This window comes from Flavobacterium psychraerolatum, from assembly GCF_025960985.1.
GTDB lineage: Bacteria > Bacteroidota > Bacteroidia > Flavobacteriales > Flavobacteriaceae > Flavobacterium.
On sequence record NZ_JAOQMX010000002.1, the window covers coordinates 57,672 to 115,342 of the forward strand.

A 57,671-nucleotide genomic window follows, 5' to 3' on the forward strand; every position below is an offset into this window, starting at 1 on the left:
CGTGACAAATGATTCCATAGGTTACTGTTTGATATAAAGATAGTTCAAAATAGAATGGGTTTAAAATAGCAGTAGTACGTTATTATTTATTTAAAACTTAGTTGAATCATATGTTAACTGTTAACAATTTTGTAATTTCGAACTTTAAGATATTAATTATGGGAAAAAGATTAAAGAAACCTACACAGAAACAACTAGATTTCTCTGATAAAATTATAAAAATACTATCCAATAGTGCTAATAAAGAGTTCACTTATAAACAAATAGCTGCTAAGTTGGAACTTGATGATACACAAAGTCGTAACCAAATCATTAAAGATTTGAAGTTATTAACGGCAGATAAAAAAATTGTGGAAACCGAACCTGGTAAGTATTTGATAAAAACAGAAAGTAAAGAATACTACGAAGGTAAGATAGACATGACCAGTCGTAAAACGGCTTATTTTGTTTGTCCAGATTTTGGCGAAGATGTATTTATTCCGACCAACAATCTAAATCATGCCTTGGACAAAGACATCGTAAAAGTGTACGTATACAATCGTAGACGCGGTAAACGTCCTGAGGGTGAAGTTGTTGAAATAGTAGAAAGAGCCAAAACAGATTTTGTTGGGGTTATTGACATTCAAAAAAACTTTGCATTTGTCTCTACTGCCAATCCAAAAATGTATACGGATATCTTTATTCCGAAAGACAAAATAGGAGAAGCAGAGCAAGGTGACGTAGTATTGGTTCATATTGAAGATTGGCCTAGAAAAGCTGATAGTCCGTTTGGAGTAGTGTCAAAAGTACTTGGGAAACCAGGAGAACACGATACAGAGATTCATGCAATTTTGGCAGAATATGGTTTGCCATCTGAGTTTCCGATAGAAATTGAAACGTTTGCACAAAAAATAGATACTTCTATTACTCCAGAAGAAATCGCCAATCGTAGAGACATGCGTGATACGCTAACATTTACTATTGATCCAAAAGATGCAAAAGATTTTGATGATGCATTATCATTCAAAAAATTAGAAAATGGTAATTATGAAATTGGTATTCACATTGCCGATGTTTCGTATTATCTTGAAGAAGGTACCATTCTTGATGACGAAGCGTACCAACGTGCAACCTCTGTGTATTTGGTAGATAGGGTAGTACCTATGTTACCAGAAGTATTATCGAATTTTGCTTGTTCTTTGCGTCCGCAAGAAGAGAAATATACTTTTTCGGCAGTGTTCGAAATCAGTGAAAAATGCGAAGTTGTAAACCAATGGTTTGGTCGTACCGTAATATTTTCTGATCAACGTTTTGCTTACGAAGAAGCGCAGTACATCATAGAGACCAAAGACGATACCATTCCCGAAGATATTTCGATCACGGGTACTTCGTATCAAGTTTCTCCAGAAATCGTTGCAGCGACGCTTAAATTGGATGAACTAGCCAAGATCTTCCGTAGAAAAAGAATGAACGATGGAGCCATCTCTTTTGATAAGGTCGAAGTGAAATTCAACCTAGATGAGAATGGTGAACCAGAAGGGGTTTATTTTAAAGTTTCTAAAGATGCCAATCATCTGATTGAAGAGTTCATGCTATTGGCAAATAAGAAAGTAGCGGAATACATTGGTAAACAAAAGAAAACTTTTATTTATAGAATTCATGATGAACCAAACGAAGATAAATTGTTTGCTATGCAAGCAGTGATTGCTAAATTTGGTTATAAAATAGATTTCAAACAAGGGGATGTTTCCAAAGCATTGAACCAGTTGATGGCAGATGTAAACGGAAAAAAAGAGCAAAATTTAATTGATACCTTGGCTATACGCTCTATGAGTAAAGCTAAATATTCAACAGATAATATTGGACATTACGGATTAGCATTCGATTATTATTCCCATTTTACTTCACCAATTCGTCGTTATCCTGATGTAATGGTTCATCGTTTATTACAATTTTACTTAGACGGAGCAAAATCTGCAGACGAAGAATTGTATGAAACCAAATGTTTACATTGCTCAACTATGGAAGGTTTGGCTACCAACGCCGAACGTGATTCGATCAAATACATGCAGGTAAAATACATGCAAGATCATCGAGATCAAGAGTTTTTGGGTGTTATTTCTGGTGTGACAGAGTGGGGTATTTATGTCGAAATCATTGAAAATAAATGCGAAGGTATGGTTCGAATAAGAGATCTTAAAGACGATTATTATACCTTCGATGAAAAACAATATGCCATGGTTGGTGCGACTTTGGAACAGTTATTGCAATTAGGTGACGAGATCTATGTTAAGGTTAAGAACGCTGATTTAGTTAAAAAACAATTGGATTTTAACTTTATACGTAGAAATGACAAACTATAAAAAAAAAAATAAAATGAAAAAAGTATTGTTTATTGCCCTTGTGATGATTTCGCAAATTACATTGGCACAGGTTACAAAAAATTTAGGCGATTTTAATGCCATAAGTATTTTTGACAAACTGAATGTGAAGCTTATTCCAGGATCCGAAAATAAGATTGTGATCAAAGGAACGCGTGCTTCAGAGGTGGAAACAGTGAATAATAATGGTGTTTTGAAAGTAAGAATGCCGTTTCCAAAATTGATGTCAGGTAACGATATCATGATTCAGTTGTATTACAAAAACATAGATGACATTAGCGCAAGCGAAGGATCATTTGTATCTAGTGATGCCGTTTTCAAAGCTACAATCATGAACGTAAGTGCCCGTGAAGGAGCACAGATTGAAGTAGAGTTGGATGCTGAAAAAGTAAACGTAAAAGCCGTTACAGGTGGTATTGTTAACTTATCTGGAGAGGCCAACAATCAAGAGGTTGCTATTGGAACTGGTGGTAATCTTAGTGCGATAGATTTGCATACGTCGCAAACAACGGTAACTGTCTCTGCAGGAGGTACTGCCGAGGTGTATGCGACTACATTGGTAGATGCCAAAGTAAGAGCTGGTGGAAACATTTACATCTACGGGAAACCAAAGCAAGTAAATAAAGCGACTGTTCTTGGTGGTAAAATTGAAGAAAAAAATTAAATTGCATCTTTTAAAATAAAGTAAATTTAAGATTTCGATGATAAATGATATTCTAGCTGGTATTCCTTGGGGTATTTTTTTAAGCTTTATGATTGGTCCTGTTTTTTTTATATTACTAGAAACTAGTATAGTAAAAGGATTTAGAGCAGCATTAGTATTTGACTTGGGCGTTGTCCTTGCCGATGCTATTTTTATAACTATTGCCTATTTGGGTAGTTATAGAATGATCAAAAGTCTAGAAGATAAACCCTCACTATTTATATTCGGTGGTATCGTAATGTTGGCTTATGGAATAATTTCATTTCTAAGTTTACACAAAGAAAAAAGAATAAATACAAAAGAAATTGATAATGAGATTATCAAAAAAAACTATCTCAGTTTATTTATCAAAGGATTCTTTTTAAATATTATTAACATTGGAGTATTGGGATTTTGGTTGGCAATTATAATATCAATAGGACCCAAAATGGAGATGCAACCCTCTAGAATGATTACTTTTTTTATAACCGTAATTATAACCTATTTGGTAATCGATTCTATAAAGATTGTCCTAGCCAAGCAATTGAAATCCAAGATGATACCCAGTAATATACTGAAGATAAAACAAGGTATTAGTATTGTTTTGATGTTATTTGGAGTCGTTCTCATGTCACAGGGATTTTTTCCCAATGAGAAGGAGTTAGTTAAAAATGCTTTTCAGAAAATAGAAAATAAAAACACTATAAAACGTCCTTAAATAGGGCGTTTTTTTTTAGTCTTACTTGTATATTTATTATACATAATTTTCTTTTCGGATATAATCTATACAGTTCTTATAGTAATTAATATAATTTTGGCCAGTCCCTTCGTAATCTTGATAGCTATCGAGACCGGTTCGTGTTATACATTTCAAGTCCTCAACAAGTTCTGCTATTGTTGTACTTGTTTGTGGGATTTCCATCTCTATTCCTCACGTAACCTACGTTATACCAACAGGTTTTTGTTATAGAGAATACATCCTTACTGTAGATTATACAGTTTGTTTTATATTTTAATTCTATTGTTTAGTCATTAATTACACCAAAAATGGTTACGCTAAAAGTATCTCTGTCTATTCAACTGTAATTTTTACACTTTCAACTTAATTAATTTTGAGTAGTAATATGCATGAGGATAATGTGCAAATAGTAGAGGGCTGTCTATTTTATTAATTGATATAAGTGTAAGTAACAAAGATTATTAAATCTTTTACTATTTACTATCATTCTTTGTTTAACCATTTCAGTACATAAAAAAACCTTCAAGTTTCCTTGAAGGTTTTTGAGGCATCGTCCGGATTCGAACCGGAGTAGGAGCTTTTGCAGAGCCCAGCCTAGCCACTCGGCCACGACGCCATTGTTAAGCGGGTGACAAAAGTAATCAAAAAGTTTAAAAATTAAAAGTTTAAAGTTCAAAATTTTTAATTAAATAAAGATCTCTACAATTTATATTGTTTTTTTTTATATAACATGCAGTAAGTAAAGTAATTAAAAATTTATAAACTATTGAATTAAATTTTCCCTTTTCCCCTTTTAATTTTCACCGTATTTTCTGTATTTTATTTTCTATATTCCTTTAATTTTATGGTAACTGACTCTACATCACCACCAATAGGAGGATTTAATTTTGAAACTTCGACAATAACCTTAGTTATTTCAGGTAATTCATTAAATGTTCTAAAAATAATTCTTTGTGCTACATGTTCCAATAATTGAGAACGAATAGCCATTTCTTCAACTACAATTCTATTTAGTAAAACATAATCTACGGTATCTTTTAGTTCGTCAGATAAACAAGAAGTAGTCAAATCTGTTTTAATTTCTAAGTTAACACTATAGTCAGATCCTATTTTTGATTCTTCTACCAAACAACCGTGAAAAGAAAATGTTCTAATGTTTTTTAATTTTATAATGCCCATATTTTTTTAAATTATAACGTGTATTGTGTAAAGTTAAGTGCGACAAACTTTAAACTTTAAACCATTTTAAACTAGCTTTTTTTATCTTTGCTAAAATAAAACAAAATAATGGCTACCGAAGATAAATCACTTAATTTTATAGAACAAATCATTGAAGAAAACTTAGCAAATGGTTTTCCACAAGATAAATTACGTTTTCGTTTTCCCCCAGAACCAAATGGGTATTTGCATATTGGGCATGCAAAATCAATTTGTTTACAGTTTGGTTTAGGGTTAAAGTACAATGCGCCAGTAAACTTACGTTTTGATGATACCAATCCTGCCAAAGAGGAGCAAGAATATGTAGATGCAATTAAAGAAGATTTACAATGGTTGGGTTTTGAATGGGAAGAGGAACGCTATGCCTCAGATTATTTTCAGCAGTTGTATGATTGGGCTGTAAAGATGATAAAAAATGGTAAAGCTTATGTTGACAGTCAATCTTCTGAAGATATGGCAGCACAAAAAGGGACACCTACACAACCAGGAGTGGATGGACCTTACCGAAATCGTTCTGTAGCTGACAATTTATCTTTATTTGAAGGGATGAAAAATGGTGATTTTCCAGAAGGAAGTCATGTTTTACGTGCCAAAATTGATATGACATCGACCAATATGTTGATGCGTGATCCATTAATTTATAGAGTTTTACACCGCCATCATCACCGTACAGGTGATGATTGGAAGATATACCCAATGTATGATTTTGCTCACGGTGAAAGTGATTATATCGAGCAAGTATCGCATTCGATTTGTACACTTGAATTTGTAATGCATAGAGAATTATACAATTGGTTTTTGGATCAAATTTATGATGATAACAAAGTGCGACCACATCAATATGAGTTTGCACGTTTGAACCTGAATTATACTGTAATGAGCAAAAGAAAATTACTGCAATTGGTTCAAGATAAGATTGTAACAGGATGGGATGATCCACGTATGCCTACAATTTCTGGTTTAAGAAGAAGAGGTTATACAGCCAACTCTATTCGTAAGTTTTGTGAAAATATTGGTGTAGCCAAGCGTGAAAATATTATTGATTTTTCATTATTAGAATTTTGTTTACGTGATGATTTAAACAAAATAGCTCCTAGAGTAATGGCTGTTATAGATCCGGTAAAAGTGGTTATTACTAATTATCCAGAAGGCAAAGAAGAACTTCTAGAAGCCGAAAATAATCAAGAGGATGAATCTGCTGGTTTTAGAACTGTTCCTTTTTCTAGAGAAATTTTTATTGAAAGAGAAGACTTTTTGGAAATAGCTCCTCCTAAGTTTTTTAGACTTAGTCTAGGAAATGAAGTTCGTTTAAAGAACGGTTATATTATTAAAGGTGAATCGGTTACTAAAGATGAATTGGGAAATATTATAGAAATTCAAGTAACTTATGATGAAGATAGCCGTAGCGGAAGTGGAAGTGAAGCCTCTCAACGTAAAGTAGCAGGTACTTTGCACTGGGTTTCTATAGCGCATGCTATTGAGGCAGAGGTACGTTTGTACGATCGATTGTTTATTGATGAGGCACCAGATAGTCACAAAGAGAAAAACTTTCTTGATTTTATGAACGAGAGTTCTTTGACTGTTTCAACTGCTTTCCTAGAGCCAAGTTTGGCTAGAGCGCAAGTTGGTGATCAATTTCAGTTTCAACGTTTAGGTTATTTTGCTGTGGATAAGGACTCAACTCCTGAAAAAATAGTAATCAATAAGACTGTTGGATTAAAAGATGCTTGGGAAGAAAAAGGAAAAAAAGAAACCAATAGTATCAATAATTCTTTGAAGGATATTAACAAATATTTCAAAGTAGGAAGTAGAGAAGAGCGCATCGTGATAAGAAAAGCAATAGGGGAGACCTTAAGTGGAATTTCAAATTACAGCTTGTTGCAGAATTCTTTTCGAAAAAATATAAACAATAATAAGAGTTCTTTATTGTTTGCCAATTTGATTTTAAAATATTCTTCTTTGAAGATTTCTGATTATGATACTGAAGAACTTTCAAAATTAATTACGATGTCGCTACGTAGTGAATCTTCGTTTGTTCGTTTAAGAGCTATTTTGAATTTATACGATTTGGATTTTGATCCTAGTTTTGTAAATAGCTTCAAAGACGAAATTTTGAAATTGGAAGCCAATCCATCAAAAAGTACCACCGAGAGGGAAAAAGAATATATGGAAAAATTATTAAATAAACTTTAATTATCAAAAGCACTTTTTTAAGTGCTTTTTTTTATTATTATAATTTATGATTGTTTTTAAAATAATTATAGTTTTTATTTATAAAAAATGATACTATAACTTGTTTTTTAGGTATTAAAAATTATTTGTTATAGTAATTTATATTACACACTATTTTAGTTCATTAGAATGTCTTATTTTAATTTTATATCATTTATTACTTTTTCTGACTCAATTTTACAGTGAAATATATTTTTTATTAAAATCCATTTTTGATTTAAATTGAAAACTGTCCTTACAGTATATGAATAATTTATTCAAGTTTAATGAGTAAAGCTTTTATTATCGTTCATAAAAATATTTTACAAATTTACTTTATAGTCTATGTCGATTGAAAATTTTCCATCTAATTAAACTTTTTCTGTAAATAAGAATATATGAGAAATAGCAAAATTGTTTGAAGTTAATTTTATTAAATTTCAAAATGACTTATAACATTTTATCACGTAGGGTAGGAATTGGTTATTTACCAATGGAATTAGATAATTTTTTTAAATTATACAGCATCAATCTCCAAAATGATAGTACTGAACGTAGCGATTAATTCAAAAATGATGTGTAGTAATCCCAATTAGAATATAATAATGTACTGTTTGATTTAGATAATTTAACATTTTTGATAAAGGATAAAAACAGTTATTTTTATTATTTAGAACACATCCAAAAAGTAAATGAAAGTCTGTAAAATTGTGACATCTTCTTTAATTTAAAAATAATAAGTGGTCATTATAATGCTCATGCATACAATTATTAATTTATAGTTTACAATTTTAAATTATTTTAAATATTTTTTCTTAAAGTTTTTTTTTGTTAAAATATTATATAATCTCTGTGTTACAGTTGTTTCTACGATCAAAATTAATTATCTTTATGAAAATTAACAATTAACAACAACGTTATGTCAAATAATTCAGTAAAAACAATTTTAGCACTTGCAACAGGTGCTGCAATTGGAGCAGGAGTAGGAATTTTGTTCGCTCCAGAAAAAGGTTCAAAAACAAGAGTAAAAATCAAAGACAGTTATAAAGATGCTGAGAAAGATTTGAAGAAAAAATTTGATAAACTTTCTAGTGAAGTAAAAACTAAATTATCATCTGGTAAAGTGGATTTGGAAGGAAGTTATGAAGATTTACTTTCGAACTTGAGCTACAAGACAGAAGATGTAATTTCTTTTCTCGAAATTAAATTATCAGAATTAAAAGATAAAAATGCAAAGCTTCAAAAATAATAGTGAAGGTTTAAAAAAAAAATAATCAGTGTATGGCTTTTGAAGATTTAAAAGAAAATGCAGAATACATTAAGGAACAAGGACGTTCTTATGTTGATCACAATTTAGCTTTCTATAAGCTGAAATTTTTCAAGATAGCAATGAAATCTAGTTTTTCTATTTTGAAATTTGCTTTAGTATCAATTTCATTTTTAATGGTCTTATTCTTTGGTTCTTTAGGTTTAGCTTTTGCATTAAGTATCTATTTTGGTAGTTATGCACAAGGTTTTCTTGCAGTAGCAGGAGGTTATGTCATAGTAACTTTGTTATTGTATATTTTAAAAAGAAAATTAATAGAGGGACCATTATTAAAAAAATGTTCTTTATTATTTTTTAATAGTTAAATTATGGAGAAAAAAATATATAGTTCATTTGAACAAATAGAAGCAGATCTCGAAATTCTTGATATAGAGAAGCAAATTAATTATCAAAAAATAGTTTTGGGCTTTCAAAGGACCAAACAGCAGTTCACACCAACCGGAATAAGTAAAAATCTTTTTGATGGCTTTGCGGGAGTCTTTACAGGCTCATATAGCAATTATTACAAACTAATGTTGCCATTGCTATTCAAATGGCTTATAAATAGAAAAAGAAGCCGTTAGGCTTCTTTTTTTATGCAATAGGGTGATCATTCTTTAGTCTTCATTTTCTTCATCTATTGGAGGTTCAAGATATTCTGGAGTTGTATAATCTTCTTTTTTTATTTTTTTCTTATTTCCTTTTTTCATCATTTCACCAACCTGGTTTGAAGCGCTAAAAGAAGCTACCATGTTATTGAGCATTTCGCTTCCTGCTTGAGGAGAGTTAGGTAATAATATTAAATTTGAGTTACTATCAGCACCAATAGCTTGTAAGGTGTCATAGTGTTGTGTGACAACTATTAATGCAGATGCTTCTTGAGAATTGATACCAACTCTGTTCAATACATCAACACTTTCAACTAAACCTCTAGCAATTTCTCTTCTTTGATCTGCAATTCCTTGTCCTTGTAATCTTTTGCTTTCTGCTTCTGCTTTTGCTTTGGCAACGATTCTAATTCTAGATGCTTCTGCTTCAAATTCAGCTACTGTTTTTTCTCTATCAGCAGCATTGATTCTGTTCATTGCATTTTTCACTTGGATATCTGGATCAATATCTGTTACCAATGTATTTATGATTGTGTAACCATAAGTAGTCATTGCTTCATTTAATTCTCGTTTTACTGCGATTGCAATATCATCTTTACGTTCAAACACATCATCCAATTTCATTTTTGGAACTTCTGCACGAACTACATCAAATACGTATGAGGTAATTTGATCGTGTGCATATTCCAATTTATAAAAGGCATCGTATACAGTCTCTTTTACGACCATAAATTGTACCGATACTTTCAACTTTACAAATACATTGTCTTTGGTTTTGGTTTCTATAATAACATCCAATTGTTGAATTTTTAGATTCATTCGTCCGGCAACGCGATCAATAATTGGGATTTTCAATTGCAGTCCTGATTGTCTTATGCTTTGAAATTTTCCAAATCGTTCTATAATTACTGCTGTTTGTTGCCTCACTGTGAAGAAGGAGGAGAAGAGTACAAATAATCCAATAACTAATAATATAACTAATGTTGTGCCCATTTTTATTTTTTTTGGTTGATAATTCCTCTAATCTACAAAATATACTTTAGGTTTGTGTGGCTAAATTTGTTTAATATGAAAAAATCAATTCATTTAACTTATTTCTTTTTTAGTTCAATTTTTCTACCATGAGAGATTTGATACTTACTACCAATCAAAAATAATAATAATTATAGTTCCACCCTGTTAGCAAAAGATATTGTTGACATTTCAAAAATCAATTTTTATCCCACAATTGGTGTAACAGCAGGAGGGAAGCAAATCCGTTTTAGAGCTGCCTATCAATATGGATTAACAAATATTTTTAGTAATCTTAATTCGAATACAACTGTTGGCAACTTCAAAGGTAACGTGAGTATGTGGAACGGAAATATGATTATTTATTTTTAGAAAGTGCAAGTACTAATAAACAAAAAGGGATCCTATCACATTATGATAGGATCCCTTTTTTATGTTATGGTACTATTACAATTTTGCAATAGCTGTATTTATTCTTGCAATTGTTTCTTCTTTTCCAATTACTTCTACGATATCAAATAGGTGAGGTCCTTTGAGTGCTCCAACCAAACTTAATCGGAAAGGTTGCATAACTTTACCCATTCCAATTTCATTAATTGTCATCCATTCTTTTACGATGGTTTCAATATTCACAGATGTAAAATCTTCGATAGCTGCCAAAACAGTAATCAATTGTTGCATCAAGGCTGGTGTTTCTTCTTTCCAATTTTTGCTCGCTTTAGCATCGTATTCTGATGGTGCCACAAAAAAGAAATCACTCATTTCCCAAAACTCAGATACAAAATGTGCGCGCTCTTTGATCAAAGAAACAATTTTCGTTATTTTTTCGATCGAAGGAGTAAATCCATTTTCTTCCAAAATAGGAGCGTAGTCAGCTGCTAGTTTTGAATCTTCTGCTTGTACTAAATATTGGTGGTTGAACCATTTATTTTTTTCAGGATCAAATTTTGCTCCCGCTTTATGTACACGTTTCAAATCAAATGCTGCAACCAATTCTTCAAGTGAATATAGTTCTTTATCTGTACCATCATTCCATCCCAATAATGCCAAAAAGTTAACAACAGCTTCTGGGAAAAATCCTTTTTCTCTATATCCTGACGATTGTGTCATGCTTGAAGCGTCTGTCCATTCCAATGGGAAAACAGGGAATCCTAGTTTATCGCCATCTCTTTTTGATAATTTTCCATTACCAACTGGTTTTAGAATTAGTGGTAAATGAGCAAATTCTGGTGCATCCCATCCAAAAGCTCTGTACAATAACACGTGGAGTGGCATAGACGGTAACCATTCTTCACCGCGTATTACGTGTGATGTTTCCATTAAATGGTCATCAACAATGTTTGCCAAATGATAGGTTGGCATACCGTCACTCTTAAATAAAACCTTATCATCAAGTAAGTTCGTATCAAATTTTACTTCACCACGAATGATGTCCTCCAAGTGCAAGGTTTCGTTTACCGGAGTTTTAAAACGGATAACATAAGCATCACCTGCAGCGATGCGTGCCTTAGTTTCTTCTGTTGATAAAACCAAAGATGTATCTAGTTTTTCTCTATTATGGTGGTTGTAGATAAAGGTTTTACCTTGCTCTTCATGTTGTTTCCTATGTGCGTCAAGTGATTCTGCAGTATCAAAAGCGTAATAAGCCCATCCTGATTGAATTAACTGATCTGCGTATTGTTGGTACAAATGTTTTCTTTCGCTTTGTTTATAAGGTCCAAACTTTTCATTTTTCCCAATAGTTTCATCAGGAGCAATTCCTAACCATTCAAGTGCTTCCATGATATATTCTTCGGCACCCGGTACAAAACGGTTTTGATCGGTATCTTCAATTCTTAAAAAGAAAGTACCACCGTTTTTCTTTGCAAATAAATAATTAAATAGTGCGGTTCTTACGCCGCCAATATGTAATGGTCCTGTTGGACTTGGTGCAAATCGCACTCTAACTTGCTTTGACATTTGTTTAAATTTTGTGCAAAGATACGATTTCAATTAGTTAAACAGATTAATTCAATTTTTGTTTATTGCTATTGCTTTGAAAAATAGCTGTTTCTTAACATTTCTTATACCGTTTAAATTATTACTTTTAGTGGTTACAAACTTTAGACCCTTATTATCTTGGAGGCATCACATTTCATTTATCAAAAGTTAGAAGCTTTTATTCGAAAATTCTACACCAATGAACTCATTCGTGGTAGTTTACTTTTTGTAGGCTTAGGGTTGCTATACTTGATATTCACGCTTTTTGTGGAGTACTTCCTGTGGTTGGGTCCGGCTGCTAGAACGCTATTGTTTTGGATATTTGTATTTGTAGAAGGGTTTTTATTGGTACGTTTCATTTTATTTCCACTTTTCAAACTTTTCAAATTACAAAAAGGAATAGATTATAAAACAGCCTCAGTAATTATTGGTGATCATTTTGCAGAGGTAAAAGATCAGTTGACCAATTTTTTACAGCTTGCTGATGGTTCTATGTCCAATGCCGATTCAGAGTTAGTGGTAGCATCTATTCAACAAAAAGCAAATGTATTGCAACCAATTCCGTTTGGTAATGCTATTAATTTTAATTCGAATAAGAAGTTTTTACCTCTAGCATTGGTACCAGTGGTAATATTTGCAGTCTTTTATTTTTCTGGTAATAATGAAATCTTTTCTAAAAGTCTAAATAGGGTAGTGCACTACAATCAAAAATTCAGTCCACCCGCACCTTTCGAATTTGTCGTTTTGAATAAGAACATGGTTACGGAACAATCAAAAGATTTTGTGTTTCAAGTAAGAACAGTTGGTAATGTAGTTCCCGAGAATGCGAGTATTCATATCGGTGACGAAAGTTATTTTTTAGAATCCATTAAGCCAGGTGTTTTTCAATATACTTTGAGTAAACCGATGAACTCTGTTTTGTTTCACGTGGAGGCCAACGGGATCAGTTCTCCTGATTATGTTGTGAAAGTTGTTCAGGTACCGGCCATTTCTAATTTTGTTATGCAATTAAATTTCCCTTCTTATCTTAACAGGCAACCCGAAATTATTGAGGGCTCAGGTAATGCTATCCTGCCCGAAGGTACACGTGTAAGTTGGAAGTTAAGTACTATAGCCACCCAAAAAGTTGATTTCGTAGAAGATAATAACACTTCTGTTTTCAGTAAAACGGATAATTCCTTTAATTTCAGTAAAGTAATCGGTCAAAGTACAGAATATCAAATTATTACTTCAAATAATGCGATTAAAAACTTTGAAAATTTACATTATCAGCTTCAAACCGTCAAAGATCAGTTTCCTTCTATCAATGTAGGCGTTGCTCCTGATAGTTTAAAGATGAAACAGCAATATGTTTTGGGCCAAATTGCAGATGATATTGGTTTGCATAAATTAGAAGTGGTGTATTATGTACATGGGCAAGAACGCACTGCCAGACGTGGAACAATTGCATTGAAGGGAAAAACAGTAGATCAATTTGTATTTGCTTTTCCTGCAAACCTCCCTGTACAAAAAGGGGTAGACTACGATTACTATTTTGAAGTGTATGACAATGATATTTTACATCATTTTAAAAGTGCCAAATCTACCGTATTTTCTAATCGAATAGCAACTGATATCGAAAAAGCAGATCAAGCTTTACAAGAGCAATCTCAGAATATTGATGGTTTGCAAAAGTCATTGAAAGAGCAGACAAAACAATTTTCTGTAATGGATAAGTTGCAACAATTGGGTAAAGAGAAAAATAATTTTGATTTTAAAGAGCAGCAAAATGTAAATGATTTTATTCAACGTCAAAAGAAGCAAGATGAATTGATGAAACAATTTACTGATAAGATGAAGGAGAATCTAGATCAAAGTAATCCTAAACAAGAAGATCAATTTAAAGAGGAATTGCAGAAGCGTTTAGAAGAAACTAAGATGGATTTAGACAAAAACGAAAAGCTTTTGAAGGAGCTTAAAGAGTTAAATGACAAAATAAAAAATGATGATTTACTACAGAAGTTAGATAAGTTCAAACAAAATAGTAAGAATCAAACCAAGAGTTTGGAGCAGTTGGTGGAGTTAACGAAGAAGTATTATGTAGAGAAAAAAGCGGAACAGCTTGCTGAGAAATTAAATGCACTTGCAGACAAACAAGATAAGTTGGCGGAAGATGCTAGTAGGGATGTATCTACTAAACAAAATAAAATTAAAGAGGAATTCAATAAAATTAAGGAGGATTTAAAATCCTTGGATAAAGAAAATAAAGAGTTAAAATCTAGTTTGGACCTGCCAAAAGAGGAGGAGTTAGAAAAGAGTATTGCTGATGACATGGACAAAGCCAAGGAAGAATTGGATAATAACAATACTGCTAAGGCTAAGCCTAAACAAAAGTCTGCCGCTCAAAAAATGAAATCACTTTCTCAAAAAATGAAACAAAGTGTAGGAGATAGTGAGAAAGAACAGTTGGAGGAAGATGTAAAGATGCTTCGTCAAGTGTTGGACAATTTGCTTGCATTTTCCAATTCTGAGGAAGATTTAATGCGCCAATTTCGAACTGTAAATTCAGGTGCTCCATCATTAAATCGTAATATCAAGTTGCAGCAAAACCTGAAGGTGCAGTTTAAACATGTTGATGATAGTTTGTTTGCCATGTCCTTACGTAATCCTAAAATTGCAGAACAAATCACTAAGGAAGTAGGAGCGGTGCAGTACAATATGGATAAGTCGCTGGATAGTTTTACTAACTCTCAAATTTCTAAGGGAGTTTCGTATCAACAATACGCTATCACTTCTGCTAATGTGTTGGGTGATTTTCTAAGCGAAATTCTATCTAATATGCAAATGTCACTATCGGGTAAAGCTGGAGGTAAACCCAAACCAGGTCAAGGTGAAGGTATGGGGATGCAGTTGCCTGATATAATTAAAAAGCAAAAAGGTTTAGGGGACAAGATGAAAGATGGTATGAAATCGGGTAGCGAATCTGGTAAAGGTAAGGACGGAAAGGATGGAAAAGCGGGCGAAGCTGGCAGTGGTAAAGATGGACAATCTGGTGAAGACGGCGAAGGAAATGCAAAAGAGATTATGGAGATTTATAAGGAACAACGAGAACTGCGTGAGGCATTAGAAAACGAATTAAATAAAAAGGGTCTAGGGAATCGTGGTAACAGTGCTCTTGATCAAATGAAGCAAATTGAAAAACAATTATTAAACAAGGGTTTTAATAATGAAGTATTGCAAAGGATCTTAAATGTTAAGCAAGAATTATTGAAATTGGAGACGGCTATTCAAGAGCAAAACCAAGATAATAAACGTCAGTCTGAATCAGGCAAAAAGGAGTTTCAAAATCGTTCTAATGCGCTACCAAATGAGCTATTAGAATATTTGAACAGTATTGAAATTTTAAACAGACAATCGTTACCTTTGCGCTCTAATTTTGAACAGAAAGTTCAAGAATATTTTAATAAAAGATGATTAGTTTTAATTACGAAAATGAATTTGTTTTAGAAAACGAAGAAGCATATGAGACTTGGTTGTCTGCTGTTATCGTTTCTGAAAGTAAAAAAGAAGGGGAGATCAATTATATATTTTGTGATGATGAGTATTTGCACAAGATAAATTTGGAGTACCTCAATCACGATACGCTTACAGATATTATTAGCTTTGATTATTCGATGGGTAATGAATTACATGGGGATGTATATGTTTCTATTGAACGTGTAATTGATAACGCTAAAGACTTTGAGGTTTCTTTTGATGAAGAATTGAAGCGTGTATTGGTACACGGTATTTTACATTACTGTGGATACAAAGACAAGGGTGAGAAGGATGAAGTTATAATGCGCTCAAAGGAAGAAGAAAAAATGAAGATGTTCCACGTGAAACATTAGTCTTTAAGGAGTCAGGATTTCTTTATTTAGAATTTGTAGAAGTAAATTTATTGACATGTTCCACGTGGAACGTTTAGATATATTTTCAATCCTAAATCAAAAAATCATTAATCCTTAATTCAGTGTTTCACGTGGAACAATATAAATAGATTCATGAATATGGATGTAATCCTTGTTCCTGAATCCTAAATCAAAAATAAAAAAATGTTTCAAGAAGAATATGATGTAATTGTAGTTGGTGCCGGTCACGCTGGTTCAGAGGCAGCAGCAGCAGCAGCGAATTTGGGTTCGAAAACCTTGCTTGTGACCATGAGTTTGCAGAACATCGCACAGATGTCTTGCAACCCTGCGATGGGTGGAATTGCCAAAGGACAAATCGTTCGGGAGATCGATGCGTTGGGAGGGTATTCTGGAATCGTGTCTGACAAGACTGCTATTCAGTTCAAGATGTTGAACAAATCAAAAGGTCCGGCGATGTGGTCTCCGAGAGTTCAATCAGATCGAATGCGTTTTGCAGAAGAGTGGAGAATGATGTTGGAAGGGACTCCAAATTTAGATTTTTACCAGGAAATGGTAAAAGGTTTGATTATCGAAAATGGTCAAATCAAAGGAATCAAAACTTCGCTTGGAGTCGAGATTCGATCCAAATCGGTGGTCTTGACCAATGGTACTTTTTTGAATGGTTTGATTCATATTGGAGAAAAACAATTTGGAGGAGGACGAGCAGGGGAGAGTGCAGCTTACGGAATTACCGAAGATTTGGTGAATGCTGGTTTTGAAGCTGGCCGAATGAAGACAGGAACGCCTCCGCGTGTGGATGGTCGCTCGTTGGATTTTTCGAAAATGAACGAAGAAAAAGGAGATGTGAAACCAGATAAATTTTCGTATTCCGATGAAACCTCTCCTTTGATTCATCAAAGGTCTTGTCATATGACGTACACTTCTTTGGAGGTGCATGACATATTGAGAGAAGGTTTTGATCGTTCGCCAATGTTCAACGGTCGAATCAAAAGTTTAGGGCCAAGATATTGTCCTTCGATTGAAGATAAAATTAATCGTTTTGCTGATAAAGAACGTCACCAATTGTTTATCGAACCGGAAGGGTGGAAAACCTGTGAGTATTATGTAAATGGTTTTTCAACTTCGTTGCCAGAAGATATTCAGTTCAAAGCATTGCGATCTGTTGTCGGTTTTGAGAATGTGAAGTTCTTTCGTCCAGGATACGCAATCGAGTACGATTACTTTCCTCCAACACAATTGAAGCATACACTCGAAACTAAATTGGTTTCAGGTTTGTATTTTGCTGGACAAATTAATGGAACAACTGGATATGAAGAAGCAGCCTCTCAAGGATTGATGGCGGGTATCAATGCGCATTTAAAAGTGCATGAAAAAGCGCCGTTAATTTTGAAACGTGATGAAGCTTATATTGGTGTTTTGATCGATGATTTGATTACCAAGGGTACAGAAGAGCCATACAGAATGTTTACTTCACGTGCGGAATACAGAACACTTTTGCGTCAGGATAATGCCGATTTCAGATTGACGCCAATGTCAAATGCAATTGGTTTAGCATCCGAAGCTCGTTTGCGTCGCATGGAACATAAATTCAACGAATCGGAAAAAATGGTTAATTTTTTCAAAGACACAAGCGTATCGGTAGGAGAGGCCAATCCAATTTTAATCGAAAAAGAAACTGCTACAATTTCCCAAGGAGATAAAATGTTTAAGATTTTCTCACGTCCTCAAATTGATTTATCAGATATGAAGAAATTTGATAAAGTGAAAGAATATATTGAAAACAATGATGTTGACCAAGAAATCTTAGAGCAAGCAGAGATTCAAGTGAAGTATTCAGGTTATATTGAAAAGGAACGAAACAATGCCGATAAGCTAACTCGTTTGGAAGATGTCAAAATTCCAGAAGACTTTGATTATACCAAAATTAAATCAATGTCTATTGAAGCAAAACAAAAATTAAGTAAAATAAAACCGGTAACCATTTCGCAAGCCTCACGTATAAGTGGGGTATCGCCAAGTGATATTTCTGTTTTGTTAGTGTATATGGGAAGGTGATGATTTAGTTTTCAGTCTTCGGTCTCAGTCTTCGGTCTCAATCTCAGTTTTGAGTATTAGGCTTCAATTATTGAGTTTACTTTGTAATTAGTTTAAATGTTCCGAATGTTTAAGCTTATGCTGGAAGCAGAGGATTATAATATTACGCTCAGATGATATACTGATACTGGATACTGTGCCTGATTATATTGAATAAGCACTATAAGTAAATATTAAGACTGTAAATTGCGACCAAATACTGAATATTGTGACTGACAACTGCGACTGACAACTGCGACTGAATACTGAATACTGCAAAAGAATACCAAACATTGTTCCACGTGAAACTACGGCTGTAAGTCCTGCTATCACTACCAAGAGAGTTATTAAAAATTAATTAAACTGTGAAGTTTGATTTTCAATCTAAATACAATGAAGACTGAAAACCGAGACTGAATACTAAACTAAAAAATGAATATTTCAAATAAAAAACATTTTCTTACTGTAAAAGACCATTCGGTTTCCAAAGAGGTTTTTGATCTCTATCATGATGAGTCTTTGGATATGCTTGTTACACATCCGCAACCTAGTTTAGAAGTGCTGGGTAAATATTATGAGAGTGAAGATTATATTTCGCATACTGATAACAAAAGATCACTATTCGAGAAAGCATACCATTTGGTAAAAGGAATTGCTTTAAAAAATAAACTGAATCTAATTAATGAGTTGCAACCTTCAAAAGGGAGTATTCTTGATATTGGTGCAGGTACTGGTGATTTTTTAAGTGTGACCAAAGAGAACGGATGGAAAGCAATAGGAGTAGAGCCAAGTGATAGAGCCAAGAACATAGCAGTATCAAAAGGAATTGAATTTGTAAATGCAACTTCTGAATTGCAAGATCATTCTTTTGACGTAATTACGATGTGGCATGTTTTGGAACACGTGCCTGATTTGGATTTTCAGGTTAAGGAATTAAAACGTTTATTAAAACCTTCGGGCTCTTTGATTATTGCAGTTCCGAATTTTAAATCATTCGATGCAAAACATTACAAAGAGTTTTGGGCTGCTTATGATGTGCCGATTCACTTTTGGCATTTCTCCAAAAAAGCAATTCAGAAACTTTTTGAAAAAGAAGGAATGGAACTTAAAAAAGTACTACCCATGAAATTTGATTCTTTTTACGTTAGTTTACTTTCTGAAAAATACAAAACTGGGAAAATGAATTTCGTTAAAGCATTTTTTATCGGTTTACGATCAAATGCCAAGGCAAAACGGGATATGGAGTACTCATCACACATTTATGTGCTAAAAAATAAGTAAAAATCATTTTAAGCAGGTTTTACGGCTCGATTTAATGCGGAAAGGTGGATTATGTATCGGATTTTTCGAAAATCGCTTAAATTGAAGCTATAAAAGTCACTTTTTATAGCTTTAAATGATGTTTTTTTAAACAATGATAAAGAAATCTAATAGTGCGAAAAAGAGACTATTTTCAAACATTTTTAGGTTTCAAACAAATTTTTTATATTTTTGTTCCAATCACAACAATTACAAAAAACCAAAATGAAAGTATCAACTCAAGAATTAAAAAATAGTAATACAAAAAAAATGAATAAAAAAGTTTTAATAATTGCTGCAATGGCAATTTCGATTATATCATGTCAAAAGCAAGCTGAAGTGAAAGAAGTAAAAACTGCTTATGTTGATACTTCAGAATTGATGAAAGAATACACAGAGGCAAAAGACCTTGAAGCAAAATACAAAGCACAGTCTGAAGAAAAAGGAAGACAGTTGGAAGCTGAAATTAATCGTTTCAAACAAGATGCTGCTAATTTTCAATCGCAAGCACAAGCAAACGGACAAGAATGGGCTCAAAAACGTGGTGCAGAACTGCAAAAAAGAGAACAACAGTTGGGTTATGCACAACAAGCTTTGTCTCAACAATTACAACAAGCTAGTGGTGCAGAAATGGATACGCTTGTTACAGGTGTGAAAAAATTCATCAAAGACTACGGTAAAAAGAACGGTTACGCATACATCTATGGTACAGGTGATGTAGCATCTGTATTGTACGCAGAAGATAAATTTGATATCACAAAAACGATCATCAAAGAATTGAATGACAAATATGCTTCTAAAGACAAAAAAGAAGAAAAAGTAGAAGAAGTAAAAGAAGAAACTAAAAAGTAATTCTTTTCGAAAACAATACAAAAGACCTTCATTCTAATTTAGAATGGAGGTTTTTTTATGCTAAAATATGAAGTTTTTTGTCAGGCTGTTCTTTAATGTAAAGTGTCGAAACTTTGTACTGCGTGATCTTGTCAGGCTGAGCTTGTCGAAGTCCTAGTTTGATGGATTCTTGTTGTTTTGATTGATAGCGTTTTGAGGAATAAAAAACGGGCTTTAACTTAAAAAAAGTCGACACGAATTACACCAATTGTCACGAATTTTAAGACTCATAAGTCTAATTGCACGAATTGATGGCGATTAAAAAAATAAAAAAAACGAGTTATAGCCATTATGTTTGTATAGTTCCGCAATATTTTGGATTATATACTATATTTTGAAAGTGCTATTTGTCAGGCTGTCCCGAAATTTCGGGAGTCGAAGCCTACGTTTGATGATTTCCTTAAATTTGTTTATTAGCCAATAGCTTTTCAATCACCTCAGTGTTATTTGTCAGGCTGAGCTTGTCGAAGCCCTTCTTTGATTTTATCTTGTTTTTTATATCCAAAAAAACGTAAATTTACCACTTACATTTTTCATTTTACACGCCATGCAAACCCTAACCGAAGCCGCAAAATACACCTTGCAATTTATCAACCAAACCCAGCGTTCTATTTTCCTTACGGGAAAAGCGGGTACGGGAAAAACGACACTTCTACGCCAAATCATTGAAACTACTCACAAGAATACGGTCGTCGTTGCACCTACAGGAATCGCTGCGCTTAATGCGGGTGGGGTGACCATTCACTCCATGTTTCAATTGCCTTTTGGCGGATTTATTCCAGCTTTTAATGTGGCTTCGCAATTCAATGAGCGCACCAAATTTGAGTCAAAAGACAGTTTGAAACGCCATTTTAGAATGAGTGGAACCAAGAAAGCAGTGATCCAAAACATGGAATTGCTTGTCATTGACGAAGTCAGTATGTTGCGTCCCGATTTGTTGGATGCAATCGATTTTATGATGCAAACCGTTCGCAAAAAATCCATGCCTTTTGGCGGTGTTCAAGTATTGTATATTGGTGATTTGTTGCAATTGCCACCCGTGATTCGGGACGAGGAGTGGAGCACTTTACGTAATTACTACCGTGGAAAATTCTTTTTCCATTCGCATGCCGTGCAACAAAGTCCTCCTTTGTATATTGAATTGTCTAAAATTTTCCGTCAAAGCGATGATAAATTTATATCCGTACTCAACAATTTACGAAACAATACCATTACCGGTGCAGATGTGCAGGCGTTAAACCAATACGTACAACCCAATTTTGACCTAAAAGCCAACAAAGGGTATATTACTCTGACCACCCACAATGCCAAAGCCGATACGATGAATGCCCAAGCCTTGGCCGATTTGGAAGGAAGTTTGGTTAGCTACAAACCTGAAATCACAGATGACTTTCCCGAAAAAATGTATCCGCTTGAAAAAGAATTGGGTTTAAAATTGGGTGCACAAGTCATGTTTGTCAAAAATGATTTGTCAGCAGACAAACATTATTTCAACGGAAAAATGGGAGTAATCAAATCCCTTTCGACCAAAGAAGTGCGAGTGCATTTTCCCGAAGAAAATAAAACCATCGAAGTAGACAAGTACGAGTGGCAAAACATTCGATACACTGTTGACCCGCTGACCAAGGAGATTCAGGAAGAGATTTTGGGGACTTTTGTACAATATCCACTCAAGTTGGCTTGGGCGATTACGGTACACAAAAGCCAAGGACTAACATTTGATAAAGCTGCGATCGATGTTTCGCAAGTTTTCATGCCTGGGCAAGCCTATGTAGCATTATCACGTTTGCGCTCGTTAGAAGGGCTTATTTTGCTTTCTCCGTTGCGCATGAACGGCATTTCCAATGACGAAGAAGTCATGGAATACGCCCAAAACAAAGCCACAGACGAGACTTTAAAAAATTCGCTCCATTTCGAAACCAAAAATTTTATTCATAACTACCTCATAAACAGTTTTGATTGGCAAGAATTGGCACAAGAATGGCGCACTCACAAATACAGTTACAACGAAGATCCCGAAGTGCCAGCCAAATCGGCGCATGCGGTATGGGCCAACAAATATTTTGTGATGATGGACGGGCTGTATGTATCGGCTCAGAAGTTCATTGTACAGCTCAATAACATCTTCAGGCAAGAAACCGTCGACTTATTGCACGTTTCACAACGTATCGAAGCTGCTTTTAATTATTTCCTGCCCGCTCTGGACGAATTGGTGTTTGAAATTCTTTGGAAAATCGAAGAAGTAAAATGCTTGCAAAAAGCCAAAACCCGCTACGAAGAGCTCAAAGTGCTAGAAGATTTTCAGTCCAAATCGGTATTGCGATTGATGAAAGCCAAGTTGCTAATCGAAACCGTAGTTGCCGGCGAGAGCATCTCCAAAGAGAAACTAACCTCCAGCGACATCAGGAATTATTTGTCTCGAAAAACCAACGCTATCCAAAACCAGTTCAAAGAAACCCATGTGACTTTGATTGAAGACGAAGCCGATGTAGATCGTTACGCCGCCAAGCAAAAAACCGACAAAAAAGGCCCTAAAAAATCCACCGTAGACGAAACTTTCGAACTCTGGCAAGCCAAAAATTCTATTGCCGAAATCGCTATTTTGCGAAAATTAACCGATCAAACTATTGAGAGCCATTTGGTCAAATTAATTCAAGCCAAAAGAGTCGCCATCACAGACATACTACCTGCCGATAAAATCACAGAATTGACAGAAGCATTCCAATTCTACCAAGAAGAATCCCTGAATCCAATGAAAGAAAAAATGGGTGACAAATTCAGTTGGGAGGAACTGAAGATGTTCAAGGCGAGTTTAAATTAACTGCTTTTTTTTGGAGCGGAAATAATAGCTTTTTCAGGAAGTATAGTTCCCGCTTTCCGCTACAATCTTTTATGGTTCCTTTCGTCACCATAAAAGGATTTTTACTTCAATCGGGGCTAGGAAGGGAGTATGGTTTCCTAATTTGCTATTTTTTATCAGTTTAGAAGTATTGAAAAGGTCTAAGGCCAGTTTGTATTAGATTTTTGTAAGAAAAAAATAATATATTTGGAGAAAGTAATAAAACGAAATGATTCATTTGTAAAGCCATCCAATTTTGGGTGTATAGATGAAGGTTTGTTTCGTTTATATGCACGTTAGCAGATATATTCACCAAAAAAACAGAGATAATGATAACTAAAGAACGCTTCCAAGAAATTAAAAACTCAAATCAAAGTGTGCGGCATTTACGGAAAGCAGGATAGCATTTTTGGCCAGGCACAAATGAAGAAAATGAGCAGAATCGTTGGTAGTAAACAATTTGTTTTGGTAGATAATTGTTCACATTATTTGTTTGTTGATCAGCAGGAAGCTTTTTTAAAGAGTATTTTTGACTGGTTATAAAGCGACCAGCTGTGCATCCGTTGCAATTTTTTTAGATAATTTTCCCATTAAATAAAAAATGGGAGACAAATTCAGATGGGAAGAATTGAAAATGGTTAAAGCAAGTTTGAATTAGCTGCTTTTTTTGGAGCGGAAATAATAGCTTTTTCAGGAAGTATGGTTCCCGCTTTCCGCTACAATCTTTTATGGTTCCTTTCGTCACCATAAAAGGATTTTTACTTCAATCGGGGCTAGGAAGGAAGTATGGTTTCCTTATTTGCTATTTTTTATCAGTTGTGAAAAGCTGAAAATGTTTATAGAGTGTCTAAATTAGAATTTTGTAGGAAAAAATTATTATATTTGGAGAAATAAATAAAGCGAAACAAACCTTCGCTTATCTACCTGTTTTTAGGTGTATTTACGAATGTTTATACCACATATAAAGTAGTTAAGTGCAGTTTTGCGTGATATTACAATGAATAGAGATTTTACACTTCATATCGACGAATGCAATTCTTTTCTTGATGATTTTAAGAAAGGGAAACCTTTTACATCTATAAGTGCCGATTACATTGAAGAATATGGTTTTGATATTAAACCTATTTCAGATTTAGAAATCCCCGAAAACTTTCCTTATTGCTGTGAATACCACAAAGGCTTAAAGGAAAATTTTGAAGATTGGTTTGAAATATTTCCTTATTGTTGTGACGAACATAAAAGAATTAGTTTAAGAAAATGGTTTAATAAGGATAAATATAAGAATGTTCCAGCCAAAATATTTAATCACTTAATAAATACGGAACATTTTATTAGTAAAAAAATAGAATTGGATAATTGGTATGAAGAAATAACAGATTACATTGAATACAATTTACATAGTTTCGGAACTCCAGATATAGGAGCAAGTAATTATTGGTCAAGTTTAAAGTATTTCATAGAAAATTCAGATATTGAAAAATGTAATCTTACAAAAGTTAAAAAAAGAATGCTACTTGAATATTTTGATGCAGATGAAAAAAATAAACTAAATGAAAATGATAATAGAGACTTGAATTTACTATTTTCTACTTTTCAAAAATGGCAAAAAACTTTTCCAGATTTAAGCTTTTTTCAAACTATTAAAAAGGACCTAAACAATAAATTTCCAATTCAATTGGTGCTATATGAACCAAAGCATAATAAATATTTAGGAATTACAAAGTTTAAGGTAAAAACACAAACAGAATTAATTGAAATACTTATCAATACAACTAAAAACTTATTAAGCAGTATTGATACAACAAAATTATCTGATGAGAATAAATTAAAAGAAAAGGAGAAGTTTGAAATAGATATAATTTCTGCAAACCATAAAATAAGGCAAGACGAATTATTAAAAGAATTTAATACCACAGAAATTAAATACGTGAAAATAATCAAAAAATGGCTTCAAAATGAAAAGCAATATTTTAAACAAATCCAAACAAAAATACCAAAAATGATAGTAAACACTAAAATAGCAAATATATACAATAATGAGGATGGAAATCAAATTGTAAATACAGGTAACAATAATAATAATGCAATCGGAAACAATAATAATTTTGAACTTAATAGTGAAAATATCAATTCAATAATTGATGTTCTAAAATCATTGCAAGAAGAAATCGAAACGATTAATAATGATAATAAACTGCATATTGAAAATGAAATTAATCGAGTAACATCTCAATTACAAAGTGAACAACCGAAATTTAATATTGTGAAAAGTGGACTAAATTTGATTTACGAATTAGCGGTTGAAATAACAGGGTCAGGAATTTCACCAATAATTTTAAATCAATTAACACAATGGATTAAATAAAAACTGCACCTAACAGTAAAGGTCCCGCTTTTATCAATAAATTCGTGAAGTGGCGAATCGTTATAATACAGTTTAAACACTAAAATAAACAGAAACATGACGGATATAGAACAAATTCTAAAATCAGAAGTTGAAAAATACATCGATAACAGTCCTTATAAAAATGACAAAACCATAGGTGGATTATCTAATCGGTTAAAATATGTTAGTGAAAATGTTAATGAAGTGACCGAAAATGTTAATAGATTAGCAAATGAATACTTAGAAAAAAATCCAAATATCGATGCTAAAGAATTAATCGAAATTGCTAAGAATCTTATTCAAAGGTTCTTGGCAAGTCCCGTCAATGGATAACTGTAACCCCGCTCCAAACTGCTGCACATTTACTACTAATACTTACTTTCATAAAAAAAACCGATCGTAGCGTTTGCAGCGCGGATATTTTAAAAAGAGGAAGTTTATTTTATTAGTCAGTACTAATTTGTACTTCATCTGAAAATATTTTTGTGTGAGAAGGCACCACGTTGCAAACGCTAAATTTTTTTTTCAAAATTAAAATTGGACTCGATGCAGTCAAGCACGATCTGAGATCTTTGTTTCAATATTTTGACAAAAATTGTATAAAATAAAAATATTGTACATAAATTTGTACAATATACGTAAATTATGGTAGTCACAAATATTTCAGATTTCAGAAAAGATATCAAATCTTACTTTGATAGAGTAGCAATAAACTTTGAAACTCTAATTATAAATCGTGGGAAAGATTCGGGGATTGTTGTTATTTCACTTGAAGAATATAACTCGCTTATGGCAACAAATTATGAATTATCAAGCAGAATGAACGAACGAAGGTTAGATGCTGCAATTGATAAATTTAAGAATGGAAACACAATTTCTAAAGACTTAATTGAAGACTAAATGAAATATGTATTTGTTGATGAATCTTGGGAAGATTATTTGTATTGGCAAAAAATTGACAAGAAGAAAGTAAAAAAAATAAATGATTTACTCAAAGATATTTCAAGAAATCCTTTTGAAGGAATAGGAAAACCAGTAGCTTTGAAACACAAATATGCTGGATTTTGGTCCAGAAGAATTGATGATGAACATAGATTAATTTTTAGATTTATCAATGATGAAATTCAAATTTTGAAATGTAGACATCATTACGATTAACTGTACTACAGCTTCTGATTGTTTGAAGAAAGCACCTATTTTATTTTTCCATAAGTCTTAATTTTTGCAACACGATTGTTTACTGCAATCATACTTTTTTAGAAAAATGAAATCGAAATCTTTATAGTTCCATCCAAATTTTAACCAAAAACGCCCAATTATCCCCTAAACCCGCATTAGGGATAGGAGCGATTGTTTGAGCTCTTGTTGTGCAGTCCCGACGCTTCGGGACGGAACAATAAAGCGAGTGCGGATAACCCGGACCGAAGGGAATGCCCAAAAAACAAGCGTTTTTAAGAATCAAAATCATTTCCGTGACATTGTTGTTGTTTTAGCGTGTTTTGCTTTGCAAATGGCTTTAAAGTTGTGTTAATGGTTGCGTGTTGATCCTGCAAAAGGTTTTACTTTGTTAGAATAGAATTAAAACGCTGTTTCGAAAGCTAATTAGGTTAGGAGAGTAGTTTTTATTCTGGATCAATAATTAAACCATCAATTGCAGTATTTGCAACGTATTTGTTTATAAAAATTGAATTACAGTACTATGGAAATCAAAAATATTTATACACAACAACTTGAGTTTTTCAATTCGAACCAAACCAAAGAAGTCAGCTTCCGAATTGAGCAATTGCAAAAAATAAAATCTGTCCTCAAAGCGCACGAAGATGAAATGTACACCGCCATCTACGAAGACTTTGGGAAATCAAAATTCGATACCTATTCGGCTGAGTTTTCATTGTTGTACCATGAAATTAACATCTTTATCAAAAACATCAAAAGCTGGAGTAAGCGCAGGCGAGTAGCCACAGGACTGGCAAATTTTCCGGCCAAATCCTATATCATTCCCGAACCGCTTGGCGTTACCTTGGTGATCGGTGCTTGGAATTATCCGTACCAGTTATCGCTGTTACCGGCAATCACGGCCATTGCAGCAGGGAATACGGTGATGATCAAGCCTAGCGAACTCCCATCGCGCACGGCTGCAGTGATGGCTAAAATTATAAACGAAAATTTTCCTTCGAATTTTTTATATGTAGTCGAAGGTGGCGTCGAAACCACCACAGAATTGTTAAACCATCGATTTGATAAAATATTTTTTACGGGTAGTATTCCCGTAGGACGCATTATATACCAAGCGGCTGCAAAACTGCTCACACCCGTAACGCTTGAGCTAGGAGGGAAGAGTCCGACTTTTGTTATGGCAGATGCAGATTTGAAAATGACCGCAAAAAGGATCGTTTGGGCTAAATTTTTTAACGCAGGTCAAACCTGTGTAGCACCCGATTACATTTTGGTCGAAAAGAAAATTGAAGAGGAATTTTTAAAAATCCTTGCCACCACGATAACCGAATTCTATGATTTAAAAAATGGTCTCACCGAAAATTATGTGCAGATTGTAAACGACAAAAACTTTGATCGTTTAGCCAAATTAATCGATCGTGAAAAATTGTATTTTGGTGGTGAAATGGATGCGGCTAAACGACTCATTCATCCAACAATTCTACAAAACGTCAATTTCGACGACCCAGTGATGGAAGATGAAATTTTTGGGCCAATTTTACCAGTGCTTTCTTTTACAAATCTTGACCAAGCCATTGCAGCTGTCAAAGACCGTCCGAAACCATTATCTTGCTATATTTATGGCAAAGACCGAACCCTGATTGACAAAATTTTAAGCGAAGTTTCGTTTGGTGGTGGGGCCGTAAACGATAGTATCATGCATTTGTCCAACAGCAATATGCCTTTTGGAGGTGTAGGTTTCAGCGGCATGGGCAGTTATCATGGCAAGTATGGCTTTGATGCTTTTTCGCATTATAAAAGTATTTTGGACAAACCCACTTGGTTGGAGCCAAATGTCAAATATGCACCTTATACCGATTTTAAACTGAAGCTGATCAAGTGGATGTTGGGTTAGGCAATGATTAATGCTTTCGAAAATAGAAAAAACAGCATTTTGGGATACAGTTTGATTTTTAACAGCATTTAAACTACTTTATATTCAAAGAAACATATGAATGAACAATTAAAATACGATCAGGAAGACTTAGCTTCGTTGCTTGAAAAAGTAAAAAAGCAAGGCATTGCTTTTTTAGATGCAATCGAAGACAGGCCTACCTCAGTCATTACTCCAAAATTGAGTACTTTGCCCTTAAACGAAAATGGTTTTGGAGGCGAAAGTACGCTGGAATTATTCAATCAAAGGTTCGAAAAAATTATGGTTGCGGCCACGGGTCCTCGATATTGGGGTTATGTGGTTGGGGGTGCTACACCTGCAGCGATCATGGGAGATTGGCTTGCTACCATTTACGACCAAAACCCACAAGCAATAGCAGGACAGGGTGATGTTTCGGCTTTGATCGAAATCGAAACAATCCAATTAATCTTGGATCTTTTTGGTCTACCAAACGATTTCTCAGGTGGTTTTGTAACTGGAGCTACCATGTCTAATTTTACGTGTTTGGCGGTAGCTAGGCAATGGTTTGGTAAACAGCAAGGAAAAGATTTTGCCAAGGACGGAATTTCAGAGAAAATCCGAATTTTTTCGGCTGTGCCGCATTCCTCAACAATCAAATCGTTATCAATGTTAGGAATCGGAAGTAATAATTTTGAGCAAGTCCCAGTTTTAGCTGGCAATAGAGAAGCAATTGATCTTGAAGCACTCGAACTGCAAATTGCTTCACTTGTAGGACAACCTTTTATCCTAATCACTAGCGCAGGCACAGTAAACACGGTAGATTTTGATGATTTCGTAGCAATTGAAAAATTGCGTCAAAAATATAAATTTTGGTGGCATATCGATGCTGCCTTCGGTGCGTTTGCTGCCTGCTCGCCTGCGTACAAGCATTTGGTAAAAGGTTGGGAAACAGCCGACAGTATTACTATTGATTGTCATAAATGGCTAAATGTTCCTTATGAAAATGCTGTTTTTTTGATCAAAGAAAAGTATCAGAGGTTACAAGTGGAAACTTTTCAAAACTCGAATGCTCCTTATTTGGGTGATCCCCAAGAAAATTTTAATTTTCTAAATTTCCTTCCCGAAAATTCCCGACGATTAAGGGCATTACCCGTTTGGTTTTCGCTGAAGGCTTATGGTAAAAAAGGATATCGGGAGATTGTTGAAAATGCTGTTGACCTTGCAAAGCAGTTGGGTACTTTTGTGGAGAATGATTCTAATTTTGAACTACTTGCTCCCGTTCGATTAAATACTGTTTGTTTTACTTTGGCTGGAGCCGAAAATCAAAATAAAGTGGTCGATTTTTTATCGAAAGTAAATGCCACAGCAAAAGTTTTTATGACGCCAACGGTTTACAATGGAAAGAAAGGAATACGAGCTGCTTTTGTTAACTGGCGAACAACATCCGGTGATGTAGATATGGTTATTGAAGTACTGAAAAATTTGAAAACCTAGACATGCTATAGGACGTAAAATTAAGGCGACTTTGTTTGTGATGTTTTTTAAACCCTAATTTTTATCAAAATCAGCAAATTATTCTCCAAAATCCGGAGTAGTTTAGGAGCTATTGTTTGTTTACTTGTCATATACTTTCGATAAACAACATCAATGAACACCAAAAAAACAAGCGTCATTCGATTAAAAAAGCATTTTAGCATGTAAGTTGTTTTGAACAGTTTTGTCTCTTCACGCCTTTAAAAACAGTGCTAATTCTTGGCTCATACTAAAATAGTAGAAACTATTTGAAAACAGAAAATAAAAATCCCCCTTATTGACCATCAATAAGGGGGATTTTTGCACTCTGAATTAATAAAATAAAATACGTAGTATATATTAATTTGCGTCAATAAAGCCTACTACTTCATACGCTCTTGTACCGTTATCTTGGATTTTTTCGTATAATATATTTCCGTATTCATAATAGCTTTGACCGTCAATTGTAACTTTCTCATAATCGGATGGAAGTTCATAAATTACCGTCCCTATTTCTGGATTAACTACTTCGTAATCAGATCAGTTTTGACTATAAAACATTCCTTGAGATTGAAAATAAATGTTGTTTTTAAATTGGATTCGGTTATAGTTTTGTGGCAAAACAGCTATTCTAAAACCTACTTTGGGCATAATGTTTACGTAATGACCCTGTGAGTAGGAGTAGTATTTGTTATTGGAATAATAGTAATTTTGACCGTTATATTTAATAGTTGATTTGTTGGACAGGGTGCGCACAGTAGCTACTTTACTTTTAGGTGTTTTGTACGTTACTTTTGAGGCTGGTACACGTTGGATAGACACTTTTTTAGATACTATCTTTTTTGAATTTTTGTTCTGTGCGTTTACTTTAGTAATTCCGGTTAAGGTACAAATGGCAAGTATTGCAAATGTTTTATAAATAGTTTTCATATTGTTTATTTTTTTAATGTTAGTATTTGTAATCATTGAGGTAAAGGTATAAGCAAAGCAGTGTTTAAAAAACTCAAATAGACGATGTCGCTTTTTGTATCTACAAACAGGAGGATTGCATAGATTAAATGTTTTTGTTCGAAAATAACACAGCCTGCTAAAAGGTGTAATGGCTCTTTTTGATGAAAAATTGTGGATAAATTGTTGAAGTATAATTTTCTGTTAAAGGGTTTTTTCGAAAGTAAAATATTGATTAGGTTAGCAAAAATGCTATTTTTTGAGGATTCGAATGCTAAACATTGCAGAATTCTCAATAGGAAGAAGGTCGGTTTTCGGCTTTAAATAATTTCAATTTTATTTATTATGAAGAATACGTTAGGTATTAGTATGTTTTGTTTGGTTGTTTTAAGTGGGTGTAACAACCTGAAATCCGTTGCCGATAAGCAACAAGTAAAAGTAGCAGCCGTTGAGGTTCCTAATTTTCAAAACCGAGGCCATGAGTTGGTTTACAATATGGTCCAAAAAGTAGGTAACTATAACAAGTTGCAACAAAAAAAGGATGTAGTGTACACGTATACGTATCAAACAGCAGACGGTAAAAAAGATGTTTCAACAGAGAAATATAGTTTTGATGGCGAATGGTCATACGGACACATGCAACAACACGAGCGCACATTGCCTGATCTTGCAGGTACCCTTGAGCAAGGGTACGATGGATCTGAATACTGGATTAAGCACAATGGTGTTGTTTTGACCGATCCTGCAATTGTAAAAAGAGCTATTTTCAGTCGTGCCACCAATTTTTATTGGTTTGCTATGATGCAAAAAGTACTTGATCCAGGAATCAATTATGAATACCTAGGTGATAAAGCAATCAATGGCAACGATTATAGTGTGGTCAAAATCACTTTCGATTCAAAAGACAATAAGCCAAAAGATATTTACCAATTGTACATCAACAGGTCTACAAATTTAGTAGATCAATTTTTGTTTACGGTTGTCGATTTTGGTAAAACAGATCCTTTACTAATGAAATTGGAATACGAAGAGGTGGACGGCATATTGATTCCGACCAAACGAAAATACAAAGGTTCGAATTGGGAGGCGGTAGAAACAAATGATCCATGGACTTTGGTCAATTGGAGAAATATTAAATTTGGCAATCAACTAACCAAAGCAGACTTTACAAAATAAGGCACAAAAAAAACCTCCAAAGTTACTTTGGAGGTTTTTTTATATTGGGTAGACGGTTGATTTATAGTGATTCAATCAAAATCCAAGCATCTGGATTGTCTTTATCATTAATTACTTTTTTCGCTTTTTCTGCTTCTGCAAAAGTTTTGTAGCTACCGTAAATTACAGGGTACAAATTGCTTTTGTTCAACGGAATCCTTTTCGCATCAAAACCAGATTTCAATAATCTTTTTAAAATCTTATTGGCATTATTTTCATCTCTAAATGCACCTGCCATTACATGGTAAGACATTTTTACTTCTTTATTTTCTTTTATCGAAAGAGTAACTGCAGGCAGCGGGTTTTTGATAAAAAAAGTAGCTTCCTGAATTTTACTTTCTACTTGTTTTTGAACTGATTTTTCTACAAGTGTTTGTTGATTACTAATTTCATTTTGATACAATGGATATCCAATCGTACCTGTTAATCCAAGACCAAGTACAAAAATAGCAGCATATTTCAAGTAGGTACTACTGTTTGAAGTTTCTGGTTCAAAAACAATCACTTCTTTTTCTACTTCCGTTTCCACAAGATTTTCAATTTCTCTTTGAATAGCTGGAGATATGAAAGAAGACAATCCAAATGAACTCGTCATATAATTGTTTTGAAATTCTGGTTTAAATACCATACTTCCTTCGCTATTTAATTGGATTGATCCAATATCTTTTAACGAAATCGTTCCGTTTTGTCCCAAACTGTTTTTCCAATTTAAAACGGCATGTTGTATCGCGCTTACGGCATAGCTATACGATGTTTTCTCTGCATTGGCAATATGGTTCGCTAGTAACCCATCATTAGTTTTAATGTTGGCGTTAAAAGATACCGATTTTTTTGGTGGAGAAAACGAATGGCTTTCTTCAATCCATTGAGCAGATTGAATTTCGGTCAAAAAAGCACCAAAACCAGGTACGGTAACGCACTGATAACGGTATAAAAGCTGGGCGATGTAAAGTTCGATATTCATAATTGCAAAGTTATACAATGAAAATAGTTATCAAAATTTTATTCACAATTTTTATTAACAAATACCATAAAATTTTTATACTTTTCAACCACAATTCATTAGCATGACAGAACAAGAATTATTTTACCTTTTAGCCCTGCAAAGAGTGGATGGAGTTGGCGATATTATGGCCAAAAAGCTCCTTGCAAACTACGGCTCTGCCGAAGAAGTTTTTAAAGCTAAGTCACAACAACTCGCTGCCATCGATGGAGTAGGAAGCATGTTGCTCAGAAATATGCAAGATAAATCGGTTTTTGACAAAGCGACCAAAGAATTACAATTCATGGAAGCTAATAAAATAAAAACGCATTATTTTCAAGATGATAATTATCCAGATCGATTGAAACACTGTTTTGATGGACCTGTTTTACTGTTTAGTTCTGGGAATATTGATTGGAACAATCGCAAAATGATTAGTATCGTAGGAACACGACAAATTACCTCGTACGGTACCGATTTTTGTCGAAAATTAATCGAAGATTTGGCACCGCTCAATCCTGTAATTGTAAGTGGTTTTGCTTATGGGGTAGATATCGTAGCGCACCAATTGGCAATGGATCTTAACCTACAGACTATTGCTGTTGTAGCGCACGGACTGAACCAAATTTATCCGAAACCGCATAAAAAATATATGACAAAAATGGAGGAAAACGGTGGTTTTATGACCGAATTCTGGAGTACTACCAATCCCGATAAAGAAAATTTTGTGCGCCGTAATCGCATTGTGGCTGGTATGACCGAGGCGACTATTGTAATTGAATCTGCCGATCGAGGTGGCTCGTTGATTACCGCCAACATGGCCAACGACTACAATCGGGATGTTTTTGCTGTGCCAGGTCGTGTAACCGATAAGTACAGTCAAGGTTGTAATAATTTGATTAAAACCCAAAAAGCACACGTACTTACCTCCGCAGCCGATTTGATTTATATTCTCAATTGGGATATTCAAGTGGCTTCAAAGCCAGTACAAAAACAACTTTTTATAGAACTAGAACCCGATGAACAAAAAATCTATGATTTTTTACTACAAAGAGGAAAGGAATTGATGGATATTATCGCTTTGCAATGTGATTTTCCTATTTATCGAATTTCGGGTTTGTTACTCAATATGGAACTCAAAGGAGTGATTAGACCTTTACCAGGGAAATTATTTGAAGCGATATAAATAATTAATCTGTATACCCATTAGGTTAAATTAAAATTGGTTTTATGTATATTGTCACATTGAACTTGTCGAAAGGTATCGTAAACGAGGTCTTCGACAAGCTCAGACTGACATTTCAGTTATAAATGACTTTAGATATTGAATCATCATTTTTTTAATGGTTCTGAGTAATTTCACCCAGCGAGTGATTTGTTTATAAAAGGCTTTGGTTCATCATTAAGTTAAATGATGTGTTAATTAAATTAGCAGTCCAAAAATAATTCGTAGAATTTATCTTAAGTTTTAAAATTGATGCTAATTTGTGATCTAACCGATAGGGAATAGGCGAAGTTAATTCGTGGCCATCTATTTTCAAAAGATTTAAAGTCAAAATTTTCACCTTTATGGCTATCAAAGCCAAATCTTATTTATTCTACAAATTTCGTGAATGTAGCTTTTTAGGTGGGTAATGGTATCTTGGTAATTGGGAGAATCATAACCAAAACGATCGTGCTCCATTTGTTCTTTTTCCAGAGCAGAGCAGCCTTTTACCACTTCTTTGATCATGTCGAGTAAGATCAATTCTTTATTATTTGATTTTTTGAATTTAAAATCAACCAATTCATCCTCAAGACTTTCGCAATACTCCAAAAGTGCTTGAACTTCTGGTTCATCCAGAAGTTCAGGAGCATTTTTAAATATTTCGATTTTATTTTTCATTATTCCAAATTCCCCATTGGTGGTTAGGGGGACTATACATCATCATAATCAATATAAATAGTCTCTGATGTTGGGTGCGCTTGGCAAGTTAAGATCAAACCATCTGCGATTTCTTTATCAGTTAAGATAGAATTTTTCGTCATTTCGGCAGTTCCTACGGTTACTCTAGCAAGACAACTACTGCATATTCCACCTTGGCAAGAATACGGGACATCGATCCCTTTTTTCAAAGCAGCTTCTAGAATGGTTTGTTTCTGTGACATTTCGAAGCTTGTTTCTTCATCATCCACCATAACAGTGATTTTTGAATGACCACCTAATGATTCTTTGATTACATTTTCTTGAGAGGAAGCAGTGAAAAGTTCGAAGTGAATATCCGAATCCTTTACATTTTTTTCTTTCAAAACATTACAAACGGTATTGATCATTTCCTCTGGACCACATAAATAGAATTTGTCAAAATCAATTTCCTTATGTTTGTTATTCAATGCAAAATTAATTACTGATTTATCGATACGACCAAACTGCGCATTTTCTACATTGACTTTACTGTAAACATTATCGATTAAAAAACGACTCACATATTTTAAATGTAAATCATGTAATTCTTTATGAAAAATTGTTTCTTCAGGTGATTTGTTTCCGTATACCAATACGAAAGAACTTTTTGGTTCACTTTTTAAAACTGATTTTATGATTGAAATCACAGGTGTTATTCCACTTCCGGAAGCAAAAGCAATATAATTTTTTTGTTTGTCTGCAGCAGGTTCAAAAGTAAATTTACCTTCTGGTTTTCCCACTTCGATCACATCACCCGCTTTGAGTTGGTTGTTTGCAAATTGTGAAAAAAGGCCATCATTCACAGCTTTTACCGCAATACGTAACTCACCACTTTCTGGTGAAGAACATATAGAATAGGCTCTACGAATTTCTTTTCCGTCAAGGGTTAATTTTAAATTGACATATTGTCCAGCAACGAATGTGTAACCTGGTTTTAATTCTTCGGGTACATTAAAAAGAATAGAAACTGCATTGGCCGTTTCACGTTTTACTTCTTTTATAATTAATTTCAAAAATGAAGACATAGTATTGATTTTTTTACAAAAATAGGAAACCTTGATAAATTGTACCTATTCTGCTGCTTATTTTTTATGATCTTACTTGGTAAACTGAAATGAATTGTTTTGAGCCATTTGGAAAAGACTGGTAAATAGAATTTTGAAATGCTTTTTAAGGCTTTAAATTTCGATATTTCAAAAAGAAGCGTATTTTTACCAGTCATTATACTAAAAGAGTATTTTAGAAGTTAAATGTTAAAAATCATATTCAATTGAAAACCAATATAGTTAATTCAGGAATTTCATTAGGAATTTTCATTTTTTTAGGAGCATGTTCTACAAAAAATGATTCTTTCTTGTCTAGAAATTCACATGCCTTAAGTACCAAATATAATATTTTGTACAATGGTCAAATTGGTCTTGATAAAGGTGTTACAGCTATTAACTTGAACGATCAAGATAATTTTTGGAAGCGTTTGCCAATTGAAAAAATGCAATTCAATGAAGATTTAGTAGGAGATAAGAAGGCGAAAAGTCCCGATTTTGATCTTGCAGAGACCAAAGCAACCAAGGCAATTCAAAAACATTCAATGAATATCGATGGTACGGAAAGAAATTTTCAAACCGATGAAGCTTATTTATTATTAGGAAAAGCGCGTTATTACGACCAACGTTATATTCCTGCTTTGGATGCATTTAACTATATATTGTACAAATACCCCAAAAGTAGCCGAATTTATGAAGCTAAAATTTGGCGCGAAAAAACCAATATGCGACTAGGTAATGATGCTTTGGTGGTCAATAATATGGAACGCCTTCTTGAAGGTGATAAATTAAAAAAACAAATTAGATCAGATGCCAATGCTTTGTTATCGGAAGCTTATTTGAATTTAGAAGAGAAAGATAGTGCTGTTATAAAATTGGTTTTGGCCGAGAAATTTTCGAGAAATAACAAACAAAAGGCACGATATCGTTTTATTTTGGCTCAATTGTACGAAGATTTAAACAGCCCAGAAAAAGCACTTGAAAGTTATGAGTCTATTATCGCTATGAACCGCAAGTCGGAAAGAAAGTATGTGATTCAGGCACAAGCAAAAAAAGCACAACTATTTGATTTTAAAACGGGAGATACGCTTTTGTTTGTAGAAACCTTCAATAAATTATTGAAAGATAGAGAAAACCGCCCTTTTTTGGATGTGTTAAACCATCAATTCGGACTTTTTTATGACAAGCAAAACAATGATGCTAAGGCAAAAGAATATTATAATGCTTCTTTAAAAAGCACTAAGGGCGATGAGTATTTAGTAGCTTCAAATTATAGAAACATTGCGAACCGCTACTTTAGAGATGCCAAATATCCAATGGCAGCCAAATATTATGATAGTACGTTAACTAAATTAAAAGACAAAACAAGGGAGTTCATCCATCTCACAAAAGTTCGTAAAGATTTGGATGATGTGATTTTGAATGAAGCAGTTGCTGTACGAAATGATAGTATTATTAATGTATTAAGTATGTCAACAACAGATCGAGTAGCTTACTTTGAAAAACACATCGCAAAACTGAAAATAGAAGACGACAAAAAAAGAGTATTACTCGAAAAGCAATTGCAAATTCAAAAGAATATAGAGAATAATAATAGGGCCACCAATGGAGACGATGCCATTGCTGTACAAGGTATGGCAAAACCCAATATAGCCATGTTACCTCCTTCAATGAATGTAGGGAATCAACAATCGTCTTTATTTTATTTTTACAATCCCTCAATTGTTTCTTTTGGAAAAATAGCATTTAAGAAAAATTGGGGAGCGCGTACAATAGGAATAAATTGGAGAACGACGGCAGGATCCAATAGTCAAATAGCCTCTGCGGCGGGTAGTGATGATACCTCAATAGTGGAAATTGAAACTAAAGAGGAAGAAATGAATCCAGCTTATAGTACAGGTTTTTATATCAACCAATTGCCAACAGATCCCATAGAAAAAGATAGTATTAATAAAGAACGCAATTTTGCTTATTACCAGTTGGGTATTATTTATAAAGAGAAATTCAAAGAGTATAATTTGGCCAGTGATAAATTAGAGAAATTGTTACGTCAGAATCCAGAGGAGAAACTAATATTGCCTACTTTGTATAATTTGTACAAAATTTATCAAATTACAGATAGTTCGAGAGCAATTGAAGTAAAACAAGCGATTACCTCTCAATTCCCCGATTCTAGATATGCAAAAATTATTAGCAATACAAAAGTAGAGGAGGCCAAAGACTCTCCTGAGGGGTTATACGATCAAACATATGCTTTGTATAGTGATGAAAAATTTGAAGAAGTTTTGGCGAAAACAGATGTTTTGATCACTCAATTTGCAGGTGACGAAATTGTATCCAAATTTGAATTATTGAGAGCCAACGCTATCGGAAAAGCACAAGGATTAGCTGCATACAAAAAAGCAGTTCAATATGTCGCAGATAATTACCCAAATACAGAGGAAGGAAAACAAGCAATTGAGATTATAACCACACAAATTCCTGCTTTAGAAAACATGAATTTCAGTACTGGAGAGTCCAATAATTGGAAAATACTTTATAAAGTGTCAAATTTTGAGGATAGTAAATTGAAATTGATTGAAAGTAAAGTAAAGAAATTTATGGAGAACGAAAATATACAACATTTGGCGTATCGATTTGAAAATTACAAAAGTGGCGAGCGTTTTCTAATCATTCAAGGAGCACAATCAGAGGCATATGCTACAAGTGTGAGTGCTACTCTAAAAGAAAATAAAAACTATAAAATTGAAGAAACACCAATAATTTTATCGAATGAAAATTATAAGGTTATTCAAATTAAAAAGAATTTGGATGCATTTGAAGCATTAAAAAAACAATAATTTATGTTTGATAAAAATTCAAAATCCTATACCGATTTATTAGGGAAAACCAATAGAATCGTTGAAGGTACTAGTATCAAAGGTGATATTGTTTCTCAAGCCGACTTTCGATTGGATGGTGAATTAGAAGGTAATTTTCATACTACTGGAAAATTGGTTATTGGACCTTCCGGGAGTGTGGTTGGTGATGTAGTATGTAGAAATGCAGATATCGAGGGGAAATTTAATGGTAAGATTGAAGTCGCCGAAATTTTGAATGTAAAATCCAAAGCTAGTATCCATGGAGAAGTGGTCGTAGGAAAGTTATCTGTTGAGCCAGGAGCAGAGTTTAGTGCTTCTTGCGTTATGAAAAACAAAGCAACAAAACTCATGATTACAGATGGAAAAGAAACCTCAAAAAAATAATTCAACCAAATGGTTGGCTCTTATCAATATTCCCATTCAAATGGGAGTCATTATCTTCTTATTTTCTTATTTAGGAGGGTGGTTGGATGAAAATTATCCAAGTTCAAAAGTATATTATAGTAAGATTTTAGTTATGATTGGAGTTTGTTTGGCCTTGTACAACGTGATCAGACAGGTAAACGAAATTAATAAAGACAAATGATTTTTTGTTAATTTTAAGAATATTTGGGAATAATATATAGTTTTATGAATCTAATAAAATACAAGTCAATCCTAGAGTTGTTGAAAATTTCGGGAGTAGCTTATGCAATACATAAATTTCTTTTTTATATTTTAAAAGTAGACGAAAGTGTATTTTTTTACAAAATAGAAATACTTTATTTGTTGTTTGTTACATTTTCAATTGTGCTGTTTTTTGTAGTATTGAAAGTGAAAAGTACTAGTTTTGACAATGTAGGCATGAGTTTTCTATTGGCTACAACAATTAAAATATTACCTTGCTACTTGATTCTTAAACCGATCTTGAATTGCAACGGTTGTGATAATAAAATTGAGAAAATTAATTTCTTCCTACTGTTTGGACTTTTTTTGACAATTGAGACCCTGCTAACTATAAGAATACTAAGTAAAAAGGACTAAAATTAAAGTTTTGTTAAAGGTATTTAAAAAAATATTTTTGTTATGCTTTTGAGTATTAATAAATAATGTACCTTTGCACCAAATTTTAGAAACGTAAATATAACATATTTTTGTAATTATGGTGATTTTAAACAGGCCTCTTAGATTAGTAGTAGCAACATTTCTAGCATGTCTTCCTTTAGCGAGTTTTGCAAATCAAGAAATTGATTCTGTACAAGTTAATGTAGAAAACAGTCATGCAGTAGTAGCTGAAGGACATCATGAAGGTACTCATGCTGAACCTACAGATGTAAAATCTAAAATCAAAGCTTTTGTGGGTCATCACGTTTTAGATTCACATGATTTTTCATTCACACAAGATGATATAACTGGAGAGCATTGGAGTTTGCCTTTACCAGTAATCTTATTAGATGAAGGTTTGCACGTATTTTCTTCTGCAAAATTTCACCACGGTAAAGAAGTTGCAGAATCTGAGGGAAAATTTTATGCTGTCAATCATCATGATGGTAAAATTTACAGAACAGATGCTGCGGGAACGATCACTGAAAATGAAGAAACTGGTTTTCCTTCAAATGTTCGTCCAATTGACTTTTCAATTACCAAAACAGTCGTTTCAATCTTAGGAGCAGCTATATTAATGTTGCTTTTGTTTACTAGTTTGGCAAAATCATATGCTAAGAATAAAGGAATTGCTTCAGGTCCAGGACGTATTTTCGAGCCTATCGTATTGTATGTACGTGACGAAATTGCGATCCCAAACATTGGAGAGAAAAAATACAAAAACTACATGAGTTATTTGTTGACTATCTTTTTCTTTGTATTGTTCTTGAATATTTTTGGTCTAACACCACTAGGAATCAATGCTACAGGTAACTTAACAATTACTTTTTCATTAGCATTTTTAACATTCTTAATAACAAACTTAACGGCTAATAAAAACTATTGGGGACACATTTTCTGGATGCCAGGTGTACCAAAACCAATGCGTATTATTTTAGCGCCTATTGAATTGTTGGGTATTTTTATTAAACCTTTCTCTTTAATGATTCGTTTGTATGCCAACATTTTTGCAGGTCACATTGTATTGATGAGTATTATTGGTTTAATGTTTATCTTCAAAAGTTGGATCGGAAGTAGTTTGTCATTTGGTTTGTCTTTCTTACTTTCTATACTAGAAATATTAGTTGCTTTTTTACAAGCTTACATCTTTACAATGTTATCTGCGCTTTACTTCGGTTCAGCTGTAGAAGAGCATCATCATGATGAAGCACACTAGATTGTAGATTTTTGGTTTAAGATTTTTAGAATATATAGGTATTCAAAAATCTAAAATCGTTGATCTTAAGTCGTTAATTAATTTGAATGTTTAATTTTTAATATATATATCATGGAAATTCCACAAATTATTGGAGCTGGGTTAATCGTTATTGGAGCAGGTTTAGGTATTGGTAAAATTGGTAGTTCAGCAATGGACGCTATTGCTCGTCAACCAGAAGCTTCAGGAAAAATCCAAACAGCTATGCTTATTGCAGCTGCACTTATTGAGGGTATTGGTTTCGCTGCATTATTTGCATCGTAATTAAAACAGAAAAAACAATAGTTGCAACGGTTGGTTGTAACTATTGTTTTTAAAATTAAAACAGTATACATTGCAGTTTGCAATTTGAATAAAATTAGAAGATAAAAATTATACATTATATACCATGGAAAAGTTAATAAATCAGTTTGAGTTTGGTTTGTTTTTTTGGCAAATACTAATATTTGTTGGATTAATACTTTTGTTAAAAAAATTCGCGTGGAAGCCAATTCTTGATGCAGTTAATGATAGAGAAGAAGGAATTAAAAACGCTTTATTGTCTGCTGAAAATGCAAGACAAGAAATGCAAAATTTACAAGCTGACAACCAACGTATATTGCAAGAAGCAAGATTAGAGCGTGATAACATGCTTAAAGATGCTCGCGAAATGAAAGAGAAAATGGTTGCAGATGCTAAAAATGAAGCTCAAGCGCAAGGTCAAAAAATGATTGAGCAAGCTAAAATAGCGATTAATAGCGAAAAAAATGCAGCTATGGCAGAATTGAAATTACAAGTTTCAACTTTATCATTGAATATCGCTGAGAAATTATTGAAAGATGAATTATCTAACAAAGATGCTCAAACCAAATTGGTAGAGAAAATGTTAGGTGATGTAACGATAAACTAATCATTATGGCAAGTACAAGAGCAGCAAATCGTTATGCAAAAGCAATTTTAGACTTAGCAACCTCAAGAGGTATTGCCAATACTGTAAATCAAGATATGCAAACGATCGCTACAACTGTTGGTGGTAATTTGGAATTGAGTACTTTTATTCAAAACCCTACTATCAATGTTCAAGCTAAAGAATCCGCGCTTTTAGAAATTTTCACTAGTAGTAATGGTGTAACCAAAGGGTTATTTCATTTATTATTCGAAAACAAAAGATTTGAAATTCTAGAAACAATTGCGCAACAATATAGCGTATTGTATGATGAAAGCATTGGAGTAGAAGTAGCGCAAGTTACTACTGCTTTTCCGATGGATGCATCACTTGAAGCTAAAGTATTAGCAAAGATTGCAACACTTTCGAACAAAAAAATTACTATAAAAACGAATGTAGATCCTTCTATCATTGGAGGTTTTATTTTGAGAATAGGCGACCAACAGTACAACGCTTCGGTAGCAAACAGATTACAAGTATTAAAAAGAGAATTAAGTAACTAGTTTTATTGCACATTTAAGTGTCTAAATTATAAATTAAGATGGCGGAAATCAAACCTGCTGAAATTTCAGCAATATTAAGAAAGCAAGTAGAAGGTTTTGAATCTGGCGCAACGCTAGAGGAAGTAGGAACCGTACTTCAAGTTGGAGATGGTATTGCTCGTATTTACGGGCTTTCAAATGTTCAATACGGTGAGTTAGTTGAATTTGACAATGGTCTTGAGGCTATTGTATTGAATCTTGAAGAAGATAATGTTGGTGTAGTTCTTTTGGGACCATCTACAGGTATCAAAGAAGGTTCAGTTGCAAAAAGAACACAACGTATCGCTTCTCTTAAAGTAGGAGAACAAATGGTAGGTCGTGTAGTAAACACACTTGGTTTTCCAATTGATGGAAAAGGACCAATTGGAGGAGATTTATACGAAATGCCTTTGGAAAGAAAAGCTCCTGGAGTTATCTTCCGTCAACCAGTTACTGAGCCATTACAAACAGGAGTAAAAGCAGTTGATGCTATGATCCCGGTTGGTAGAGGTCAACGTGAATTGGTTATTGGTGACCGTCAAACAGGTAAATCAACTGTTTGTATTGACACTATCTTAAATCAAAAAGAATTTTACGATGCAGGAAAAACTGTATTTTGTATCTACGTAGCTATCGGACAAAAAGCTTCTACTGTAGCAGGAATTGCTAAAATGTTGGAAGAAAAAGGTGCTATGGCGTATACAGTGATCGTTGCAGCAAATGCATCAGATCCTGCTCCAATGCAAGTTTATGCTCCTTTTGCAGGTGCTGCAATTGGTGAGTACTTTAGAGACTCTGGTCGTCCAGCTTTGATTGTTTATGATGATTTATCTAAACAAGCTGTTGCTTACCGTGAGGTATCTCTTTTGTTAAGAAGACCTCCAGGACGTGAGGCTTATCCAGGTGACGTTTTCTTCTTGCACTCTCGTTTATTAGAGCGTGCTTGTAAAGTAATCGCTGATGATGGAATTGCAAGAAACATGAACGACTTACCAGATTCATTAAAAGGTATCGTTAAAGGTGGTGGTTCATTAACGGCATTACCTATTATCGAAACTCAAGCTGGTGACGTTTCTGCCTATATCCCAACAAACGTAATTTCGATTACAGATGGTCAAATTTTCCTTGATGGAGATTTGTTTAACTCTGGGGTCCGTCCAGCAATTAACGTAGGTATTTCTGTATCTCGTGTTGGAGGAAATGCACAAATTAAATCAATGAAAAAAGTATCAGGTACTTTGAAACTAGATCAAGCACAGTTCCGTGAATTGGAAGCGTTTGCTAAATTTGGTTCTGATCTTGATGCAGTTACATTGAACGTAATTGAAAAAGGTAGAAGAAACGTTGAGATCTTGAAACAAGGTTTGAATGATCCTTATACTGTTGAAGACCAAGTAGCAATTATCTACGCGGGTTCAAAAAACTTGTTAAGAAATGTTCCTGTAAATAAAGTGAAAGAATTTGAAAAAGACTTTTTGTCTTTCTTGAATAATAAACACAGAGCAACTTTGGATGCTTTGAAAGCAGGTAAGTTAACAGATGAAGTTACAGATGTAATTGAAAATGTAGCTAAAGAATTATCAGCAAAATATATTTAAATAAGTTTATTGTTTTTAGATTATTGTTTACCCAACAATAATCTAAAAACTAATTACATCAAATAGCATATAAATGGCAAATTTAAAGGAAATACGTAATAGAATTACTTCCGTTTCATCTACGATGCAAATTACATCGGCAATGAAAATGGTTTCTGCAGCAAAGCTAAAGAAAGCACAAGATGCAATCACGGCTATGCGCCCTTATGCCGAAAAATTAACGGAATTGTTGCAAAGCCTTTCTGCTACTCTTGAAGGAGATGCTGGTGGAAAATTTACAAATCAACGTGAAATTAAAAAAGTATTAGTTGTTGCCATTACCTCAAATAGAGGTTTATGTGGAGCTTTTAATACAAATGTTATAAAGGCTTCTAAAAGTCGTGCAGTGTTTTATGCTGGTAAACAAGTAGATATTTTTGCTATAGGTAAAAAAGGAAATGATGTTTTGTGTAAAGTTCTTACGATTGTTGACAATCAAAGTAGTATTTTTGATAGTTTAACATTTGATAATGTAGCTGCTATTGCTGAAGTATTAACGCAAAAGTTTGTTGACGGTGAGTATGATAAAATTGAATTGGTTTACAATCAGTTTAAAAATGCAGCTACTCAAATCGTACAAACTGAGCAATTTTTACCTTTAGCCCCAGTACAATCTGATTTCAATATTGCGCCTGCAGATTACATTTTTGAGCCGTCTAAGGAAGAAATTGTTCTTACTTTGATACCAAAGTCTTTAAAGATGCAATTGTACAAAGCAATTAGAGATTCTTATGCTTCAGAGCATGGTGCGCGTATGACTGCGATGCACAAAGCAACAGATAATGCAACAGAATTAAGAAATCAATTGAAATTAACATACAATAAAGCACGTCAAGCTGCTATTACAAACGAGATCCTAGAGATTGTTGGTGGAGCAGAGGCTTTGAATGGATAAAAAAATAATTTTTTATAAAATAGAGAGTCTCGCAATGCGGGACTCTTTTTTTTTATTAGTTTTAATAAATATTTAAAACAATACCGTCTTGCTAGTTATAAAAGAACTTTTAACCATTCCAGAAATGGTTACTGAATTAGAAATGTTAAAGCATTTATATCCTGCTTTTACCCTTGAAAAATACACATCTTACTTGCAAGAAATGGTGCCGCACAACTACAAACAATTGGCTGTTTATGAAAATGATATTTGTGTAGGGCTTACTGGTTTTTGGACTGGATTCAAATTGTGGGCTGGAAAATATATTGAGATTGACAATTTTGTAGTAGATCCAAATCATCGTTCTAAAGGAATTGGTAAAATGATGACCGATTATTTACATAATAAAGCTGTTGAATTGGGCTGTACTATGATGTCCCTTGATGCTTATACCGATAATTTTGTTGCCCATCGTTTTTACTACAATCAAGGTTTTGGTCCCAAAGGTTTTCACTTTATTAAAATATTGGATGAAACTCTTTTGTCGTAAGTGTTGCTTATTTGTGACTATTTATAATAAGGAAAGATGATCCAGACAATAGTTAGCTAATCCCTAATGTTTGTGTAACATACGATGATTAAACAAAAGAAATAGTTATTTTTGCTTTCAAATTAATAGAAAAATCATTTTGGGATTATATAAAAAACTTTTTAAGCAAACTGCGATATACGGATTGGCGACAGTGTTGCCAAGAATGTTCAGCTTTTTATTGGTGCCTCTTTATACCAATTTACTACCCAAAGCAGAGTATGGAAAGGTTTCCATTATTTTTGCATACATGATTTTTTTCAATGTGATTCTTGCCTACGGTATGGAAACCGCTTTTTTTCGCTTTTACAGTAATGAAGATAACAAGAAGTCGGTAATTGAAACATCTATGATTTCTATTTTCTGGACGACTATTTGTTTCTTGTTTATAGCATTACTTTTCCGAAGTACATTAGCTGATTGGTCTGGCATTGATGCGCAATACATTACCTATACGATCTGGATTTTGGCATTAGATGCCTTGGTAATTATTCCTTTTTCGAAATTGCGTGCCGTTCAAAAACCAATGGTATATGCTTCGATTAAGATAGGTAATGTTTTGGTCAATCTTATTTTGAGTGTGTTGTTTTTATTGTATTTTCCTATTTTGGTAAAAGAGGACCCTCGTGGTTTTGCTAGTTCACTGTATATCGATAATTTTGAAATAGGTTATATTTTCTTAGCCAACATTATAGCGAGTTTGCTAACATTTGTGATTTTATCTCCAGATTACGTTTTTCTAAAATGGAAATTTGACTTTATACTTTGGAAAAAAATGCTTCGTTATGGCTTACCGATTATGGTGGCTGGTATTGCATTTGCAATCAACGAACAATTCGATAAAATTTTATTGGCTAAGTTACTTCCTCCTCAAATTGCAGAATCTGAGGTAGGTGTTTATTCTGCCTGTTATAAGCTAGGGTTATTCATGGTTTTATATCGCACGGCTTATACTTTAGGAATTGAACCTTTCTTTTTTAGTCATGCTTCTGATAAAAATGCACCCAATACTTATGCCACTGTCACCAAGTATTTTGTAATTTTTGGTTCCTTGATCATGTTGACAGTAATTGTTTTTGCCGATTTGTTTAAGATCATTATGATTCGGGACGCTTCGTATTGGGAAGCAATGAAAGTTGTGCCTTTGATCATTCTGGCCAATTTTTGTTTGGGAATTTATACAAATCTTTCAGTTTGGTATAAATTAATTGACAAAACTTATATAGGTGCCTATATCTCCATCGCAGGTGCGGTGATTACTTTGGCATTGAACTTTTTATTAATTCCTAGTATGAGTTATTATGGTTCTGCTGTTGCAACACTTGGAGCTTACGGAAGTATGATGGCGATTTCTTATTTTCTGGGTAATAAATATTATCCTATCCCTTATGATTTTAAAAAAATTGGAAGCTATATGGGATTATCCGTATTCTTTTCTATCATTTCTTTTTATAAATTCAGGGAAAATTATTTTGTGGGTATTGGCTTGTTATTGGTTTTTGTATACTTCATATACCATAACGAGAAGGAAACATTATTAAAAATTGCAAACAGAAAAGACTAGTATCGTTGCTTTCGATCTTGGTCTTTTCGAAAAAAATATTATATGAAAATAAACATCGTCAATAAGTCTGAGCATGCCGTACCGAGTTATGAAACTATAGCTTCTGCCGGAATGGATTTAAGAGCCAATTTAACGGAGTCCATAACATTACAGCCATTAGCAAGAACAATCGTTAAAACTGGTCTTTTTATCGAATTACCGATAGGTTTTGAGGCTCAAGTACGTCCAAGAAGTGGTTTGGCTTTTAAAAACGGACTAACTGTACTCAATAGTCCTGGAACAATTGATGCCGACTACCGTGGTGAAATTGGTGTTATTTTAGTAAATTTATCCAGTGAGCCTTTTGTGATTAACAACGGAGAGCGTATTGCACAATTGATTATCGCTAAGCACGAACGAGCCGAATGGATCGAGGTATCAGTGCTTTCTGAAACATCCAGAGGTACAGGAGGATTTGGTAGCACAGGTGTGAAGTAAGTTTCTCATGTCCTTTCTCACAATTGTGAATTTTGTATCAAATAGTCTTTAGAATAAAATAAATATAAAATTAGAAATACACATTTGGGCACTTAGTGAAATCTTTGTGTCTTCGTGTTTACATAAAAAAAATACTATGAAAATAATAGTTCCTATGGCAGGACGTGGTTCTCGTCTTCGCCCACATTCTCTGACCGTACCAAAACCATTGATTCCAGTTGCAGGCAAACCAATTGTTCACCGTTTGGTGGAAGATATTGCCAAAATATTGAATGAACCAATTGATGAAATCGCTTTTATTTTAGGTGATCCAGCTTTCTTTGGTGATGATGTGGTGAAGAGTCTAGAAAAACTAGCAACCGATTTGGGAGCAAAAGCTTCAATTTACCGTCAAGATTTGCCTTTGGGTACAGGTCATGCGATTATGTGCGCCAAAGAATCTTTGTCTGGACCTGCTGTAATTGCATACGCTGATACATTGATTAGAGCTGATTTTGAATTAGATCCAACTGCTGATGCTGTGATCTGGGTGAAGCAAGTTGATGAACCAGAAGCTTATGGTGTAGTGAAGTTGAACGACAACTCTGAAATTGTTGAATTGGTCGAAAAACCAATGGAGTTCGTAAGTGACTTAGCCGTGATCGGTATTTACTATTTCAAAGAAGTAGGTGATTTGAAGAATGAATTGCAAAGCGTTTTGGATAATAATATACAAAATGGTGGCGAATACCAAATCAATGACGGTATCAAAGGAATGATGGCAAACGGAAAAGTTTTCAAAACCGGAAGTGTTGACGAATGGATGGATTGTGGTAATAAAAATGTTACGGTCGAAACCAACTCAAGAATGCTTGGTTTTCTTCAATCTGACGGAATAGAATTGGTGGCTGCGAATGTAAAGTTGGTGAACAGTACTATTATTCCTCCTTGTAATATTGCCGAAGATGTAGTATTAAACAATGCTACTGTTGGTCCAAATGTTTCCTTGGGTAAAGGATGTCATGTGAGTGATAGTACTATCAAAAACAGTTTGGTTCAAACGCATGCTCGTATCAAGAATGCCAATTTGGACAACGCCATGATTGGAAATCATGTGAGTTTTGATGGTAATTTTACAAGCATCAGTATTGGTGATTATTCAGTTTTAGAATAGTTTCTTTGATATAAAGTGCTTTGTTACTTAGTATAAAATTTTTATTTAACCATTAGAGTATTAAGTCAAAATACATTTTACATTTACTTGCTACTTTAATGGTTTTTATAGATTTTTTTTTAATTTTAAAAGAGTTTTAGCATGAAGTATACATCGGTTTTTATATTCTTGTTTTCTGTTTTGATGTGCAATTCCAGTTTGGTTTTGGCACAGTCAGAAGGGGAATACAAACTAACCGATAAGGACAAATTTCAAGATTATTTTTTTGAATCTTTAAAGCAAAAAGGGATTGAAAACTATGACAAAGCAATTGTCTCCTTAGAAAAATGCTTGAAGTTGGAGCCTGAAAATGCTACAATTCATTTCGAATTAGGTAAAAATTATTTAACACAAAAAAACTACAGTAATGCAATTCGTTCTTTCGAAAAGGCCAATCAGATTGACCCAACCAACAAGTGGTTTTTAATTGGTATTTATGATGTCAATTATGCAACCAAAGATTACTTGGGTGGCATTGTAACCATTAATAAACTGATCACTTTCGATGCAAAATTCAAAGAAGACTTAACTTCCTTGTACATGAATACGTCGCAATTTGATAAAGCCTTGGCTTTAATCAATGAGCTCAATGAAACTGTTGGTAAATCTGACCGCCGTGAAGCGTATAAAATCCAAATTTTATCTCAAGGTAAATTTCAAAGTTCAGAAATTGAAAATTTACTAACTCAAATAAAAAAATCACCTAAGGAAGAATCCAATTATGTATCTTTAATTTATTTGTATTCGAAGAATAATGCAATTGATAAAGTTCTAGAAACGGCACGTCAATTGGAAAAAGAAATTCCAACTTCGGTCTGGGCACAAGTAAGTTTATTCAAATACCATTTGGACAACAACGATGGAGACAAAGCCGTAAAAGCGATGAATCTTGCATTGGAAAGTGCCAAAGTAGATTTGAAAATTAAGCACCGAATGCTGAATGAGTTTTTACTTTTTGTAAACAATAATCCGCAGTACAGTGATGCTTTGGAGAAGGCAGTAGGATACTTTGACGCTGATCCAGATATAAATGTAGCCAAGGAATTGGGTAAGTTCTATCATGTCATAAAGCAGTTTGACAAAGCCATCAAGTACTATGAATTGGCCAATCAAAAGAGCGACAAGATTGATCTCGAAAATAATTTATTACTGCTTCAAGCCTATACAGATGACAAGCAATTTGAGGTAGTATTGAAAAAAGCATCCGAATTTGTAGATCTATACCCAAATCAACCACAGTTTTATTATTTCATGGGTATGGCATACAATCAGCTAGAACAATTTAAAAAAGCAAAAGACATGCTTGAAATGGGTATGGATTTTGTTGTAGAGGATAAAACATTAGAAATTAATTTTAATATTCAGCTAGGAGAAGCCTACAATGGGCTGGGAGATACCGTCAAAAAAGAATTGTATTTCTCCAAAGCCAATCAATTATTAAAGAAATAAACCAACAAATGAAAATTAAATCAGTTGTGAGAAGAGCCGTTTTTATAGGTGCAATTGCTAGTACAATGCTAGTGGTTTCTTGTAAATCCAAAAAAGCGTTAATTCAAAATACCGTTTCAGAGCCATTAAAGGCAATGAAAGCCAGTTCAATTATAGACAAGCATTATGAGAATCAAACTGATTTTGCTGCAGTTTATATCAAGTCCAATGTGCGATTTGATAACGGAAAACAAACCCAAAATGTAACTGCTGAAATTAGAATACAAAAAGATCAAAAAATCTTAGTGAGTATTCGATTTTTGGGTATTACAATGGCCAAAGCATTAATTACGCCAACCAAAGTAAGCTATTATGAGAAAATAAAAGGGACTTATTTTGAAGGTGATTTTAGTGGATTAAGCCAATGGCTAGGAACTGATTTGGATTATAATAAAGTGCAAAATATGTTGATGGGCGAGGCCTTGGACGATTTGAGAGTAGGGAAATACAACCAAACTCTTGAAGAACAATCATATAGATTGGACGACAAAGCCAATAATTCGACACAAAAAGCGTTCTTTATTGATGCCTCCAATTTTAAAATTAGAAAACAAGAGGTTATACAAAGTGATAAAGCTCGAAAAATCGAAATGGATTACGGAAATTATCAAAATTTTGACAAAAGAATTATCCCATTGCAATTGCATATCAATGCTACTCAAGAAAAAGGAAAAACAGAAATTGACCTAGAATATACTGACCTAAATTTCAGTGACGAACTTTCTTTTCCATATAGTGTCCCAAATGGCTACAAAAGAATTTTAATTAATTAAATTTGCACAAAAATATATTGTCAAGATGCCAAAGTTTATTTTAAGCCTAGTTTTTATTTGTATGACTTCTGTACTATGGAGTCAATCCTCTCAACAAGAAAAGTTAGAGCAACGCAAATCCCAAATTCAAAAAGAAATTCGGGATAATGAGAATATGTTGAAAGGTATAAAATCAAAAGAAAAGTCGGCTATGACTGTTTATTTGATTCAAAAAAACAAAATCAAACTAAAGGAAAGTTTGATCAATACTACGACCAAACAAACTAGATTATTAGCAGATGATATGTATCGCAATCAATTAAGATTGAATGCGTTAAACAAAGAGCTTAATGTTCTAAAAGTAGATTACTCCAAGAAGATTGTACAATCTTACAAAAGTAGGTCTGAGCAAAGTCGTGCGATGTTTATTTTATCATCAGAGAATTTTTTACAAGCTTTTAAAAGAGCGCAGTACCTAAAACAGTACACCAACTTTAGAAAAGCACAAGGGGAGGAGATCAAAGGCAAATCATTGGAATTAATAGCTATAAATAAAAAATTAAATGTCCAAAAAGTAGCCAAACAAAAATTATTGGCCGAAAACGTTAAAGATCGTTTATCACTTGTAAAAGAAAGAGTAGAGCAAGAAAAATTGGTAAACGAGATTAAGAAAGACAAAAACCGTATCGTATCCGACATTCGAAAAAAACAAAGTGAGTCCAAGAATATCGACCGTCAAATCGACCGTTTAATTCGTGAAGCAATCGCTGAAGCCAATAGAAAAGCTGCTGCAGAAAAAGCAAGAGCATTAGCTGCTGCTAAAGCCGCTGCCGCTGCCGAAAAAGCTGCCGCCGCTGCTTCTGCAAAATCTAATTGGTTGTCTCGAAAAACGACTCCCGCACCTACGCCCGAACCTGTGGTAGAGAAAGAACCCGTTGCAAAAGTCGAAGTATCGTCTTCTCGAATTGAGTTAACCCCAGAATCAAAATTAATTGCAGACAACTTTAAAGCCAATAGAGGTAAGTTACCTTGGCCTGTAGAAAAAGGTTTTGTTTCACTTGGGTATGGAGACCAAGCACATCCAATTTACAATACTTTGGTAGTTCATAACAGTGGTGTCGAAATCACAACTGAAGAAGGAGCCAATGCTAGAGCCGTTTTTGGAGGAGAAGTTGCCAGTATAATGATTTTATCACCAGTTAACAAGGCTGTAATGCTCCAACACGGAGATTACTTCACAGTGTATCAAAACCTAAGTTCGGTTTCTGTAAACAAAGGAGATAAGGTAAGCATAAAGCAAAGCCTTGGTCGCGTAAGAACTAGTGGAGAAACAGGAAAAACAGTGATTAAATTTTTATTATTACAAAATACTACCTATGCTAATCCGCAAGGATGGTTATCAAACATGTAATATTAATAAATAATAAATAATATAATAAAAAGCTTCTAGAACTATTGTTTTAGAAGCTTTTTTCATTTAATAAGTTTGCATCTAATAAAATAAAAATGATCTTATTTCAGCTGTAAATTATAGTGAAAGGCTGGTAGTTGGTTCATTAGAGCAAGATCTAGTCCTGTTGAATACTATATCTCTTATAAGTGATTTTATATTGCAATAGAATGCTATTTCTACTCTGTTAGAAAGTAAAAAGGATTTTTTAGAAAAAATATGATTTAATTATCATCATTCCTTTTAGCTTCTTTTCGTAAATAAAAAAGATAAAATGTAGCTAACAGCATCGCTAGAACGGCCTGAATCAAAACGGTAGTTTGAGCTCCTATGTAATGAGAAATACCGCCCACAAGTACACTTCCAATAGGCACTGTCGATGTTAATACCATTAAATAAATACTGATTACCCGACCTCTATATTCATTGTCTACATTAACTTGGACAATTGTGTTAGTAATGGTGCGTACAGACATCATCCCAAAAGAGGCCAATGTTAAAAAGAAAATAGCCAAAAAGTAATTGTTTGTTTGTGAAAAAAATAAAAGCCCGATACCAAACAAGAAACTGTTTTTTGCTAAAATTTTAGTCAAATTGGTTCCTTGCTTCAAAGAGGCTAAAAACATAGCTCCAAGAAACGCTCCTAGACCAATAAAGCCATCAATTACTCCTAATGTTGAGGCTGATCCCATAAAAATATCTTTTGCAAAAACAGGTGTTAATGTTGTAAAAGGTAGGACTAATAAACCCATAAGCCCAGTAAAAATAATAGCCGAAGCAATAATTCGGTTTCCTCTAATAAATGATAATGCATCAATAAATTCTTTTTTAATACTTTTATCTGCTTTGTGGTTTATCGCTTGTTTTGGAATTTTCATTAGTAATAAGGAGGTTAAAACAGCTATGAAACTTACAGCATTACTACCAAAGCAAACAGCATCGCCAAAGTGTTCCAAAACAAACCCCGCAATAGCAGGGCCAATTAATTTGGATAAATTAACCATTGATGAGTTTAGGGCCAATGCATTTGGTAGATCTGTTTTATCAACAATAAGTGCTAGTACTAGGGATTGTCGTGCAGGAGCATCAAATCCGTTAATTATGCCCAGCAATGCACTCAACCCAATAATCCACCAAACGATATTTTCCTTAAAAAAAATAACTGCTAGTGTCATTAAAATGGCTTGAAATAATGATATTATTTGAGTTATGAGTAGTATGGTATAGCGGTCATAACGATCGGCTACAATGCCGCCGTAAATGGAAAATAATGCCGTGGGGAATAAGGTTGCAAATACCGAAATTCCTAGCATTAATTTGGACTGTGTTATCGAATAAACTAACCAACTTACTGCAGTTTTTTGCATCCAAGTTCCTAACAGCGAAACGGCCTGTCCTGAGAAAAATAAGCTGAAATTTTTGTTTTTGAAGGAATTAAAAGTGGTAAGATTCATTGCTTATTATTTCCTAGGTCTATTTATAATAGGATAAAACAGAGATTAATTTGTTTTATCATGAGTGGAGTATTAATCTAGTACAAAAATTTTATAAAGATATATGCAAATTTAAACAAAAAAGAATTGAGCATTGTACTAAAGGATACTTAAATAAGTTAAGAATTAGTTGTTTAAATTGTTAAAAAAGGGAATATTTTTTTAATTATTAAGTCAATTTTTCCTTTGTTTTTTTATCATATTTTGATGTTGTACTTTATAAAGAAGTAAGTGTTTTAACTACCATAAAATTTTTTTTCCATCAATTTGATCAAAAAGGATAACTTTTTTTGAGGTGATGATACATTTGTTTATGAATCAAAAAGCTTTTATGTAGGACTATAGATTTAATATTTTTCTAAACTAGGGATAACAGGTTAGAGGATTGCTTTTGAATATTTTTTATATCTCTAAAAAAAAAATAGATAATACAAAAACAACATTTTTAGCATTAATCAAAATAATTATTCGATAGAAGTCTAGTACTAGTACAAAGGCTCTACTAATAAGAGAGTACTAACTTCTACTTATAATTTGTTGACTCCTAGATGTGATGAACCATCCTCTAAAATTTTACGTACAGAAGACCAAAAACTTAATAATGTACCTGAATTTCTATCTGAAAGTGATGAAAGCAATAAAAAATTAGTTATAAACAGTTTCATGTTTTTTTCATTTGGATTGTAGTATGCCATATTCCACTCCTCAAAATGCCTTTTATTTACTTTGTTTTCCCAAAGAAGAGTTATCGAATGATGCCTATTATCTTTTTTAATTCTTTCATACACCTCTAAAACATCTTTTTTCTCTCCTTCAAGTATTTGAACGAAATTATCGTTATGATAGATAAGGCAACCCGAAATATTTTTTGATGCATTAAACGCAATTGCTTCATCCAGTATATCATTTAAGTCTTTTAGCACTAAGCCTTTACTTGAAATGGAATGATAGTTTAATTGGTACATGTATAATTATTTTTTATAGAATTGCAATTTAGACATATTTCTGCAAAAACAATAGTTATTTCGGTATTGATGCTAACTGTTGTTGAAGTAATTTTATTATTGAAGATGCAAATGAATAATCGACCTTTGGGTTTACTTTTAATCTTTTATTTCCCACCCAGCATCTCCATTAGTTCTAAAGCATTTCGCGTTGTTTTAGCATTATCAAAAGTTAGCAGCAAGCGTAAACCAGCAGGAGTTTGTTTTTCTTTCATTTTGCAAATGCTCGTGTTTTTTTGTACAAACTGTAGTATATCTCTAAAACGGTTGGTTTGATAAAAATCGGACTGTTGATCAGAAACAAAATAGCAAATCATTTTTCCTTTCTTCATGACCAATTTTTCGATACCTAGTCCACTGGCAATCCATTTGATGCGAATGCTATTCATCAATGCTTTTGCTCTTGGCGGCATTGGACCAAAACGGTCTGTCAATTTGGTTTGGAAAACCTCCAATTCTTCTTCATTTTTTACAACAGCCAAATCATTGTATAAACTATAACGTTCTGAAACGTTATTAATATATTCGTCTGAAAATAACAATTCAAAATCGGTATCAATTTGGATGTCTTTGACGTACTCTTTGGTTTCGATATTATTATCTTCGGGATAAAGTTCTTTGAATTCATTTTCTTTTAACTCATCAATAGCTTCGTTTAGAATTTTCTGATACGTATCAAATCCAATTTCGTTGATAAAACCACTTTGTTCGCCACCTAGTAAGTCTCCTGCGCCACGAATTTCAAGATCCTTCATCGCAATATTAAATCCACTTCCTAGTTCATTAAACTGCTCCAATGCTTGTATACGCTTGCGTGCATCATCCGTCATAGATGAGTAGGGTGGACAGATGAAGTAGCAAAAAGCTTTTTTGTTGCTACGTCCCACGCGACCGCGCATTTGGTGCAAGTCTGAGAGTCCAAAATTATTGGCGTTGTTGATGAAAATGGTATTGGCATTGGGTACATCCAATCCACTTTCGATAATAGTGGTAGCTACAAGAACATCAAATTCACCGTTCATGAAGGCCAACATTAATTCTTCGAGTTTTTTACCCTCCATTTGACCATGTCCAATCCCAACTCTAGCATTGGGAACGAGTCGCTGAATCATACCCGCAATTTCTTTTATATTTTCGATTCGGTTGTTGATGAAAAAAACCTGTCCGTTACGTTGAATCTCATACGATATCGCATCGCGAATCATTTCTTCACCAAAACCTACAACATTGGTTTCTATTGGGTAGCGGTTGGGTGGAGGAGTTGTAATGACCGATAAATCTCGGGCAGCCATTAAGGAGAATTGCAATGTTCTCGGGATAGGCGTTGCCGTCAATGTTAAGGTATCGATATTGGCAGCCATAGTTTTGAGCTTGTCTTTGACATTAACTCCAAATTTTTGTTCTTCATCGACAATTAATAATCCTAAATCTTTAAAAACCACGTTTTTATTTACCAATTGATGTGTTCCAATAACGATATCCAATTTACCTTCTGCAAGTTGTTTTAGCGTTTCTGCTTTTTGCTTGGCTGTTCTAAAACGATTTAAATATCCTACACTTACTGGCATGTCTTTCAATCGCTCGGTAAAAGTTCGGTAATGTTGGTAAGCCAAGATAGTAGTTGGTACCAAAATAGCTACTTGCTTACTATTATCTACCGCTTTGAAGGCGGCACGAATCGCAACTTCGGTTTTTCCAAAACCTACATCACCACAAACCAATCGGTCCATTGGGCGGTCGCTTTCCATGTCGGCTTTGACTTCTTGAGTTGATTTATATTGATCGGGCGTGTCTTCATAAATGAATGAACTTTCCAGTTCGTTTTGCAAATAACTATCGGGAGCAAAAGCAAACCCTTTGTCCAAGCGCCTTTTGGCATATAGCTGAATCAAGTTGAAGGCTACATGCTTAACTCTGGCTTTAGTTTTTTGCTTTAAAACCTTCCAAGTGTTCGACCCTAACTTATATATCTTGGGTGGAGTTCCGTCTTTTCCACTATATTTTGAAATTTTGTGTAAGGAATGGATGCTCACATACACAATGTCGTTATCGGCATAGACGAGTTTGATGGCTTCTTGGGTTTTGCCTTCGACTTGAATTTTTTGCAAGCCACCAAATTTTCCAATTCCGTGGTCAATGTGCGTTACATAATCACCAACAGTCAAGGCGGTCAATTCTTTTAATGTAATATTCTGTTTTTTCGAATAGCCACTTTTGAGGTTGAATTTGTGGTAACGCTCAAAAATTTGGTGATCGGTATAACAAGCAATTTGGTTTTCAGTATCAATAAAACCTTGG

General features: G+C 33.7%; 47 protein-coding genes, 1 tRNA gene and 1 pseudogene (2 of these 49 cut by a window edge). 37 read left to right on the forward strand and 12 right to left on the reverse strand.

The window, feature by feature from the left end; all coding sequences use genetic code 11:
* A protein-coding gene (locus M2326_RS01270; protein WP_108739810.1) for a hypothetical protein crosses the window boundary here: on the reverse strand, nucleotides 1–18 show its 5' portion. It extends 222 nt beyond the left edge of the window; 18 of the gene's 240 nt are visible here — the first part of the coding sequence; it begins with the start codon at nucleotides 16–18; its stop codon lies off the left edge, out of view.
* A gap of 140 nt (nucleotides 19–158) precedes the next feature.
* Here M2326_RS01270 and rnr point away from each other — a divergent pair, with 140 nt between their 5' ends.
* The 3 genes from rnr to M2326_RS01285 are packed head-to-tail and all read left to right on the forward strand — an operon-like array spanning nucleotide 159 to nucleotide 3,760.
* Nucleotides 159–2,342, forward strand: a complete 2,184-nt coding sequence (gene rnr, locus M2326_RS01275; protein WP_264617747.1) for a ribonuclease R — start codon at nucleotides 159–161, stop codon at nucleotides 2,340–2,342.
* A 13-nt stretch (nucleotides 2,343–2,355) separates the two neighbouring features.
* A complete protein-coding gene (locus M2326_RS01280; protein ID WP_264617748.1) occupies nucleotides 2,356–3,024 on the forward strand; it encodes a head GIN domain-containing protein in 669 nt (222 codons plus the stop codon).
* 37 nt (nucleotides 3,025–3,061) lie between these two features.
* Nucleotides 3,062–3,760, forward strand: coding sequence for a LysE family translocator (locus M2326_RS01285; protein WP_264617749.1), 699 nt, complete (start codon nucleotides 3,062–3,064; stop codon nucleotides 3,758–3,760).
* 566 nt (nucleotides 3,761–4,326) lie between these two features.
* Here M2326_RS01285 and M2326_RS01290 read toward each other — a convergent pair.
* Both M2326_RS01290 and folB read right to left on the reverse strand, forming a co-directional pair.
* Nucleotides 4,327–4,397: transfer RNA gene (locus tag M2326_RS01290), tRNA-Cys, on the reverse strand.
* 203 nt (nucleotides 4,398–4,600) lie between these two features.
* Nucleotides 4,601–4,960: a dihydroneopterin aldolase gene (gene folB, locus M2326_RS01295; protein ID WP_264617750.1), complete on the reverse strand. Its 360-nt coding sequence runs from the start codon at nucleotides 4,958–4,960 to the stop codon at nucleotides 4,601–4,603.
* A gap of 108 nt (nucleotides 4,961–5,068) precedes the next feature.
* Between folB and M2326_RS01300 the strand changes: the two genes are divergently transcribed.
* The 4 genes from M2326_RS01300 to M2326_RS01315 all read left to right on the forward strand — a co-directional run bounded on the left by M2326_RS01300 (nucleotide 5,069) and on the right by M2326_RS01315 (nucleotide 9,100).
* Entirely contained in the window at nucleotides 5,069–7,192 is a 2,124-nt protein-coding gene (locus M2326_RS01300; protein WP_264617751.1) for a glutamine--tRNA ligase/YqeY domain fusion protein, read from the forward strand.
* A gap of 937 nt (nucleotides 7,193–8,129) precedes the next feature.
* Nucleotides 8,130–8,459: a YtxH domain-containing protein gene (locus M2326_RS01305; RefSeq protein WP_264617752.1), complete on the forward strand. Its 330-nt coding sequence runs from the start codon at nucleotides 8,130–8,132 to the stop codon at nucleotides 8,457–8,459.
* Nucleotides 8,460–8,491: 32 nt separating this feature from the next.
* Nucleotides 8,492–8,842 (forward strand): competence protein, encoded by a 351-nt coding sequence (locus tag M2326_RS01310; protein ID WP_264617753.1) that lies wholly within the window; start codon nucleotides 8,492–8,494, stop codon nucleotides 8,840–8,842.
* Between the two features lie 3 nt (nucleotides 8,843–8,845).
* A complete protein-coding gene (locus tag M2326_RS01315; RefSeq protein WP_264617754.1) occupies nucleotides 8,846–9,100 on the forward strand; it encodes a DUF6327 family protein in 255 nt (84 codons plus the stop codon).
* Between the two features lie 33 nt (nucleotides 9,101–9,133).
* On the opposite strand, the gene M2326_RS01320 is transcribed toward M2326_RS01315, so the two are convergent.
* Both M2326_RS01320 and gltX read right to left on the reverse strand, forming a co-directional pair.
* Nucleotides 9,134–10,117, reverse strand: a complete 984-nt coding sequence (locus M2326_RS01320) for an SPFH domain-containing protein (protein WP_264617755.1) — start codon at nucleotides 10,115–10,117, stop codon at nucleotides 9,134–9,136.
* A gap of 465 nt (nucleotides 10,118–10,582) precedes the next feature.
* Nucleotides 10,583–12,094, reverse strand: coding sequence for a glutamate--tRNA ligase (gltX, locus tag M2326_RS01325; RefSeq protein WP_264617756.1), 1,512 nt, complete (start codon nucleotides 12,092–12,094; stop codon nucleotides 10,583–10,585).
* Nucleotides 12,095–12,253: 159 nt separating this feature from the next.
* Here gltX and M2326_RS01330 point away from each other — a divergent pair, with 159 nt between their 5' ends.
* The 12 genes from M2326_RS01330 (at nucleotide 12,254) to M2326_RS01385 (ending at nucleotide 30,057) form a co-directional block, all read left to right on the forward strand.
* Nucleotides 12,254–15,568 (forward strand): hypothetical protein, encoded by a 3,315-nt coding sequence (locus M2326_RS01330; protein ID WP_264617757.1) that lies wholly within the window; start codon nucleotides 12,254–12,256, stop codon nucleotides 15,566–15,568.
* Entirely contained in the window at nucleotides 15,565–15,984 is a 420-nt protein-coding gene (ybeY, locus tag M2326_RS01335; protein WP_264617758.1) for an rRNA maturation RNase YbeY, read from the forward strand. Before M2326_RS01330 ends, ybeY begins: the two co-directional genes overlap by 4 nt.
* Nucleotides 15,985–16,188: 204 nt before the next feature.
* Nucleotides 16,189–18,060, forward strand: coding sequence for a tRNA uridine-5-carboxymethylaminomethyl(34) synthesis enzyme MnmG (mnmG, locus tag M2326_RS01340; RefSeq protein ID WP_264617759.1), 1,872 nt, complete (start codon nucleotides 16,189–16,191; stop codon nucleotides 18,058–18,060).
* Nucleotides 18,061–18,510: 450 nt separating this feature from the next.
* The gene (locus tag M2326_RS01345) at nucleotides 18,511–19,359 is read left to right on the forward strand and encodes a class I SAM-dependent methyltransferase (RefSeq protein ID WP_264617760.1); all 849 of its coding nucleotides are present in this window, start codon (nucleotides 18,511–18,513) and stop codon (nucleotides 19,357–19,359) included.
* Nucleotides 19,360–19,602: 243 nt separating this feature from the next.
* Nucleotides 19,603–20,229 (forward strand): OmpH/Skp family outer membrane protein, encoded by a 627-nt coding sequence (locus tag M2326_RS01350; protein ID WP_264617761.1) that lies wholly within the window; start codon nucleotides 19,603–19,605, stop codon nucleotides 20,227–20,229.
* Between the two features lie 586 nt (nucleotides 20,230–20,815).
* The gene (locus tag M2326_RS01355; protein ID WP_264617762.1) at nucleotides 20,816–23,089 is read left to right on the forward strand and encodes a helix-turn-helix domain-containing protein; all 2,274 of its coding nucleotides are present in this window, start codon (nucleotides 20,816–20,818) and stop codon (nucleotides 23,087–23,089) included.
* A 1,015-nt stretch (nucleotides 23,090–24,104) separates the two neighbouring features.
* Entirely contained in the window at nucleotides 24,105–25,472 is a 1,368-nt protein-coding gene (locus M2326_RS01360; protein ID WP_264617763.1) for a hypothetical protein, read from the forward strand.
* Between the two features lie 96 nt (nucleotides 25,473–25,568).
* Nucleotides 25,569–25,826, forward strand: a complete 258-nt coding sequence (locus M2326_RS01365) for a hypothetical protein (protein ID WP_264617764.1) — start codon at nucleotides 25,569–25,571, stop codon at nucleotides 25,824–25,826.
* A gap of 312 nt (nucleotides 25,827–26,138) precedes the next feature.
* Nucleotides 26,139–26,393 (forward strand): type II toxin-antitoxin system Phd/YefM family antitoxin, encoded by a 255-nt coding sequence (locus M2326_RS01370; protein WP_108739788.1) that lies wholly within the window; start codon nucleotides 26,139–26,141, stop codon nucleotides 26,391–26,393.
* Nucleotides 26,394–26,651, forward strand: a complete 258-nt coding sequence (locus tag M2326_RS01375) for a Txe/YoeB family addiction module toxin (RefSeq protein ID WP_264617765.1) — start codon at nucleotides 26,394–26,396, stop codon at nucleotides 26,649–26,651.
* Nucleotides 26,652–27,192: 541 nt separating this feature from the next.
* Entirely contained in the window at nucleotides 27,193–28,563 is a 1,371-nt protein-coding gene (locus tag M2326_RS01380; protein WP_264617766.1) for an aldehyde dehydrogenase, read from the forward strand.
* 96 nt (nucleotides 28,564–28,659) lie between these two features.
* Nucleotides 28,660–30,057, forward strand: a complete 1,398-nt coding sequence (locus M2326_RS01385) for a pyridoxal phosphate-dependent decarboxylase family protein (protein ID WP_264617767.1) — start codon at nucleotides 28,660–28,662, stop codon at nucleotides 30,055–30,057.
* 378 nt (nucleotides 30,058–30,435) lie between these two features.
* Here the strand turns inward: M2326_RS01385 and M2326_RS17530 are convergent.
* Nucleotides 30,436–31,041: pseudogene (locus tag M2326_RS17530) on the reverse strand (DUF6515 family protein).
* Between the two features lie 327 nt (nucleotides 31,042–31,368).
* Between M2326_RS17530 and M2326_RS01400 the strand changes: the two are divergent.
* On the forward strand, nucleotides 31,369–32,199 hold the full coding sequence (locus M2326_RS01400; RefSeq protein ID WP_264617769.1) for an outer membrane lipoprotein-sorting protein: 831 nt from the start codon (nucleotides 31,369–31,371) through the stop codon (nucleotides 32,197–32,199).
* A 61-nt stretch (nucleotides 32,200–32,260) separates the two neighbouring features.
* Here the strand turns inward: M2326_RS01400 and M2326_RS01405 are convergent, their stop codons facing one another.
* Entirely contained in the window at nucleotides 32,261–33,202 is a 942-nt protein-coding gene (locus M2326_RS01405; RefSeq protein WP_264617770.1) for an HU domain-containing protein, read from the reverse strand.
* Nucleotides 33,203–33,305: 103 nt separating this feature from the next.
* On the opposite strand from M2326_RS01405, the gene dprA reads away from it, so the two are divergent.
* The gene (gene dprA / locus M2326_RS01410) at nucleotides 33,306–34,406 is read left to right on the forward strand and encodes a DNA-processing protein DprA (protein WP_264617771.1); all 1,101 of its coding nucleotides are present in this window, start codon (nucleotides 33,306–33,308) and stop codon (nucleotides 34,404–34,406) included.
* A 390-nt stretch (nucleotides 34,407–34,796) separates the two neighbouring features.
* Here the strand turns inward: dprA and M2326_RS01415 are convergent, their stop codons facing one another.
* Together M2326_RS01415 and M2326_RS01420 are read right to left on the reverse strand one after the other, a co-directional pair.
* Nucleotides 34,797–35,105, reverse strand: coding sequence for a hypothetical protein (locus tag M2326_RS01415; RefSeq protein WP_264617772.1), 309 nt, complete (start codon nucleotides 35,103–35,105; stop codon nucleotides 34,797–34,799).
* A gap of 32 nt (nucleotides 35,106–35,137) precedes the next feature.
* Nucleotides 35,138–36,190, reverse strand: coding sequence for a ferredoxin--NADP reductase (locus M2326_RS01420; protein ID WP_264617773.1), 1,053 nt, complete (start codon nucleotides 36,188–36,190; stop codon nucleotides 35,138–35,140).
* A gap of 245 nt (nucleotides 36,191–36,435) precedes the next feature.
* On the opposite strand from M2326_RS01420, the gene porW reads away from it, so the two are divergent.
* The 16 genes from porW (at nucleotide 36,436) to M2326_RS01500 (ending at nucleotide 52,837) form a co-directional block, all read left to right on the forward strand.
* The gene (gene porW / locus M2326_RS01425; RefSeq protein WP_264617774.1) at nucleotides 36,436–39,048 is read left to right on the forward strand and encodes a type IX secretion system periplasmic lipoprotein PorW/SprE; all 2,613 of its coding nucleotides are present in this window, start codon (nucleotides 36,436–36,438) and stop codon (nucleotides 39,046–39,048) included.
* Between the two features lie 3 nt (nucleotides 39,049–39,051).
* Nucleotides 39,052–39,453, forward strand: coding sequence for a bactofilin family protein (locus M2326_RS01430; RefSeq protein ID WP_264617775.1), 402 nt, complete (start codon nucleotides 39,052–39,054; stop codon nucleotides 39,451–39,453).
* On the forward strand, nucleotides 39,428–39,655 hold the full coding sequence (locus tag M2326_RS01435; RefSeq protein WP_264617776.1) for an AtpZ/AtpI family protein: 228 nt from the start codon (nucleotides 39,428–39,430) through the stop codon (nucleotides 39,653–39,655). The genes M2326_RS01430 and M2326_RS01435 overlap by 26 nt, the downstream gene beginning before the upstream one ends.
* A gap of 555 nt (nucleotides 39,656–40,210) precedes the next feature.
* Entirely contained in the window at nucleotides 40,211–41,368 is a 1,158-nt protein-coding gene (gene atpB / locus M2326_RS01440) for a F0F1 ATP synthase subunit A (protein ID WP_264617777.1), read from the forward strand.
* A 111-nt stretch (nucleotides 41,369–41,479) separates the two neighbouring features.
* Nucleotides 41,480–41,671, forward strand: coding sequence for an ATP synthase F0 subunit C (gene atpE, locus M2326_RS01445; protein WP_170111537.1), 192 nt, complete (start codon nucleotides 41,480–41,482; stop codon nucleotides 41,669–41,671).
* 124 nt (nucleotides 41,672–41,795) lie between these two features.
* Nucleotides 41,796–42,296, forward strand: a complete 501-nt coding sequence (locus tag M2326_RS01450; RefSeq protein ID WP_264617778.1) for a F0F1 ATP synthase subunit B — start codon at nucleotides 41,796–41,798, stop codon at nucleotides 42,294–42,296.
* Between the two features lie 5 nt (nucleotides 42,297–42,301).
* Nucleotides 42,302–42,835: an ATP synthase F1 subunit delta gene (gene atpH / locus M2326_RS01455; protein ID WP_264617779.1), complete on the forward strand. Its 534-nt coding sequence runs from the start codon at nucleotides 42,302–42,304 to the stop codon at nucleotides 42,833–42,835.
* Between the two features lie 38 nt (nucleotides 42,836–42,873).
* Nucleotides 42,874–44,451, forward strand: coding sequence for a F0F1 ATP synthase subunit alpha (gene atpA / locus M2326_RS01460; protein ID WP_264617780.1), 1,578 nt, complete (start codon nucleotides 42,874–42,876; stop codon nucleotides 44,449–44,451).
* 73 nt (nucleotides 44,452–44,524) lie between these two features.
* Nucleotides 44,525–45,385, forward strand: coding sequence for an ATP synthase F1 subunit gamma (atpG, locus tag M2326_RS01465; RefSeq protein WP_264617781.1), 861 nt, complete (start codon nucleotides 44,525–44,527; stop codon nucleotides 45,383–45,385).
* Between the two features lie 88 nt (nucleotides 45,386–45,473).
* Entirely contained in the window at nucleotides 45,474–45,914 is a 441-nt protein-coding gene (locus M2326_RS01470; protein ID WP_264617782.1) for a GNAT family N-acetyltransferase, read from the forward strand.
* Nucleotides 45,915–46,053: 139 nt separating this feature from the next.
* Nucleotides 46,054–47,517 carry a lipopolysaccharide biosynthesis protein gene (locus M2326_RS01475; protein ID WP_264617783.1) on the forward strand — a complete coding sequence of 488 codons (1,464 nt, stop codon included), beginning with the start codon at nucleotides 46,054–46,056 and terminating at the stop codon, nucleotides 47,515–47,517.
* A gap of 42 nt (nucleotides 47,518–47,559) precedes the next feature.
* A complete protein-coding gene (dut, locus tag M2326_RS01480; protein WP_264617784.1) occupies nucleotides 47,560–47,994 on the forward strand; it encodes a dUTP diphosphatase in 435 nt (144 codons plus the stop codon).
* Nucleotides 47,995–48,130: 136 nt separating this feature from the next.
* Complete coding sequence (locus tag M2326_RS01485) at nucleotides 48,131–49,147, forward strand: sugar phosphate nucleotidyltransferase (RefSeq protein ID WP_264617785.1); 1,017 nt, start codon at nucleotides 48,131–48,133, stop codon at nucleotides 49,145–49,147.
* 141 nt (nucleotides 49,148–49,288) lie between these two features.
* Complete coding sequence (locus M2326_RS01490; RefSeq protein ID WP_264617786.1) at nucleotides 49,289–50,635, forward strand: tetratricopeptide repeat protein; 1,347 nt, start codon at nucleotides 49,289–49,291, stop codon at nucleotides 50,633–50,635.
* An 8-nt stretch (nucleotides 50,636–50,643) separates the two neighbouring features.
* Nucleotides 50,644–51,447 carry a lipoprotein insertase outer membrane protein LolB1 gene (gene lolB1, locus M2326_RS01495; RefSeq protein WP_264617787.1) on the forward strand — a complete coding sequence of 268 codons (804 nt, stop codon included), beginning with the start codon at nucleotides 50,644–50,646 and terminating at the stop codon, nucleotides 51,445–51,447.
* A 25-nt stretch (nucleotides 51,448–51,472) separates the two neighbouring features.
* Nucleotides 51,473–52,837, forward strand: coding sequence for a murein hydrolase activator EnvC family protein (locus tag M2326_RS01500; RefSeq protein WP_264617788.1), 1,365 nt, complete (start codon nucleotides 51,473–51,475; stop codon nucleotides 52,835–52,837).
* A 263-nt stretch (nucleotides 52,838–53,100) separates the two neighbouring features.
* Here the strand turns inward: M2326_RS01500 and M2326_RS01505 are convergent, their stop codons facing one another.
* From M2326_RS01505 to mfd, 3 genes are all read right to left on the reverse strand, one after another.
* On the reverse strand, nucleotides 53,101–54,330 hold the full coding sequence (locus tag M2326_RS01505) for an MFS transporter (protein WP_264617789.1): 1,230 nt from the start codon (nucleotides 54,328–54,330) through the stop codon (nucleotides 53,101–53,103).
* Nucleotides 54,331–54,896: 566 nt separating this feature from the next.
* A complete protein-coding gene (locus M2326_RS01510; RefSeq protein WP_264617790.1) occupies nucleotides 54,897–55,334 on the reverse strand; it encodes a BLUF domain-containing protein in 438 nt (145 codons plus the stop codon).
* Between the two features lie 146 nt (nucleotides 55,335–55,480).
* Nucleotides 55,481–57,671, reverse strand: the 3' portion of a protein-coding gene (gene mfd / locus M2326_RS01515) for a transcription-repair coupling factor (RefSeq protein WP_264617848.1). The gene runs 1,133 nt beyond the window's last position; 2,191 of the gene's 3,324 nt are visible here — the last part of the coding sequence; the start codon falls outside the window, past its right edge — the gene reads right to left on this strand; the stop codon is at nucleotides 55,481–55,483.

Excerpts from the sequence above, each read along its gene's own strand:
- M2326_RS01505 (WP_264617789.1), bottom strand. The coding sequence starts at position 54,330 with ATGAATCTTACCACTTTTAATTCCTTCAAAAACAAAAATTTCAGCTTA.
- M2326_RS01405 (WP_264617770.1), bottom strand. The coding sequence starts at position 33,202 with ATGAATATCGAACTTTACATCGCCCAGCTTTTATACCGTTATCAGTGC.
- M2326_RS01380 (WP_264617766.1), top strand. The coding sequence starts at position 27,193 with ATGGAAATCAAAAATATTTATACACAACAACTTGAGTTTTTCAATTCG.
- M2326_RS01285 (WP_264617749.1), top strand. The coding sequence starts at position 3,062 with ATGATAAATGATATTCTAGCTGGTATTCCTTGGGGTATTTTTTTAAGC.
- M2326_RS01345 (WP_264617760.1), top strand. The coding sequence starts at position 18,511 with ATGAATATTTCAAATAAAAAACATTTTCTTACTGTAAAAGACCATTCG.
- M2326_RS01360 (WP_264617763.1), top strand. The coding sequence starts at position 24,105 with ATGAATAGAGATTTTACACTTCATATCGACGAATGCAATTCTTTTCTT.
- dprA (WP_264617771.1), top strand. The coding sequence starts at position 33,306 with ATGACAGAACAAGAATTATTTTACCTTTTAGCCCTGCAAAGAGTGGAT.
- M2326_RS01300 (WP_264617751.1), top strand. The coding sequence starts at position 5,069 with ATGGCTACCGAAGATAAATCACTTAATTTTATAGAACAAATCATTGAA.
- M2326_RS01375 (WP_264617765.1), top strand. The coding sequence starts at position 26,394 with ATGAAATATGTATTTGTTGATGAATCTTGGGAAGATTATTTGTATTGG.
- gltX (WP_264617756.1), bottom strand. The coding sequence starts at position 12,094 with ATGTCAAAGCAAGTTAGAGTGCGATTTGCACCAAGTCCAACAGGACCA.
- ybeY (WP_264617758.1), top strand. The coding sequence starts at position 15,565 with ATGATTAGTTTTAATTACGAAAATGAATTTGTTTTAGAAAACGAAGAA.
- rnr (WP_264617747.1), top strand. The coding sequence starts at position 159 with ATGGGAAAAAGATTAAAGAAACCTACACAGAAACAACTAGATTTCTCT.
- atpH (WP_264617779.1), top strand. The coding sequence starts at position 42,302 with ATGGCAAGTACAAGAGCAGCAAATCGTTATGCAAAAGCAATTTTAGAC.
- atpG (WP_264617781.1), top strand. The coding sequence starts at position 44,525 with ATGGCAAATTTAAAGGAAATACGTAATAGAATTACTTCCGTTTCATCT.
- M2326_RS01355 (WP_264617762.1), top strand. The coding sequence starts at position 20,816 with ATGCAAACCCTAACCGAAGCCGCAAAATACACCTTGCAATTTATCAAC.
- M2326_RS01485 (WP_264617785.1), top strand. The coding sequence starts at position 48,131 with ATGAAAATAATAGTTCCTATGGCAGGACGTGGTTCTCGTCTTCGCCCA.
- M2326_RS01450 (WP_264617778.1), top strand. The coding sequence starts at position 41,796 with ATGGAAAAGTTAATAAATCAGTTTGAGTTTGGTTTGTTTTTTTGGCAA.
- M2326_RS01315 (WP_264617754.1), top strand. The coding sequence starts at position 8,846 with ATGGAGAAAAAAATATATAGTTCATTTGAACAAATAGAAGCAGATCTC.
- M2326_RS01370 (WP_108739788.1), top strand. The coding sequence starts at position 26,139 with ATGGTAGTCACAAATATTTCAGATTTCAGAAAAGATATCAAATCTTAC.
- M2326_RS01310 (WP_264617753.1), top strand. The coding sequence starts at position 8,492 with ATGGCTTTTGAAGATTTAAAAGAAAATGCAGAATACATTAAGGAACAA.
- mnmG (WP_264617759.1), top strand. The coding sequence starts at position 16,189 with ATGTTTCAAGAAGAATATGATGTAATTGTAGTTGGTGCCGGTCACGCT.
- M2326_RS01430 (WP_264617775.1), top strand. The coding sequence starts at position 39,052 with ATGTTTGATAAAAATTCAAAATCCTATACCGATTTATTAGGGAAAACC.
- atpA (WP_264617780.1), top strand. The coding sequence starts at position 42,874 with ATGGCGGAAATCAAACCTGCTGAAATTTCAGCAATATTAAGAAAGCAA.
- M2326_RS01420 (WP_264617773.1), bottom strand. The coding sequence starts at position 36,190 with ATGTCTTCATTTTTGAAATTAATTATAAAAGAAGTAAAACGTGAAACG.
- M2326_RS01490 (WP_264617786.1), top strand. The coding sequence starts at position 49,289 with ATGAAGTATACATCGGTTTTTATATTCTTGTTTTCTGTTTTGATGTGC.
- M2326_RS01510 (WP_264617790.1), bottom strand. The coding sequence starts at position 55,334 with ATGTACCAATTAAACTATCATTCCATTTCAAGTAAAGGCTTAGTGCTA.
- M2326_RS01350 (WP_264617761.1), top strand. The coding sequence starts at position 19,603 with ATGAAAGTATCAACTCAAGAATTAAAAAATAGTAATACAAAAAAAATG.
- atpB (WP_264617777.1), top strand. The coding sequence starts at position 40,211 with ATGGTGATTTTAAACAGGCCTCTTAGATTAGTAGTAGCAACATTTCTA.
- M2326_RS01280 (WP_264617748.1), top strand. The coding sequence starts at position 2,356 with ATGAAAAAAGTATTGTTTATTGCCCTTGTGATGATTTCGCAAATTACA.
- M2326_RS01435 (WP_264617776.1), top strand. The coding sequence starts at position 39,428 with ATGGAAAAGAAACCTCAAAAAAATAATTCAACCAAATGGTTGGCTCTT.
- M2326_RS01415 (WP_264617772.1), bottom strand. The coding sequence starts at position 35,105 with ATGAAAAATAAAATCGAAATATTTAAAAATGCTCCTGAACTTCTGGAT.
- atpE (WP_170111537.1), top strand. The coding sequence starts at position 41,480 with ATGGAAATTCCACAAATTATTGGAGCTGGGTTAATCGTTATTGGAGCA.
- dut (WP_264617784.1), top strand. The coding sequence starts at position 47,560 with ATGAAAATAAACATCGTCAATAAGTCTGAGCATGCCGTACCGAGTTAT.
- M2326_RS01500 (WP_264617788.1), top strand. The coding sequence starts at position 51,473 with ATGCCAAAGTTTATTTTAAGCCTAGTTTTTATTTGTATGACTTCTGTA.
- M2326_RS01365 (WP_264617764.1), top strand. The coding sequence starts at position 25,569 with ATGACGGATATAGAACAAATTCTAAAATCAGAAGTTGAAAAATACATC.
- folB (WP_264617750.1), bottom strand. The coding sequence starts at position 4,960 with ATGGGCATTATAAAATTAAAAAACATTAGAACATTTTCTTTTCACGGT.
- M2326_RS01400 (WP_264617769.1), top strand. The coding sequence starts at position 31,369 with ATGAAGAATACGTTAGGTATTAGTATGTTTTGTTTGGTTGTTTTAAGT.
- lolB1 (WP_264617787.1), top strand. The coding sequence starts at position 50,644 with ATGAAAATTAAATCAGTTGTGAGAAGAGCCGTTTTTATAGGTGCAATT.
- M2326_RS01305 (WP_264617752.1), top strand. The coding sequence starts at position 8,130 with ATGTCAAATAATTCAGTAAAAACAATTTTAGCACTTGCAACAGGTGCT.
- M2326_RS01385 (WP_264617767.1), top strand. The coding sequence starts at position 28,660 with ATGAATGAACAATTAAAATACGATCAGGAAGACTTAGCTTCGTTGCTT.
- M2326_RS01320 (WP_264617755.1), bottom strand. The coding sequence starts at position 10,117 with ATGGGCACAACATTAGTTATATTATTAGTTATTGGATTATTTGTACTC.